Here is a 57671-nt window from a genome sequence, read left to right on the forward strand (position 1 = left end):
CCTGCCGCTTGATAAAGACCAGCGTTATTATGATTATGCCAGAGCGAATGCAAGCATTGGTATTAATGGCATGGTGCCGCTAAATGTTAACGCTAATGCGCTGATATTGACCCCCATGTATTTGCAGAAGGTCAAAGCCCTCGCCGACATTGTGCGTCCTTATGGCATCAAAATGTACTTGTCGATCAAGTTTAGCTCGCCACAACAGTTAGACGGGCTGGATACCTCAGATCCGCTCGACCCACAGGTTAAGCAGTGGTGGAAAAAGAAGGCGGCGGAAATTTATCAGCTAATCCCTGACTTTGGTGGCTTTCTGGTGAAAGCCAACTCAGAAGGGCAGCCGGGCCCCGGCGATTACGGCCGCACTCATGCCCAGGGCGCGAATATGCTGGCTAGCGCATTAAAGCCCTATGGCGGCGTGGTGTTCTGGCGAGCTTTTGTGTATGCCAATGACCCGGTCAAAGAGCGCAGTCTGCAGGCTTATGATGAGTTTGTGCCATTGGACGGTAAGTTTATGGACAACGTGATTGTGCAGGTGAAAAACGGCCCTATCGATTTTCAGCCGCGCGAGCCTTTCAGTCCGATGTTTGGCGCTACGCCAGAAACTCCGCTGGCCATGGAGCTGCAAATTACCCAGGAATACCTCGGCTTTTCCACTCACTTAGCCTATTTGGGCACCTTGTTTAAAGAGGCCATGGATGCTGATACTCACGTTAAAGGCCCGGGCTCAACCGTGGCTAAGGTGGTGGATGGTTCGTTGTATAACTATCAGCTTACCGGCATCGCAGGGGTAGCTAATACTGGTATGCAGCGTAACTGGACCGGTCATATCTTTGCCCAGTCTAACTGGTATGCATTTGGCCGTTTAGCCTGGGATCACACATTAAGTGCGCAGCAGATCGCCAATGAGTGGATCAAGCAAACCCTTACCGTGCAACCGCAGGCCGTCCGGCAGGTGGAAGCCATAATGATGCCCTCGCGAGAGTATGTAGTGGAATACATGACACCGCTTGGCTTGCATCACCTGATGGACTCCGGTCACCACTACGGGCCGGGTCCGTGGGTAGATAACCTCGGGCGGGCAGACTGGAATCCTGTGTACTACCATCGCGCTGATAAACAGGGAATTGGGCTGGACCGCACTGCTTCGGGCACGAATGCTATCAGCCAGTATGCGCCCTACTGGCAACAGAAGTTTGCTAATCCGGACACTACACCGAAGGAGTTGTTGTTGTGGTTTCATCATTTGCCGTGGGATTACCAACTGGCGAATGGCGAGACGTTATGGAACGAACTGGTTGGATATTATTACCGCGGCGTAGATGGCGTCAGCGATATGCAACAGCGCTGGCAACAGGTAAAGCCCTACATTGATGCCAACCAGTTTCGTCAGGTTGAAATGGCCCTGAGCATACAATATCAGGAAGCGAAATGGTGGCGCGATGCCAGCGTACTGTATTTCCAGATGTTCTCTGAACGCCCTATTCCTGCCGGTCTGCCACAACCTCAAGGCAGTCTGAAAGAGTATCAGTCGCGCAAATTCCCTTACGCGCCGGGTCAGGGATAAGCCTTACCTCTGTTTGTTAAACTTCAAAGCGGTGATGCGGGAAACCCTGTCACCGCTTTTTTTTATATTTGACATACGGCAAAACACATATATGATAATTTACATATGTGATTTTCCGGATGTGTTGAATGATGCCATTACAACTTTTCAAATGCCTGTCGGATAACACCCGATTGCAGTCGGTGTTGCTGATAAGTCACTTTGGGGAAGCTTGTGTCTGCGATCTCATTGCAGCGCTGGAGCTCGACCAGCCTAAGGTGTCCCGTCATCTGGCAGAGCTGCGTCGCTGCGGCATTTTGCAGGATGAACGACGTGGTAAGTGGGTGTATTACCGACTGCACCAGGATTTGCCTGAGTGGGCGCTGGATATTATCCGCCTGGCCGCTGAGAATAATCAGTCTTACTTTAGTTCCGCCATCGATAAACTTCATCAGTACCGGCAGCAAGGGCCGGGCTGTCAGTAACCACGCATTAAGCAAAGGTCCGCCATGAAAATTCTGTATATTTGTACCCATAATCGTTGCCGTAGCATCTTGTCTGAAGCCATCACTAACCATGTGGCCGGTGATAAAATCATTGCCAGGAGTGCCGGCAGTCAGCCATCCGGTGTGGTGCATCCGCTTTCTTTACAGTATCTCACTGAAGCAGGGATCCCTACTGAAGGCCTAACCAGCCAGTCGTGGGATGAGTTTGAAGCTTTTGCGCCGGATGTGGTGGTTACCGTGTGTGACTCAGCAGCCGGCGAAACCTGCCCGGTGTGGTTCGGAAAATCCGTAAAAGTGCACTGGGGACTGAGCGATCCCTCCAAGGTGGAAGGCAGCGACGAGCAAAAAGCGGCGGCTTTCCGCGCCTGTATCAGCGAAATCACTAAACGGGTTAACAAGCTGTTGCCGGTGGCAGAGAAAAGCGCGTCACCCGCCGAACTCAAAGCCGCGCTGACGGCACTGGGAGCGCAATAATGAGCGTCGAAGATACTTCACTGCCTAATATTGATGCGTCGCAACTGGATATTCCCAGTTTTGAAAAATGTCAGAGCGCAGCTGCTCAGCATGCACCGCGTATATTGTTACTTTACGGTTCGCTCCGTAAACGCTCCTTCAGCCGACTAGTAGTGGAAGAGTGTGCCCGGCTGCTTATCCGGATGGGCGCAGAAGTCAAAATCTTTAACCCTGAGGGATTGCCGCAAACCGATACCGAAGATGAAAACCATCCAAAGGTGCAGGAGTTACGTTCGCTAATGATGTGGTCTGAAGGGCAGGTATGGTGTTCACCGGAACGGCACGGCTCCATGACCAGCGTATTTAAGAGTCAGATAGACTGGGTGCCCTTAAGTGTTGGCAGTGTGCGCCCCACCCAGGGCAAAACCCTGGCGGTGATGCAGGTGTGTGGCGGTTCTCAGTCGTTTAACGTGGTGAATCAATTGCGGGTACTTGGTCGCTGGATGCGGATGGTGACAATTCCCAATCAGTCGAGTGTGGCCAAGGCTTTTATGGAGTTTGACGAAAACGACAGAATGAAGCCTTCGTCCTACTACAATCGCATTGTCGATGTGATGGAAGAGCTAATGAAGTTTACCCTGCTGCTGCGCACTAACAAAGAGTACTTTGTCGACCGTTATTCAGAGCGGGTGGAGTCGGCTGAAAAGCTCAGCGAGCGGGTTAACCAGCGGTCTATTTAGGGAGTCTGAGTATGGGATTATTTGAACGTTACTTGTCGGTATGGGTCGGGCTCGCCATTCTCGGTGGTATTGCACTGGGCAGCCTCTCTCCAGACATGTTTGCGGCCATCGCCGCTATTGAGTACGCCCACGTTAATCTGGTGATTGCGGTACTGATTTGGCTGATGATCTATCCGATGATGGTACAGATCGATTTCTCATCCTTAAAGAATGTGGGCGAAAAGCCAAAAGGATTGGCGCTAACCCTGATCATTAACTGGTTGGTAAAACCGTTTACCATGGCGCTGCTTGGCTGGTTATTCTTTAAAGGTATTTTTGCCGACTGGGTCGATCCGCAAACCGCCAGTGAGTACATTGCCGGTATGATTTTGTTAGGCGTAGCGCCCTGTACCGCCATGGTGTTCGTGTGGAGTCAGCTCACCAAAGGGGACGCTAATTACACCCTGGTACAGGTGTCTATCAACGACATTATCATGATTTTCGTTTTTGCTCCTATCGCTGGCATGCTGCTGGGGGTTACCGACATTACCGTGCCCTGGGATACGCTGTTTTTATCCGTGTTATTGTATGTGCTGATCCCCCTGGTGGCCGGTGCTATAACTCGTAACAAGCTGGATAAGGGAGATGATCACTCCCGGTTAAATCAGTTTCTTGCCACCATGAAACCCTGGTCAATCATTGGTTTGCTGGCAACCGTGGTGTTGTTATTTGGCTTTCAGTCAGAAACCATTCTTAACAAGCCTCAGGCGATAGTATTGATTGCTATTCCGCTGCTCATTCAGACTTACGGCATATTTGCCATAGCCTATTTCATTGCCAAGCAGCTCAGGTTGCCGCACAACGTGGCTGCACCGGCGTGTATGATTGGTACGTCTAACTTCTTTGAGCTGGCGGTTGCAGTAGCCATTTCGTTGTTTGGTCTGCATTCTGGTGCGGCACTGGCCACCGTGGTGGGCGTACTGGTGGAAGTGCCGGTGATGCTGTCGTTAGTCTGGTTTGCCAACCGCACACGACATTGGTTTGGCTGACCAAGGGCCCGCAAGCTCTGCTCAGAATGTGAATTTCTGTATGTAGTTAAGGTGAGAACCACTTCGACTGGTTGTGCGACCGATAACATAAATACTGCTGTCCAGCGAGGTACTGGCGTTGTGTCGGCTGAGTTTAAAAGGCAGCCCGGTCTCAGCCCATTGGCCGGTGTTAAAGTCGTAGCGAAGCGTTTTTGCCAGCTCGTCGTAGTTGCCAAAGGTGTAGAGGCTGTTGTGAATTACCGCCATCGAATGAGCGCCTGTTGCAATCGGTAATGGAGGCATCTCGCGCCATTGCGATGACCCCGGGGTGAATTGGTAAAAACTCTTACTCGGTTTACCGTCATAACCGCCGACGATGTATATGTTGCCCTGGTGGGCAATCGCTTTGGTTGAAATGGCGGCAGGCATATCCGGGAGCACTGTCCATACGCCGTTATTGGTGTCGAAGACGCTAAACCAGGCAACATTCTGTAACCCTTTTTCCGCCCGTATGCGCGAACGCAGCAGGGACAAAGTCCTGCGTCCAAGTTCCGTAGGTTAACCAACCCAATCCAAATAAAGGGGTCAGAGTACATTATTGCCGAAACAATAATGTACTCTGACCCCTTTATTTTTCGTTTGTATTTCACTTTAATTTTACCCGGGTAATATTGATTTAATGTTGAGCATTTGCTATTTTTACCCCGGTAAAATTAATCGAGAAATAAAAATCATGAGTAGCACCTATATTGCGATACATAATAAGTCGCTGATCGCGCAGGGGGAGTTGCCGGCGGTTATTCGCGACGCATTAAAGCAGTTCCCCGACGCAGAACCTTATCTATACAAACTGGACAATGGCAAGCGGGTGGACATTGACTGGCGCGGCGATGCCGAAGAGGTCATCCGACGCTTGCCTGCAGCACTGGTCCCGCCAGCCAAAAAGCGCGGTCGTCCCAAGCTTGGCGTGATCTCAAAAGAAGTCACCCTACTCCCTGAGCATTGGGAGTGGTTGTCAGTGCAACGAGGCGGCGCCTCCACTACGTTGCGGCGATTGATTGACTCGGCCATGAGTCGCATGGCACCGGCCCAGGAAAGACGCATTAAGCAAGATCAGCTGTACAGCATGATGCGGGTATTTGAGGATGAGGCCGGCTTCGAAGCCGCTTCGCGGGCCCTTTATCGCCTCGATGAAACGGCGTTTATGCAGGCGATAGCCAATTGGCCAGAGGCGCTGCAGGCAATATATCAGGACAAGTTTAAACGCTTGCTAATCATAGGAAATGACTCTCATGACGGTACAAACTAGCCACAATCCCTACGTTAGCCCGCCGCTAACGCAGGTATTTTTGAAAACTGCGTTGCCGATTATTCTGATGATGGTGGTGAGCGGTTCGCTGAATCTGGTGGACGCCTATTTTATCGGTGTATTTGTGGGGGCCGATGCGTTGGCGGCGGTGACTGCGATGTTTCCACTGTTTATGGTGTTGATTGCATTGTCGACCTGGATTGCCAGCGGTTTCGCCAGTGTGATGGCCCGCCTGAGTGGTGCCGGCCAGCATGACGACGCGCGAAACGCCTATGCTCAGGCACTCACACTGGCGCTGGTTATCAGCGTTATCCTGCTGACGGTCTTTAGCCTGACCGGTCAGGCGCTGGCGCTGGCCAGTAATAATGGCAATCAGGCGCAGGCAGCAATGAGTTTTACTTATATGAGCATTATTATGGTCGGTGCGCCGCTGATTTTCTGGCTGGGGGTTGCTTCAGACAGTTTGCGCAGTGAGGGACATATCGGTTTTATTGCGCTGGTTTCGCTGTTAACGACTGTGGGTAACGGCGTTATGAATTACGTTTTTATCGTGCTTTTGGAGCTGGGCGTGGCCGGTTCCTCGTATGGTACCATTGCCGCGCAAATCATTGCTTTAGGGGCGGTGTGGGGGTTTCGCAGCAGTCACAAAAACCGTCTCGGCATACCATTCTTTGCATTAACGGCGGTGCACAACCGATGGCGCGAGTTTTTGTCACTGGGCGCACCTTCTAGCCTGACCTATGTTGGTGTGGCACTGACATCCGGGGCTATTCTGTTTAGTCTGCAGCAATGGTTGCCTTACAGCTACGAAGTAACCGTAAGCGCTTATGGTGTGATTACCCGGGTCATGACCTTTATTTATTTGCCGTTACTTGGGCTGGGTCTTGCCATGCAAAGTATTGTGGGGAATAACGTCGGCGCGGAGCAATTTCAGCGGTCTAATCGCAGTTTGTGTATTGCCGTTGGTGTTGCCCTGCTTTACGGCGGGGTTACAGAAGCGTTACTGTGGTGGCTGCGCGCCGATATCGGGGGGTTATTTGTTGACGATCCGGCGGTGACAAATGAAATAGCCAGATTGCTGCCCGTAGTGAGCCTGGCGTTATTCCTGCTGGGGCCATTAATGCTGATCAGCTTTTATTTTCAAAGTATCGGTGACGCCAGACGGGCGGGTATACTAAGTATTGCCAAAACCTACCTGTTTGCCCTGCCACTAATTTTTGTGTTGCCGTTGCTGTGGGGAGAATGGGGGATCTGGTATGCAGGGCCGGCGGCCGAATTTCTCGCTCTGTTGCTCACCGGTGGCATATTGTACCATCGTGCTATACAGGGCAACCATCGCTTTGGTTTATTGTATGTAGTGAATCAACCTGAGTCACAATCCATCAAGCAAGAGGCGATATGAGCAAAGACAATGACAGCTACAAACAGGGGCTGAGAATACGGCGCGAAGTCATGGGCGATGCTCATGTGAATAGGGCCATGAATAACGCCTCTGAGTTCAGCCAGCCGCTGCAGGATATGGTGATCCGTAACGCCTGGGGCGAAACCTGGGTACGCGACGGTATTAATAAACAAACCCGCAGTCTGGTCACTATTGCTACGCTGGCTGCGCTTAAAGCCTCTACCGAGCTTAAAGGCCACGTAAGAGGCGCGCTGCGCAACGGCTGCAGTGTGGCGGAAATACAGGAAGTCCTGCTGCACTCTGCCGTCTATTGTGGCATGCCGGCAGGGATTGAGGCGTTCCGCGCTGCGGAAGAGGCTATACTGGCCTGGCAGGCTGAAAATGACTAGCTGGAGCTGAAACCTGTTGATTGAATAGGCTGGCAAGCGGTTGTTATTGAGTTCAATGCATGAATTACACCCAGCAGTAGCCTGAGCTTTAATCTGAAGCTACAGTAAGTAATATGCAAGTTAACTAAATAAAAACAGGGTTATAAGGATATCTTAACGATGCTAACCGCTGCCGCGAAACCTTTTGTAAAGCTGGTAGAGAAATACCTTCCGGATCCCTTCGTTTTTGTTTTAGCGTTAACCCTTCTGGTCATTGGGGCGGCAGTGGTGCTGCAACAGCAACCCGTAACCCAGGTTTTAGAGTACTGGGGGGGAGGCTTCTGGAGTCTGCTCACATTCTCAATGCAAATGTTATTAGTTCTGGTGTCAGGCCATATGCTGGCTAGCACTGTGCTTGTGAAGAATGCACTGAATATACTCGCTCGTCTGGCTGCCACGCCCGGTAAAGCAATCATCCTGGTAACCCTGGTATCCATGTTGGCGAGCTGGCTTAACTGGGGTTTTGGGCTGGTCGTTGGTGCATTATTTGCCAAAGCCATAGCACGTCGAATCGAGGTGGATTATCGCTTACTGGTCGCCAGTGCCTACTCTAGTTTTGTGGTGTGGCATGGTGGACTGGCTGGGTCCGTTCCTTTGACTATAGCGACTCCCGGCCATTTTACCGAAGATTTGATTGGTGTTGTCAGCACTAGCGACACCTTGTTCTCGCCGTTGAATTTGATAATACTGGCGATCCTGATTGTGATCATGCCTGCCGTAAACAGAGCGATGATGCCGGCGGAAACTGACCGGATATATGTTGATCCTAAGCGGCTGGATGAACCTGAACCACCAGTTCCATCCGGGGATCTACGCCCAGCGGAAAAACTTGAGCGTAACCCTACACTGGCAATTTTGGCCGGGCTGGCGGGGATTATTTATCTTTGTCTGTACTTCACCGAGGGCGGCACGCTAAACCTTAATATTATAAACTTTTTATTTCTGTTTCTGGCTATTGTATTACACGGTACGCCCGAGCGTTTATTGCATAGCATGCAGCAGGCGATTCAGGGAGCCAGTGGGATTGTACTGCAGTTCCCTTTCTACGCAGGGATTATGGCGGTAATGGTTCAATCGGGTCTGGCCAGAGACTTATCGCAATGGCTAATTAGTGCCGCCACCACAGATACACTGGCGCTCTATAGTTTTCTTAGTGCAGGTATCGTTAATATGTTAATTCCATCTGGTGGTGGTCAATGGGCGGTGCAGGCGCCTGTTGTGTTACCCGCTGCCCTCGAACTGGGTACAGATGTGAGTAAAGTGGCCATGGCGGTGGCATGGGGAGATGCCTGGACAAACTTAATCCAACCATTCTGGGCGCTTCCGGTGCTGGCCATTGCGGGCTTAAAAGCTAAAGACATAATGGGTTTTTGTCTTGTACAGCTTATCATTACAGGTATCATAATCAGCGCTGTGTTAATGGTATTGTAATCAGTTTCTCCTCGCCGACAGATTGAAACCTCTACAAATCCTTTGTCAAAGTTGACATGCAACTTGCAGTGCCCGGTATCTTAAAGCAAGATATAACTACTTCTTAACTTGAGTTTTTTGTCAATGCAGCAACCCATTTTCATTATAGGTACGCAGCGTTCCGGTACTACGCTTTTAACCCGAATGTTGTCGGCACACCCTGAACTATTTATTCAAAATGAAATGGGTACTTACGGCGTTTTTGATAAGCCTTACACTACTGAAGTTTTGCACGGCAGAATAACTGGACGGTTGCGGGATAGGTATTCTATTGATGTCACATCGCTGGAGTCGAAAGGTATTCAGTGGGGCTGGAAAGATCCGATGTTAACGCCACACCTTGACGAACTAGCCGAGCATTATCCGGACAGTAAATTTATAGTGATAATTCGCGACCCGCGTGCAGTTGTTGCCTCGTATATAGATAATGCCTGGGGGCTTGGTACTACGCCTTATACCGGGGCTTTACGTTGGCAGGATGAAGTTACCACACAGCTGGATTTTTGCCGTGCTCATCAGCGCCGATGCTTATGGTTTACCTACGAAAACCTGATAGAAAACAACCAGCAGGTTTTAACCAGGATCTGCGAATTTCTGGGCGTAGACTTCGATCAGGGTATGCTCGAATATTATAAAAAGCCGTTAGAGTTCGGCCAGAACCGCTCCAATATGAATACCCGGAAACCTATTGAAAAGTCGAGCTTATCCAAGTGGAAAGCGGCGTTTTCACCACGCCAGATAGGCATTATTAACAATGTGTGCCAGGACGTGATGAGCGATCTCAATTACACCGATATGGCGGACCTTAGTACTCGCATCGGCAGCCTCGAAAAAAGCTACTATGCGTTACACCAAAAAATTATGGGTGAACTGCAACTGCAGTATCAGTTACGTAAGGCGCGACGCAATGCCAAAAAGTAGCGTTGGGTCGCGCGCCTAATCCTGGTTAATAGCAAATAATATTGTGAAAAACGGTGTGGTCAGAGCGGGCTTTATAAGTATGCGGTTGGTCGGCAAAGAAACGCAGACTTTGTCCCGCTTTTAGCTCGTGCCACGCATTATCAAAATACACCGACAGCTCGCCATTTAGCACATGAACATGTTCAATCACGCCGGTGGCGTGAGGGTCGGATTGTTGTTCATGAAAATTAAGCAGGCTGACTTCCATCACTTCCATTCGCGTATCATCACGATACGCAAAGATAGCTTTGACCTTCATATTCGGATCTTCAGGAAAAGTCTCGTCGCTGGTTTTTTCGTCTGTATTGGTGGCAAAAAATGCAGAAAAAGAGGCATCTAAACCACTGGCGATTTTCCACAATGTTGAAATCGTCGGGCTCGATTCCTGCCGCTCTATCTGACCAAGCATTGCCTTGGAAACACCGGTTAATTTAGCTACCGCATCCAGACTCAGGCCCTGGGCGTTGCGTAATGCCTTTAAATGTTGCGCGATATGTTGTTTGAATTCTTGTTCTGCCATAACGAAATAATTGTTTGTGCGCTATAACGCACAGTGGTATGGTGGGTTGTCGTTGTGCAGTATAACGCACAACAGGACTCAGGTCTGATAATTGTTACATAAAGCAGGAAGGCCCACACCGGCCGGTGCAGGTAACGCAGTGAGCATCAATTATTTTTTCGGGAAACAGGTTTATGAAGTCATTGATCAGTAACTTTGAGCGTTACCCTCTTACTTTTGGGGTGACACCAATCGAGTATTTGCCACGCCTGAGTGAGGCGCTCGGTGGCAAGGTTGATATCTATGCCAAGCGTGAGGATTGCAATTCCGGTCTGGCACTGGGGGGCAATAAGCTCAGAAAGCTCGAGTACATTGTGCCCGACGCCCTGGCCAGCGGTGCGGATACCCTGGTGTCGATTGGTGGCGTACAGTCTAATCATACCCGCATGGTCGCCGCTACGGCGGCAAAGATTGGCATGAAGTGTGTCGTCGTGCAGGAAAAATGGGTGCCTCATTATGATGCGGTTTACGACCGGGTCGGCAATATCCAGTTAACGCGCCTGATGGGTGCTGATAGTCGCTTAGTGGACGACGGTTTTGATATTGGTATTCGTGACAGCTGGCAGCAGGCCATTCAGTCGGTTAAGGATGCTGGTGGTAAGCCTTATGCCATCCCAGCCGGAGCGTCGGTGCATAAGTACGGAGCGCTGGGTTACATCGGCTTTGCCGAAGAAGTGATTGCGCAGGAAAAAGAACTGGGGTTTAAGTTTGACTATATCGTGGTGTGCGTTGTTACGGGCTCTACCCAGGGCGGTATGATTGTAGGCTTCGCTAATCATGACCGTGCCGATACGGTAATTGGTATTGACGCTTCTGGCACCGTGGCTCAAACCCGTGAGCAGGTTACCAGCATTGTGAATAAGACGGCAGAGTTGGTTAGTTTAGGGCGCGAAGTTCGTGAAGATGAAATCGTAATTAACCCGGATTACGCCTATCCGGCTTACGGCGTACCATCAGATGAAACGAATGAAGCGATCCGTCTGGCAGCAAAAACAGAAGCGATGATCACCGACCCGGTCTATGAAGGAAAGTCGATGCAGGGACTGATTGATCTGACTAAGAAAGGCTTCTTTCCGGAAGGGTCAAAAGTACTTTATGCGCACCTGGGCGGCGCTCCGGCACTTAACGGTTACAGTTACCACTATAAAGACGGTTAGGAGGTATGCGCAGAAGATGAAGCAAAGGCGTGCCTCTAAGCAATGGCGCTCGTTAACGGGGAAGTCGGGCAACAGAGTTTCTGGCCACAATTGTGGCCAGATCTTGATAAGAGATATCTGCATCAAGTTGTTTACCCTGTGCGTAATCTAATGCCAGACTGGCTGCTTGTTAGGCCATCCACGCGATAGTATATTCATGGTGGTTAACTTAGCGCGACAACATTGCGCCTGCAGCACATGTTCTGCCATCATTCGCTCGCCGGCTATATTATCCAGCCATACACAGCGATGTTTGATAGCGTCAATATAGCGGTTGATCAGCACAACGCCAGGGGCCTGTCGCGCCAGCTGAATCAGAGTGTCGTCATCGAGAAATCTGGCGTGAACCGCGATGGCTTTTTATCCGGTGATTCAGCAGTGTATCAATCGCCTTCAACTCGATATCAGCATGCACTGAGCCGGAGTTCATTAATAGTTGCGAGTTGGCTTTACGTGCCACTTTTTCGATGGCATCGGTATAGGTGGCAAAAAAACGAGTCCATTAGCTTTGCCAGCACCAGCCCCATAGATGTGCTTTTTTGTGTGACCAACGCCGCGCATTATTGTTGGGTCCATAGCCCATTTTTTCATGACCGCTTTCACGTGCTTGCGAGTTTTCGAGCCAACCTTTGGACCATTATTAATCACACGTGAAACGGTAGCGGGGAAACGTTTGCTGCTTCGGCAATATCCTTGATGGTTGTCATTTATCTTCCGTCATTGAATGGGGTAAGGCACTTTTGCATATTCGCGCCTATGACGGGACTACTTTTAAAATGCTGCAAGGCAAACATATTTACTGCAATTCCCGGGACTTCATCAGTCCCTTCAGGCCGCTACCATAATGCTCTGGGCAGCTATTGTGTTGGATTAGTTTTTGTATTGTACTGAGCCAGTGATTTTTGCTTTACTTTCGCCTGAAACAAGCATAAATTCGCCGCCAATTTCATCTCTGCAGTTTCTACCACCTCATTCTTATTCTTCGGTAGCGCAGTGTTTCTTATGGATTCTAAAATGGTCGATGTTGCATCTGGCAATACACCCGGCAGCCCCCTTGTGCCTGTTTTAGGGTTGTCTTTCTTTGCAGTGGCCTCTGGTTTTTTAATGAGCCTGATTCCGCTTTCGTTAAAAGTTAATGGGTTGCCGTCAACGCTGGCGCCTTGGCTGGCGTCGGTCTTTTATCTGGGCTTGCTGATTGGTGCTTTTACCATACAGCGAATTGTGAGGGTATCCGGTCACCGGATTGCCTTTATCGCATTTCTATTGCTACTCACGTTAACGGTTGCGGTTCAGGTGGTCTGGCCTGCTGAAGCTGCCTGGCTGGCGGCGCGTTTGGTTGCCGGGGTTGCTGTAGCCGGCGTATTTGTGGTGGTAGAGTCCTGGTTATTAATGACCGATACCGCCAAAGCCAGGGCTAAGCGCCTGGGCCTTTATATGACGTCATTGTATGGCGGCACAGCGGTGGGCCAGCTGGCTATTAAGCCATTAGGTATCGACGGCGCCTTGCCCTATCTATTTGTGATTGGACTGCTGCTTCTGGCAGTGCTGGTCCCCTTGCTGGTTAAATCCGGCCAGCCGCAACAGCACCAGTCTCAGCCGCTGCGTTTAACAGAGTTAAAGGGACTTAGTCGTCCTGCAGTAATGGGCTGTCTGGTATCAGGCTTAGTGCTTGGCCCCATTTATGGTCTTATGCCGCTGTATATCGCAAGAACCAATTATGCGCCGAATACCGGGTTACTGATGGCGGTGATTATTCTTGGCGGTATGCTGGTGCAGCCGCTAGTGAGTTATTTATCGCCCCGTTGTAGCAAACGCTTATTGATGGCCGGTTTTTGTGTCATTGGTGGAATAAGCGTAATGGGCATTGCCTGGGCCGGAGAGTTCGCTGTCATCATAGGCTGCTATTTGTTGCTGGGCGCATGCAGTTTTGCCCTTTACCCGGTGGCCATTGCGCTGGTTTGTGATGGTTTACCCGTTACTAAAATTGTGGCTGCTACCGAATTTATGCTGCTGAGCTACAGCGTTGGCTCGGTAGCGGGCCCGCTAATGGCCGCGAATACCGGCATTGTCAGTCAGGGCTTGCCGGTGTATCTGGCGGTGTGTTTAATTGCTACCAGTTTGTATATGTTGCTCAGTAGCAACCGTCGGGTATCCGCTAACGATACCCAGATGGCTGAGCTATAAACGACATGCTGGCTGTCACTTGATTAAAACTCGTCGAGGTTGTCCTGTAATTGCTTATCGTCGGTTTCCGCAGCGAGTTTCAGGTGCTGTTTTACGGCATCGGTTGCGCTGGTCAGCCGGTAGAGCTGAGCCAGACGAAAGTGAGCCCATTGCTCAGACGGCAGGCCTGTGTCAGCCGGTACTGCCTCGACATATTCCAGTAACGCTTCGATACCTTGCTGAACTGATTGTTTACTAAATACCGCGTTGCGGCCTATCTGGTACAGTGCACTTAGCTTAAAGTGCGCCTCGTCATCATCTATGCTGGCGTTGGTGGCTTGCGTGAATTCAGCCAGTGCCAGTTCGTACTGCTCCCGTTGCTGTAGAACCAGTCCGTGCTGATAATAGAACTCGGCATGGTCAGGGTAGCGTTGTTGGGCGGTGGCCATGGTTTCGGTATAGGCCTTGTTGTCATCGGTCTGGCGGTAGAAGTTTAATTTAGCACGCATACCCGCCTGCTCATCAAGTACCGCAATATCGTTTACCTGTTGCCAGGCCAGTTCCGTGTCGCCGCCGGCAATGCCTGGCGCCCCCAGATAAAACATCATCAGACCATATTTATAATCGGTGTTTTCTGGTTCCAGCGCGGCCGCCTGTTTAAAGCAATCAAGGGATTTACCTGCATAGCTCAGCGCTGAGAAAATCGACTGACTGGCCTGAATGCCCATGACCTGGCCACATAAAAAGTGAACATCAGCGCGTTTAGGGGCGAGTTCGAGAGCTTCTTCAATTTTTTCTTCGGCATCGTCGATGTCGGAGCCCAACATGGTTTGCGCCTGTTCAAGTAACTTATCTACCTGATCTGCTGGTTTTTCGGCTAAGGTTAGATTTGCCGTTAGTAAGCTGCCGGATAGCAGTAAAAGGGTGAGTTTATGCGACATCACTTATATTCCCTGTCGTGTTAATTGGACTCAGGATACGGTTTAGCCGGAGAGGGTAAACAGTGCCAAAAGTCACTTTCCGTTTAAATATGCCTTGCTTCAGACCTGGCTGCTGAAGATGAGCACATCGCCAACTCAAATAAACTCTATATCGTTATTAACGAACTGTTTCGCTGAGCGCTCAAGAATATTGGTTTGATTCCTGCCATTTGATTTTGACAGGTAAAGCGCTTCGTCTGCAACTTCGATCATCAGTGGCACGGCCGGTTGTGTTTTAATTGCTGTACAACCAATGCTCAAAGTGACGTTACCTGAGGGAAACTGGCAAGCCTCAACCGCCAGGCGGAATCGTTCCAGTACCGCCAGGGCACCGTTTTCATTGATTTGGTTAATGATCACCAGAAATTCTTCACCACCATAGCGGAACAAAAAGTCGGAATGGCGGAAGGTCGAGCGTATGATATTGGCAAAGTGGATTAATACCTCGTCGCCGTACAAGTGACCAAATTTATTGTTAATGGTTTTAACGTGGTCAATGTCGAGCAGCGCGATATAGGAATTGAACTCGTTGCCGGTGTTATTTCGATAGAAATCAAGCGCTTGTTAAAAAGCGCTGGGAAGGTCATTATTGTTTATTATCGGCCGGATACGGGTAGCTATACTTCCGAGTTTAATTCCTGCTGTGCTACAGTTAGGGAGATGCACGCCGGGCGAGGTGTTCTGTTGGCCTGAATACTACCCAACAGTTTAGCGCTATTAGCGCTCAGGCACCCAGACTGGAATAGTATAAGTTGGTGAAATAAGGTGTCAACTTAAGCTTTTCAGATGTTTCTTATAATTTCCCATATAAAACAGTTGTTTGTATTGCTCTGCGTCAGTATTTTCTGACCTTTTGCAGAAGCGCCGGGCGTTTGGTTCTTAAACAAGACGGTAATAACTGCCATGCAGAGTTGAATCCCCCGGAGTCAGTGATTATTCTTCCCATATAGCTGTTTATTTTGAGGTTTGCCAATGTGTGAATTGCTCGGTATGAGTGCCAATACGCCCACCGATTTGTGTTTTAGTTTTACCGGACTCACACGCCGAGGCGGTGCAACCGGGCCACACAAAGACGGCTGGGGTGTGGCGTTCTATGAGGGTAAAGGCGTGCGGCTGTTTCACGATCCGGAGCCCTGTGCCACTTCACCCATAGCAGAATTTGTCGGCAAACTACCCATTAAGAGTAAAACTGCTATCTGTCATATTCGTCAGGCTAACGTTGGCAATATTAACCTGGCTAATACGCATCCTTTTGTTCGCGAGTTGTGGGGACGCAACTGGGTATTTGCGCATAACGGCCAGATCCCGGGCTTCTCCCGGCGGGTGGGCATGTACGAAGCCATTGGCGATACCGATAGTGAAGAGCTGTTCTGTGATATTATGAATCAGGTCCGTCACAGCCTGCCCCGGGATGCCATGCCGGGGCAACTGACCCAAACCCTGGTCGCGCTTGCTCAGGAGTATGCCCGTCAGGGCGTGTTTAACTGTTTGCTAAGTAACGGTGACTGGCTGTTTACCTTTTGCAGCACCAAATTGGCTAGTATTACCCGGCGCGCGCCTTTTGGCCCGGCTTGTCTGAAAGACGTGGAAGTAGAAATTGATTTTGCTGCTGAAACTACGCCAAAGGATGTGGTCAGTGTCATTGCCACCGAACCACTGACCAGTGACGAGCAATGGGACGTCTACGAGCGCGGTGAGTGGCGCTTATGGCAGCTTGGCGAAGTGGTTGCCAATGGCAGAGTTGAGGTGCCGGTGCATTCCACAGAAGCGGCGCTGACCAGCCCGAAAAATATGCCCAGGGACTGTGAACCCAGGCCAGGACAGAGTTGAAGCAAGAGTGTTATAAATCGTTACAAATTTGCTGCTTACCTGGCCAGCTTAATAAGGTAGTGTGAAAATCACACAATTATAAGCAGACGGAAAGGCCATGCTCTCAATCACTCAACTTACTAAAACCTACTCTAACGGCGTGCGCGCGCTGGACGGTATTAATCTTAATATCCCCAAAGGTATGTTTGGCTTACTTGGGCCTAATGGCGCCGGTAAATCTTCGCTAATGCGAACTATCGCTACGCTGCAGGCTCCTGACCAGGGCAGTATTGTATTCGACGGTACCGATGTCATCGCCCAGCCCAATGAGCTGCGTCAGCGATTAGGCTATTTGCCACAGGATTTTGGTGTGTATCCGCGAATCAGTGCCGAACGTCTGCTCGATCACCTGGCCGTGCTCAAAGGGTTAAACAATAAAGCTGAACGTAAAGAAGCTGTAGAAGGTTTGTTGGTACATACTAACCTTTGGCAGCACAGAGACAAAGCGGTGAGTGGTTATTCGGGGGGGATGCGCCAGCGATTTGGTATTGCCCAGGCATTATTGGGTGACCCGGATTTGATTATTGTGGATGAGCCCACCGCTGGTTTGGATCCGGAAGAGCGCAATCGCTTTCATAACCTGTTGGTGAGTCTGGGGGAAGACAAGGTCATTATCCTCTCTACCCATATTGTTGATGATGTGTCTGAACTGTGCCCCAACATGGCAGTGCTTGGTCAGGGTAAGATCCTCCTTGAAGGAAACCCCATTGAACTAACTTATCAACTTAAGGGGCGGATCTGGTGCAAGCAGGTCAGCCAGGAAGAGCTCAAGGAAATTGAACAACAGTACAGTCTGATTTCCTCGCGGCTGATTGCCGGTAAACATGTGGTGCATATTATGGCCGATGACGCGCCCGACGGTTTTGAGGCGGCGCCGGCGAATCTTGAAGATGTGTACTTCTCCACGCTTTATGAATCACGTAAAAAATCAGCCCAGGCCGCATAAGGAGCGTTACTATGTTTTGGAAAAGCCTGGCTTTTGAATGGCGCTACTTCTTGCGCCAGCCGTCGTTTACAGTGACTGCTCTGGTGTTCTTTTTACTGCCTTTTATGGCAACCACTACCGACAGCGTGCGCATAGGTGGCGGCGGTAATGTGTTGTACAACGGCAGTTATGCTATCGCTCAGACCGTACTGGTGATGGGCGTTTTCGCACTGTTCTTACTGGTTAATTTTATTGCAGGCACGGCAACCCGTAACCACACTACCAAAATGAGTGAGCTGGTATATACCCGCCCGGTGAATCCGGTCAAATACCAGTTAGGCCGCTTCCTGGGGTCAACGCTGGTGACGCTGACGGTGTTTGCGGCAGTGCCTCTTGGTGTCCTGATTGGTTCGTTGATGCCATGGGTCGATCCGGAACGGATCGGTGCCACCCAGTTGAGTTTTTATTTGACGCCTTTTTTCTACATCATTGTGCCGGGCTTTTTATCCCTCGGCATGATTTTCTTTGCTCTTGCGCAGCGCGTGCGTTCCATGATGGCGGCGTATCTCACGGCATTGGGCATCTTTATTATTTACGTGGTGGGTGGCGTCATTACCAGTGAGCCCGAGTATCGAGACATTGCCGCCTTACTCGACCCCTTTGCACTGCGTACCTTTGGTGAAATCAGCCGTTACTGGACCGTGTTTGATAAAAACGTCACCGCCATCACCCTGGATGGCGTATTACTGCAAAACCGCCTCATCTGGCTGGGCATTGGTGCCGTTACTTTGTTTGCCTTTGGCGGTATCTTCTCGTTCAAATGGCAGCAAGGCAGTAAAAAGGTTAAGCCCACCAAGGCATCCCGAGTGCCTGCTCCCGTGGGCAACCGCATTAGTTACAAAGCCAGTGGCGGCTATCAGTGGAGCAAGTTTGTCACCAACCTGGGGTTTGAAATGCGCCAGGTGTTGTTAAGCCCGGCAATGATCGTGTTGGTACTGTTCAGTATCTTTAACCTGACTTCTCTTTACGCGGTAGCCTACGGCGGCCTGTATGGCACGGATAACTGGCCACTCACGCAGAATATGACCCAGGCCATTGTGGATAACTTCAGCCTTACTATGATGATAGTGGTGATTTATTACAGTGGTGAGATTGTCTGGCGCGAGCGCGGCAGCGGCATGGGCGACATTATCGAGTCTACCCCGGTGTTTAATGCGGTATTCTGGGTCTCCAAGCTGTTTTCCATGTGGGCGGTGCTGGCTGTTCTGTATATCATCGGCATGTTGTTCACCATTTTCTTCCAGCTAACTAAAGGCTATACCAACCTGGAGTTGGGGCTGTATATCACCGAGCTGTTTTATGTTGAGCTGCTACCCTGGATGTGGGTCACCGTGCTGGCGTTCTTTATTCAGGTACTGAGCCCCAATAAGTACATGGGTATGCTAATTACCTCTGCTTACCTCATTTCAACCCTGGTGATGAGTCAGTTGGGTGTGGAGCACAATATGTGGACGTTTGGTAATGCGCCACAGGTATTGTATTCCGATCTCAATGGTTACGGTTGGTTCTTAACCGGATTTAACTGGTATATGTTGTACTGGGGCGCGCTGAGTCTGGCATTGTCTGTAATTGGCTATGGCCTGTGGCAACGCGGTCCGGAAAGCAAGCTGAAAGACCGTTTCAAACTGCTCGGTTATCAGATGGGCAATACCGGTAAGGGCTTGCTGGTCGCCAGCCTGGTAGTGTTTATTGCCACAGGTGGTTATATTCACTACAACACCAAAGTGCTTAACGAGTTTATCGGCCGGGATGAAGGCCTCGACCGTCAGGCCGAGTATGAGCGTCAGTTTGTGCAGTACGAAGACGCCAACATTCCGATTGTGACCAAAACCAATGCGCTGGTGGATATCTATCCTGAAGAGCGACGGATAGAAGCCACTGCTGAGGTTGTGGTTGAGAACAAACGGGATACGCCGATTACCCGTGCGCTGGTGTCTATTCCACGCCATACACCGGAGTGGCATATTGACATCCCCGGTGCCAAAGTAGTGGAAATCATGGACGAGTTTAACTCAGCCTGGCTGGAATTTGACGAGCCCATGATGCCCGGCGATGAGCTGGTGGGCAGTGTGTCAGTAATGCGCGACCATGCCGGCTTCAAAGATCGTGGATTCGATCTGATGGTGGCAGAAAACGGTACCTTCATTAACAACTATGAGTTGTTCCCGGTATTTGGTTTCCGTGGTGACTACCTGATCAGCGACCGACATGAGCGGCGCAAACGGGATCTCCCTGAGCGTCCGCGTGCGAATAAACTGGAAGATACCAGCAAGTACGCACAAAGTTTCTTTGGACCAGGTGTAGGGTTTATTGACTTTGAAACGACTATTTCAACGTCTGCCGATCAAATTGCCATTGCGCCGGGATACCTGCAAAAAGAATGGACCGAGAACGGCCGTCGTTATTTCCATTACAAAATGGATGCGCCGATGGTGGCTTTTTATTCCTTCCTGTCTGCCCGCCACGAGGTCAAACGTGACGAGCATAATGGCGTGAACATCGAAGTGTATTACGATCCAAAACATGCCTGGAACGTGGATATAATGATCCAGAGTGTGAAGGACTCACTGGATTACTTTGAAGCCGAGTTTGGCCCTTATCAGCACAAACAAATGCGCATTATTGAATTTCCGGGCTATCGCTCGTTTGCACAGAGTTTTGCCAACACAGTGCCTTATTCTGAGGTAATTGGCTTTACCGCCGACCTGAGAAACAGTGAAGATATTGATTATGTTTATTATGTTACCGCCCACGAAGTCGCCCACCAGTGGTGGGGTCATCAGCTTGGCGCTGCGGATGTGCAGGGCAGTGCTATCCTGTCGGAAAGTCTGTCACAGTATAGTGCCATTATGGTGCTGCAAAAGCGCTATGGCGAAAACATGATCCGTAAGTTCCTGACCTATGAACTGGACCGCTACTTACGCGGCCGCAGTAGCGAACTGCTTGAGGAAATGCCGTTTATGCGCAGTGAAAACCAGCAGTACATTCACTATCGCAAAGGCTCTGTGGTGATGATGTCGATTCTCGACCGGTTAGGAGAAGAACGACTCAATGCGGCGCTTGAACAGTTAATGTCAGACTTCCGCTTCAAGTCAGACCCGTACCCGACCACGCTGGATCTGCAGGCTGCGCTGAACGCACAAGCCACACCCGAAGAGCAGGCGTTTATCGCCGATATCTTCGAGCAAATCACCCTGTACGATTTGAAAGTGGATAAAGTAGAGACCGTGCCGTTAGAGGAGGGCTTTGAGGTGACCATTACCGTGAGTGGCGCAAAGTACGTCGCCGACGGGCAAGGTATGGAAACCGAACAGCCTCTTGAGGAGTGGGTGGATATTGGCGTATTTAATAGTGACCCGTCGATACTCACCGATGACAGCCAGGTGCTCTACAAAGCCAAACACAAAATTGTCAGCGGCGAAAATACCATCACGGTAACTGTGGCTGAAAAGCCGCTATATGTTGGTGTTGACCCGTTCGTAAAACTTATCGACCGTGATAGCGGGGATAACGTAAAACGGCTTTAATAGCGCAAAGCTGGCTCGAGCGAGCCGGTTAAGGCAATTATTTAAGACCCGCCAGTGTCAGGCGGGTCTTTTTATATTCCGGCCAGTCAAATTTGTCTAAAAACTCGAGTGAAGCGGATAGGCCTCGTTTAAATAAATCGAGTTTGGCTTCCTTAGAAAGCGAAAAGTCCAGCCAGTGATGCTTACCGGTGTCAATGCTTTTCACCAGCGCTTTGTAGTCGGGATTCTTACGGATAAATTCTTCATCTGCATCATGGCGCATGGCACCGATTAGCGACCCCAGATAAGGTTTTATACTGTCAATATCCTCCGCTACGTATTCTTCAATACCGAGCTTAGCCCCAAAGGTTGGCATTTTGGGCACCGAATGACTGGTATGGAACAGGTTGATGGGAAAGTTGGAAATTAATCCACCGTCAACAAACACAGCGGTTTGTGGCATGGATTTATTTTTAAAGCCAAGTGCCTGCCAGGCATCGGTGACCGATTGCGTTTTGGGTACTGGCACTTTAAACGGGTAAAAGAAAACCGGTACCGACATGGATGCCCGGGCAAAGTCGGCGGGATTGGCCTGATCAAGATTGCGGTAGAACAACTTTCCATCCCGTTCGGGCAGCACAATTTTAGTGGTACTGGACAGCTCGGCGGTGACGACTTTTAACTCGACCTGCCAGTTTTGCGGATCAAAAGGGGCGGGGTCAGGGACGGCCATGTTGTTTGGTAACGGCACCGGGTCAAACCGCAGGCCTGGCACCTGGGTATTCATTTGTTGTTTTAATGCTTGCCAGGAGTCGGTGTTATTCTCGGCCAGTAAATCTTTGAGCCACTGGTGAAAAGTCGTACCAGGATTGAGACCAAGGTGCTTAAGCAAAGGGCGCAGGATAGCTAGTGAAACAGAGTACTTCCACAACCAGTGTTTGCCAGCCAGCCATGCTTCAGTTGCCAGGCGGCTCATTTTGCTGCCATCCTGAAAGCTGGCCATGGGCATATTGGCGACGGCGGCAATCATCTTTTCGCTTTTGGTCTCAAAGGGAGTGCCAAGTGCCTGAACCAGCAAGGCATTAATCGCACCGGCTGAGGTGCCGGCTACCGACCGAAAACGCAAGCCGGCGGCCTCCAGGCCGTAAGTATAGCCAACCAGTGACAAACCGAGCACTCCACCGCCTTCCATCACTAAATCAATGTATTGATGACCGGCTTCATCGACGATATCAGACACGCGCTTGGAGCGCCGTTGATGGAGTTGATTGACCAGTGACTGCACTTCACTGTCCGCGGTAAAATAATCTGGTTGAAGCTGGCTCATTAGCGGCATCTTTTGCAAAGACTGCCGCCAGAGTAGCGCTGTGTGATTAAAAAGTGAACAGTTTTTTTGACTATTCCTGAGCGGCTACACTAACGTGACTTTTGCGCAGCGTCGTTTTTTACCTCTGCAGCCTGGGTTTCTATCGCTCGTTTTGCTTCCCGCCATTCGGCGAGCTTTTCGTAATAATGGTCCCATACACAAGGACAACAGGCACCGCCGCCACAGCAGTCACTGGGTAAAGGTTTCTCTGGTTCGGGGGGAATTGTGTTCATAAAGCCTCCGTAATGCCCAGTATGTCGCTACTGCGTTGCACCTACAAATAATCCAAAATGATATCCGACATAACCCATTTTCCATTAATTTAATTGCTGTTCGCATCATTCTAATGGCTCGTTTTGTTCTCCTTATTTAACACTAGCAATTGATTTTTATGGTTATTTCGTTTTTGGGGTACGGGACTTATGGTGTTTCATGATATTGACATGAAGATTGAATTAGGGTGCTATGTTAATCAAATGTTGACTTATGTTAACAGGCTAAAACAACCTTCACCCAACTAAGAGGTATGCAGCGATGGCCAGGGTAATCTCACAGTCACTGTCTGGTAAATTTAATCACTGGCTTAAGGAAAAGCTCCGTGACCCCAATATGTACTGCGCACTGTGTGGTGTGGCAGCCCTGGCTATTATAGAACTGGCAGTGTTTGGTGGCTGATTGCTTGCTATGGCTTACCAGTTAATCAGCCGGTTGTAATCCAGATAGCCAAATTCGAGTGGATAAGTTTGGCGGTACCACTGATGGATGATATCGCTGACTTGCCAGAAGTCAGCGGCTGAGCGTCGCACGCCGAAGGTTTCGTATAATCGCTGCAGGTCGGCAGCGTTTTGCAAGCCGGCGATCTGCTCACTAAAAGCAGGTAATTGTTGAGTGGCCAGATGGAAAATGGCATTAGGGTGTGATGTGGCAAAACCGTAAGCCAGAGTCAGTGTATCTTCTTGTGGCAGGCGTCTGGCATCCTCAGCGATAATATGTGAGATATTGGTATAGGCGTTATTGCTGAGTAGGGTATAGACATGCTTAACCTCGCCGTTTTTATCTTCTACCAGCACAATACTACTCTGGGGCAATAAAGAAGCAGATATGCCGGTGGTAGTCGCAATATGCTTCAGTGCGGTTAAGCTGTGTTGGTCGGTGAAGCCGTTAGTCAGTTCATGGCGCGGGCTCAGAACGCTAACCAGGTGATGCTTAACCCGTTGGTATAATTCAGTGAGAGGGTCGTCGGTGTTGAATGTCATGGCCGTTTCACCACTTAACTGATGGCCATCGGCAACATATTTCTCCACCGGACTGACCACACCACGATACCATTTATCCCACACCTTCTGGCGGGTTTGCGCCGGCAACAACGCCAGAAAATTAAACTCTCCTTCCATGCGCAGGAAGTCCATGTAGATACGGCTGTTCAACTGGTGACCAACATTTCCATAGACATCGTAGCCCGCCACCAGTAAGTAGTGAATTCGCTCAAATAACGGGTAGGTAATAATCCATGCGGTTTGTGGGCGCTCACCTATAAAACCTTTTACCACCGTAGCCGCATCGTAATGGCGTAAAATAGTCAGGCCGGCGTTATCGTTCTCCCCGTCGCCCCGCCAGATAATGTCCAAATCGAGTGGCATTTTGTTCTGAGCGTGTTGGGCGATATACTGACTGCGCGTTTCCAGGTATTCCCGCTCTTGTTTGGCGTACTTTATCCAGTTGGTGGGCATGGCGTTAGATTGGGCTTCAGCAGGCATGCTGATGGTATTGCGCGCGTCGCGTAAAAAGGCATCCTGATGTTCCAGAATGTTACTGGACGGGTTTAAGAACATTACCCAGAAGTGGTCATTGATGACATTGAGGGCTATTTGACCGCGACAAACCGGCCCCTTAATAAATTGCATAATGGTGTACTGGGCTTCATCAATCATAAACCGGTAGCGAGACGACACCGGAATTTGCGCAAAAGCCACAAAGGGATTAGAGGCGACTTCCGGCGTATAGCCGGGTAATTCCGAAACCTCATATTCGGGCTCAATAAACCAGCTCTTCCACTTGTCCATGCGCGCCTCATCCAGCCTGATCGGCATATGTAACTTACTGACAATGGTGTTTTTGACCGGCATAAAGCGGTAGTAAACCCGTTGATTGTCGCTGTTGTCCTGATTACTAAAGGGCGGACTGAAAGGGCGCCGGGTTGCCAGCGGTGTAAAAGGTTCGCCCGGTGGTGTTAATGCCCGTTGCAACGAATAAAACCGGGTGTTGCCCTGTTTATCCTCAAAGTAAATGTGAGCGATAAACAGATGTTCATACAGGTAACGGCTTACTAACTGGTGTTTGTATGAGTCTTGGTTGAGGAACGCCTCCCATCTGGCAATACCCTGCTGGTCTGAAGTCGGCACTGGAGCCGGTTGGGAGGCTGGAGCGCCAGCCTGTAGCCAGGCAATGATGTGTTGATGTTCCTGCTGATCAATGGCTGGCAATCCGTAGGGCATGCCCCACTGCGGATGATCTTTCTGATAAGCGGGGAACTCATCAACCGTCGGGCATTGCATCTCACGGTTAATATCAAACTCAAAGTTTTCGCCCAGTGGTTCGTTGGTGTTAGTGGGGTTTGACTGTTTGAGGGCCAGCATAGAAGCCAGGACGCTGTTATTTAGCTGGTTATTGAACTCACTGACTTCATCAAGTACCGGATAAAAGTCTTTACTGCGCCACTCACCGGGGCGTTGGGCGTCAATAAACAGGCGACTGGGGCTGTCTGCCAACAGGCGGTCACCATGATAAACCGGTGCTTTATTAGCGCCTCGAGTAATACCTTCGTAGCTACCGAGTTTTAACTGACAGGGGGCGTCATAACAGGCGTGACAAACCACACAACGCTTGTCGAGTATTGGTTGTACGGTCTGACTAAAGGTGTTGTCTGGATCAATGGGCGGGTTGTCGTAGGGAGAGGTCACACTTTCCTGCTCTATAATGGCCGGTGTGCAGCCCATTGCACAGGTTATCAGCAACAGGCAGGTTATTTTTATCAGCTTTACCATGCAGAAAATCTCACTACGTTAATTACCGCACAGATAGTAACTGGTTTTAAGTGAATATTCCCGTGCTACCTTTATCTGTTTTGTTAAGGCTAAGTACAGATGTGTTTACTTACATTTATTTGATTGATTTTTGACAGATATCTCTTTACGCTGCGTGCACTGTAGACTGTGATATTGCGTTAACGGTCTGAACAGTAAAATCAGATTTTTACGCCCCGTTCTTATGTGCTTTTTAAGGATAAGAAAATGAAAATGAACGTTTTTGGCAAGTCTTTCACTGTGGTTATTGCGGCTTCCGTATTGCTACTCTCCGGCTGCTCTACGCAACAGTCTTCCCGCGTCATCGAGTCACCCAGAGTGGAGTCTTATAACACCGCCTACAATGGGGTAAAAAGCAAAGTGGTGGTCGGTAAATTTGTCAATCGCTCCAGCTTTCAAAACGGTATTTTTTCTAACGGTACTGATCGTCTTGGCTCCCAGGCCAAAACGATTTTAATCAGCCACCTACAGCAAACTAATCGTTTCTCGGTACTCGACAGAGACAACATGCAAATGCTTTCTGAAGAAACCGGCTACGCAGGTAAAGAGCAATCAGTTGCCGGTGGGCGTTATCTGATTACCGGCGATGTGACGGAGTTTGGTCGTAAAACCGAAGGCGACAGACAACTATTTGGCCTGCTGGGGAAAGGTAAAGCACAAATTGCTTATTCCCGGGTAACGCTCAATATTGTTGATACGCAGACCACCGAAGTGGTTTATTCCGTTAGCGGTGCAGGGGAGTATAGCCTGTCTGAACGCGAAGTGGTTGGCTTTGGCAGCACTGCGGGGTACGACGCCACCCTTAATGGCAAGGTGCTTGAGTTGTCCATTCGCGAAGCCATCAACAATCTGGTAAAAGGTATCGAAAGCGGCCAGTTCCAGCCACAGGAGTAGTTGCCTGATGATACGGGTATTGATGGCAGTTGTTGCCCTTATTGGTCTGGCCGGGTGCCAGTCTTCGTCGAAACCGATTTACTATTATGGTGGGTACCAGACCGCGGTTTATCACTACTTTAAAAACGACGAGACCACCATTGATGAGCAAATCAATGCTCTGGAAATTATTATCGAGAAGGCCGCTAATTCAGGGCTTCCGGTAGCGCCGGGCGTACATGCCCACCTTGGTATGTTGTATTTTGAACAGGGCGATGGCGTGAACGGAGCGATGCACTTTGCTACCGAAAAGCAACTGTTTCCTGAGTCCACCGGTTATCTTGATTTTCTGTTGTCTAGCCAAAAGGATGTGAAGTGATGAGACGGTTATTGCTATTGGTGGTAACAGCGTTGATCTTACTTAGCGGTTGTCAGACAACACGCAAGCCCAGCTACGATTACGCTGCTTTTCGGGCCGCTGCGCCAGCCTCTATCCTGGTGATGCCGCCGGTAAACCATACACCCGAGGTGATGGCACCTTACGGGATGATGGCGCAAATTGTAAAACCTGTTGCCGAAGCCGGTTATTATGTGTTTCCTGTAGCGGTAGTTAATCAAACATTTATTGCCAATGGCATGACGGTTGCCGAAGACGCCCAGGCCATTAATTATCAAAAACTGCATGAGATATTTGGTGCCGATGCCGGTTTGTATATCACTGTTCGTGACTATGGCACTTCTTACGCCGTGCTGGCCAGCGACACAATTGTATCAGCTGAAGCCAAACTGGTGGATTTACGCACCGGCCAACTGTTGTGGCAGGGGGCCGCCAGTGCTTCAAGCGGTGAAAGCCGCGGCGCAAACAGCAATGGCCTACTGGGCATGCTGGTTGAGGCGGCGCTAACCCAGATTATCGAAACCGTTACCGACCGCGGGTTTGATGTGGCAGGCATTGCCGCTACTCGTTTGCTTTCCACTACGTCTCACAACGGGTTACTTCCCGGTCCGCGTTCGCCACTCTATCAGCAGCAGGACCCAAACGTTAACTAAGCTTTTGTAGTTCTTTGTGTTGCTGCCTGAACTCGGGTTCAGGTAGTGAATTCTGCGCAGGAGGTAGTCATGCCTGCATAATGAAAATTGCTATGTGGCAGTTCAATTCAAACAAATATTCTGCAAAAGCCCATCTCATTACATCATTCTGCCAGAACACCTCCATTAGTATAAATCTAAGCTCGCTAAGGCTAACGCGTTAGCGTTTAATAACTATATAAAGGGTGGAATCATGTTTAAAAAACTGGGAATAATGAGTGCATTGCTGGTCACATGCTGTACGGCATATGCTCACGGAATTTACTTTGCTGAAAGAGTACAGAAAACAGCACTGGTGTACGGCGTTGGCGCTGATGATTTGAAAATCGTTAAGCGCCTGCCGAAGGTTAGTCATTTTACGGCATTCAATAAAGACTGGCAGGAAGTAGAGGCTGAGCTAAAAGTTTATGATCCCATGGTGTTTGTAGAAGGTGATCACGATGCTTTAGCTGCAGTGATGAAAAATGGCATTTGGAGCAATACGCCAGATGGCCGTTGGATTGGTAAAGGCCGCGATGAGGTGCCTGATGCAATTTTAAGTGAAGAAACCATCAAGTATGCGGTTTTCCTGGATGGTCCATTGCGTAAAGTTCCTAAAATTGACAGTCAGGAACTGCAAATTATACCTGTGGGGGAGAGTTTCCCGCTTATGTTAGGCGAAATGCAAACCTATCAGATTTTGCATAAAGGTAAGCCTGTTCAAGGTGCTATGGTCAAAGCAGACTTTATTAACGATACCGATGCCAAGGCAACAGAATCAGACAAAAACGGTATGGTTACGCTACCGGTCAGAAATCAGGGATTAAATGTTGTTGTCGCTACCTATGATGCGCCAACAGATCGTCCAAAAGTGATTGATAAATACGAATTGCTGGCCACTCTGTCGTTCATTCTGCCCCATGAGCCAGAGTGATCGGTTCCTCTAAAAACCTTAACCGTGGGCTGTGAACATCTGCAGCCCAATTGCCGTCCGAAAAGGTAAAAATCGCAGGTTGGAATGTCGTTGGTGTGATAAATGCTGATGCATCCGGTTTTCTTGAATGTTATTCCGGAGGTCAATACCAACTATCTGTGGGTAATGGGGAGTAAGCTGCTACTCGTTACCATTATGCTGTGTTTTGCGGCCCACCATAGCACCAAATACGTTGCATAGTGTTTGATTCATTAATGCCTGTTCCAGGTACTGCCTTATATGGCATCGAAGCGGGCAATTGAACAATCGGGCACTGTAACCGACCTGTTCGTTTTAGTTTAATCTCAGCAAAGCATGCCGAGATAAGAGGATAAAACACTAAAAAATACTTAAACATAAAAGTAACTTGGCAAAGTGAATGAGTCACATTGGGTATAATTTGGATAAGGTTCTGTGTTGGGCGAGTCTGAGCCAGGAACTTACGTTGTCGTTGAGTGTACTGATGCTTTCGGGCTCGGACTAAACGACAGACTAAAAATAAGAAACATGATAATCAGATGGCAACGAGGTAAGACTCGAATTTAGAGCAGGAATAACTATGTCAAAAACAGAAAATACTCCCACAGCCGCAAGAGGCTCGCGCATCTCGTCAATAGATGTCATGCGGGGCCTTATCATTGTTTTTATGGTGCTCGATCATGTCAGAGAGCGGTTCTATCTCCATGTGCCGTTGTCAGACCCAATGGACATTACTACGACACCTCCGAGCTTATATTTCTCTCGATATCTGGCCCATCTTTGTGCGCCGATGTTTGTGTTTCTGACCGGTGTTTCTGCCTGGCTATATGCACACCCGGCGAATAAGCCGTATCGCTCACCTACCAGCTTTCTTGCAAAACGCGGTCTGTTTCTTATCTTTCTGGAAGTGACGGCGGTTTACCTTGTCTGGGCCAGTTCATTCAATACCTTTTACTTACAGGTTATCTGGGCAATAGGGCTCTGCATGTTGGTGCTGTCTGTCTTAAGCAAGTTGAATTATTGGGCGCGAATTCAACTCCGAAGTGCACCACTCGCTAAATTAGGCAGCCTTGCGTAATTCATTGAATATCGCGACAGGTTGCCTGAAGCCGAGACACTTTCTCGGCCTGGCATTTAATGCCCGTTCAATCTGAGCAATTTGCTTGTCCATTACTGTCCGCAAATCGGAGCCTTTACGTATGTATTGGCGAAGCAAACCGTTAAAGTTTTCATTCAGTCCGCGCTCCCAGGAAGAATAAGGGTTCGCGAAGTAAATATCCGTTTTAAGCTTCTCTGCGACCAGCTCGTGATCACAGAATTCGCTGCCGTTGTCCGCCGTGATAGTTCGGACATGACTGCGATATTTCCACAACATGCCAACCATGGCACGGGCCACATCGGCTGCACTTTTCGCTGGCACTTTGCGTATCAGATACAGCTTACTTTTACGCTCCACCAAGCTAACAATCGCGCCCGTTCCTTGCTTGCCTAAAACCGTGTCAGCTTCCCAGTCACCGAACCGCTTCTTCTTGTTCACGATAGCGGGACGATGCTCTATGCCAACGCGATTTGGGATAATTACACGCTTCGCGCGGCTACCTTTACGGTATCTTCGGTGGCTCTGGCGTAGCTGTTTATACAATTTACCGCCGCTTAATTTATCACGCTGAACGTAGCCATAAATCCATTCATGGCTGACGTGATGACCGATGATTTTACCTACACCAGCAATCTGCTCAGGGCTCCATTTCTCATTCAGCCCAAACTCTACAAAGGTAATCGTCAGTTCAGATATCCTGTATTTTGCGGCCTGACAACGTCGTTTTAATGCCTTGGCCTGAGCGACTTCCGGTAGGTAATGGCTATCTCGAATTCGATTACGTTTAACTTCTCTACTAATGGTGCTGTGACTTACACACAGACGCTTTCCAATCTCTCGATAACTGAAACCCTCGCGTAAGTAGGCCTCGATCTGGTATCTTTGTCCCTCGATCAACTGCATGTAACTCATGGTAATACTCTAATTGTTTGGCGACTTTAGAATACCACCAACAGGCAGTTGATCGTCTGTCACCCTTTAACCATGAGTGGTGCACTTATTATCTGAATTCGGGGGTGATTGGATTCATCGGTTTTACCATCGTTATTGGCCATAACTTACTCTCACCAATACATTTTGAGCCGTCTGAGTGGGGATACACCCTGTGGACAATATTGCACGATCGGGGTTACATCATAGAAGATGCACTGTTCCCGGTTAAAGTGTCTTACCCTGTATTGCCGTGGATAGGCGTTATTCTGGTGGGCTATTTTGCCGGACCTATCTATCATCACGCTCGCTCTGCCGACAACCGTAAAAAATTACTGGTGACCCTCGGGTTAACCTGTTATGCCAGTTTACTCGTGTTGCGAGGCTTTAATCTGTATGGCGAAACCGTCGAATGGCAGATGCAGGATACTATGTTGCTGACGGTTATGGATTTCTTCAATTATACAAAATACCCGCCTTCACTTGACTATGTACTGGTAACTATTGGAACCGGCCTGTTGCTTTTACGCTTGTTTGAATCCTTTGATAACGGCCTGACCAAAGCATTGAATGTGTTTGGTTCGGTGCCAATGTTTGTCTACTTGGCACACCTTTACCTGTTACTGATTTTATATGGTGTACTGCACCTGATATTTGGTGACAACCAGGGCACACGTTATGGTTTTGATTCCATCTACATGGTGTGGACACTGACGCTTCTGGTGCCTGTTCTGCTGTATAAACCCACTAAGTGGTTCGCCAACTACAAACATCGCGAGAAACGCAATAAACCCTGGTTAACTTACTTCTAATGAGTTGTTCAGGACAGCCCCGGAAAGCCTAACGGCTACCGGGGCGCTTAATGTAAGTACTAACGTGTTGTTTCTCATCCGCTGAAACGTGCCCACTGTTTAAACCACTCTTTGTGTGTCACCCATTATCATAAATGAATGTCGCGTTATTCACTGGCATTGCCATGTTGTTGCCGTCTCGTAACTGTTGAACGCTTAATGAAAGTGGCTGTGTAACAAGTAAGTCAGCTTAAGCAGCCGTCAGGGTCGATTGTGTCGTTGCATACTGCCAGGAGTGCTACGAGGGGGAACGCAAAAATGATGCACGGATAACGCAGCGCTGGAACACCTGTCTAATGTGAGCAGGTGCCAGTCATACAAAGGTTTCAATACCGATGCCGCTACACATACCTGCTCAGGAACATGGTAAGTGAGCCTGAAAAACGCCTAAACGTTGCTGGACGTGTGCTTATGGACGAATGAGAACGGTTGAGAAGGTGACTAACTTGTGGCTGAGATAATGTATGTTGGGCGACAATAGCGTAGAACCTCATCCAGGTGTAATGCGGGACGCCCCCGCAAGACACCGGTTTAAATAGATCAGTGAAGCGCGAATGCCATACGATTTATTTTGCCCACGCTTTCGCTAAGTCTTCCAGATCCCAATTGCCGCCAGTGAGTACCAGACAAACATTCTCATCAGGCTGTACATCTATGGATTTTGCCAGTAATGCGCCAAGACCAATCGACGCCGCGGGCTCAGCAATTAATTTGGCATCTTTCGCTAACACGCGCATACCTTCGATAATATGTTCATCTTCTACTAACACAATTTCGTCAACATACTTTTCGATAATGGGAAATGGGTTCTGGCCAGGTACACTAATTCGTAAGCCATCGGCAATGGTATCTTTGAGTGGTAACGAAGTTCGTTCTTTATTGATACGGCTATAATAGTATTTGGGCGTTAGCGCGGGTTCGGCGCCAATCACCCGTACGTTCGGATTAATCTCTTTAATAGCGGTAGAAATACCCGAAATCAGGCCGCCACCGCCCATTGGGATAATAACCGTATCGACGTTGGCTAAATCTTCCAGGATTTCGCAGCCTATTGTTCCCTGCCCTGCCATTACCATGGGATCTTCAAAGGCGTGTACCACAGCATAATGTCTTTCTTTGGCGATTTCGTGAACGTGTTTCCACCGGGCTGCTGTGTCACCGTCAAACAGGATCACTTCAGCGCCTAGTGCTTTGGTATTCTCGATTTTCATCTTTGGTGACGTTACCGGTAGTACCAGAATCGCTTTGACGCCTAGCATTCTTGCAGCATAAGCAAGTCCCTGAGCGTGATTACCAGAAGAGGTCGCAATAATGCCGTTTTGAATCTCTTCGAAAGGCAGAGATAAGGATTTGTTTAAGGCCCCACGAATTTTAAAGGCGCCGGTAAGCTGAAGCATCTCTGGTTTGAGGAAGACATTACATCCCGCTTTTTTCTCCACTTTCTCTGCACGAAGAATAGGAGTTCTTTTTATAAGTCCTTTAAGCCGTTGTTGAGCTTCTCGGATGTCATTGATGGTTGGGAAAGTGGTCATAATTCAGATCTCTTTGACAAGGTGTTAATCGTTATGAAAAGGCAAAAAACTCACCGATGCTTTTTTCTATGGCATTACGATATATCTTGGTCGCTGCCGTATTATCCTGAATTGCCATACCGGTGGAATCAAAAATAGTAATTTCGCTATCGTTTTCTCTGCCCGACTTTCTGCCCAGTAATATGTCGCCTATCTCAGCATGAATGTCTGATTCAGTAATGATATTTTGACTTATCGGATGGCTGGTTTCGCCCTTCTCCAGGCATTGAGCGGTTGAATCCGTGACGACTTTTGCGCCTCGAAACACCGCTGGATCGAGCTCCTGTTTGCCTTTTTGGTCGGTACCTATAGCAACGATATGGGTACCTGGTTTGACCCAGTCCGCTGCAACCAAATCGCCTGTTCCGCGCGTTGTCGTAACAAGAATATCAGCTTGTTCGACAGCGGCCTGTTTCGAGTCAGCAAGTACCACCGTTATACCCAGTTCTTGTTCAATATCGGTTTTAAATTGTGCCAGCTGCTCTGCTCTGCGGCTCCAGGCGTAAATTTCTTTGATGGTCATCACTTGTGCAATAGAGCGAATTTGCATTCTTGCCTGAATGCCGGTACCTACGCATGTGACTGTCTGTGCATCTTTTCTGGCGAGGTGCTTTACTGACACTGCACCTGATGCTCCGGTACGCAGGCCGGTTAGCAGGCTACCGTCCATGACACACAGTAACGCGCCACTCTTGCCATCAAATAACACAATTGTTCCCATATTGGGCGGTAAGCCTAACTCGCTCTGGTTGTGGGTAAACCCGCCTGAAGAGGCTTTTAGTGAAATCATATCATCGGGGGCGCAATATCCTGTTTTAAAATCGATTTCACCACGCGGCGCAGGCAGGTGAATACCGACATAGGGTGGTTGAATGGTCTTATTGTCACTGAAAGACATAAATGCATTTTCCACTGCCTCTATTACTTCCGGGAGTGAAATCAATTGTCTAACTTGTTCTTTATTCAATAGAAGTGTTTTCAAAGTCAGTCTATCCTGTCCGTCGTTAAAAAGACGCTCTGGTTACCACTGCCGCTATAGCTCTCTAAAAAATAGAGGGAATGATGTTATTTCGGTTACACCCACTTATATTGGGGAGTCTACAAAAACGCCAGTTTCATCACTGGCGTTTTAGCAAAAGGCAACACGAGCTATTATAAGTTTCCTTCACAAACGTAGGTCATCTGCAGGAAGTCATCCAAACCATAGTGCGAACCTTCACGCCCATAGCCAGACGCTTTTACGCCACCGAACGGGCCTATTTCGCTGGCAACAGCACCTTCATTAACGCCAATAACCCCCGCTTGTAATTGGCTCTTAACGCGGTGGATGCGCTTGTGGTCCTGTGTGAAGAAATAGGCAGCCAGGCCATATTCTGTATTATTGGCCTCGTCAATCACTTCATCTTCAGTCTTGAACCTGAACAGTGGCAGCACCGGGCCAAATGTCTCTTCGCTAAACAGTGCCATATTATTGTTGGCTTCAGCAATAACTACTGGTTCGAAGAAAAAACCGTCACGTGGGGTGGCGTTGCCACACAGCAAAATGCCCCCATGTTGCTCAGCATCCTTTACGTGAGTGCTGATCTTGTCGATAGCCTTTTGGTTTATCATCGGACCAATCTGCGTGTCAGAGGCTAACGGATCTCCGACATTTATCTTCGATACCCGATCAACCAGTCGGCTGGCAAATTCATCATAAATCGCATCGGCAACGTAAATGCGGTTAGGGCACACGCAGGTTTGTCCGCCATTACGAAGCTTCGCCGCAATTAAGCCGTTGATAGCAACATCCATATCACAATCATCAAAGACGATAAATGGTGCATTGCCACCGAGTTCCAGAGACAGCTTTTTAAGCGTACTGGCTGAACGCTGGGCTAAATATTTTCCTACTGGCGTTGAGCCGGTAAAGCTGATTTTCTTGACCTCGGGATCTTTCAGCCATGCATCTACCGCTATTGACGTTTGTTCGCGGGATGCTGCTACAACGTTAATAACACCTGGCGGGAAGCCTGCCATTTCAGCAAGCTTCGCCATGGCTAATGCCGTTAGGGGAGTATCTTCTGCTGGTTTAACGACGACTGTACAACCGGCAGCAATGGCCGGTGATATTTTGCGCGCCAGCATGGCAAACGGAAAGTTCCATGGCGTAATGACTGCGACTACGCCAACCGGGCGCTTTTCTACTGTCTGCTGGCGGCCTGAAATACTGGTTGGCAAAATATCGCCGCGCAGTTGCATAGCCAGTTGCGCAAACCACTTAATGTAAGAGGCACCGTAAGCCACTTCGCCTTTTGCTTCGGCCAGGGGCTTACCTTGTTCGGTGGTCATAATGAGAGCCAAGTCTTCAGTATGCTCTTGAATCAGGTTGTACCATCTCTCAAGGAGGTTAGCGCGTTCGCGATGCGTCGTTAATTGCCAGCTGGTAAATGCTTTCTTGGCTGAACGAGCGGCATTTGCCGCGTCGATTGCGTCGCTGTTTGCGACACTTGCAACGCTATTGCCAGTGGCTGGATTTATCACTTCATAGGTTTGTTGAGATACCGCTTTGTTCCAGCTACCGTTAATGAAGTTACGGGTATTAAACAATGCTGGTTCGTTCATTTTTGACACGATATCGGCTTGATTATCTTTACTCATTATAGATTCGCCAAAATTGCATCACCCATATCTTGTGTGCTGGCTGTGCCGCCCAGATCGGGTGTAAGGGTTGCGCCTTTCAGGGCGTTTTCTATGGCTGCGACAATGGCATCGTGGGCTTCGGAGCCTGCGCCTGCATCTTCAGTCAGGAATTTAAGCATTAATGCGCCTGACCAAATCATCCCTATCGGATTAGCAATGTTTTTGCCGTAAATATCCGGCGCTGAGCCGTGAACCGGCTCAAATAATGAAGGGAACTTTCGTTCTGGGTTCAGGTTAGCGGATGGCGCTAAACCGATAGTGCCGGTGCATGCTGGCCCTAAATCCGACAGAATATCACCAAAGAGGTTAGTGGCGACAACGACATCGAAACGTTCCGGATTCATGACAAAGCGAGCAGACAGAATGTCTATGTGCTGTTTGGTCCAGCTGATCTCGGGATAATCTTCTGAAATTGCGTCTGCACGAGAATCCCACCATGGCATGCTAATGGCCATTCCGTTACTTTTGGTTGCAACAGTGAGATTTTTAGCCTCACGACGCATGGCTGTTTCAAAGGCATATTTTAAAACGCGGTCGGAACCATGACGACTAAATACAGACTGTTGTAGAACGATTTCTCGTTCAGTGCCTTCGTACATGATGCCACCAATTGAAGAGTATTCACCTTCAGTGTTCTCGCGCACCACAATAAAATCAATTTCGTCTGCTTTGGGGGTGGAAAGGGCACATTTTACGCCTTCAAATGTGCGTACCGGACGCATATTAATATACTGGTCAAATTCGCGGCGGAAGGTCAGTATAGACCCCCAGAGTGAGACATGATCAGGTACGGTATCCGGCCAGCCAACCGCGCCGAAATAGATAGCGTCCATCCCACCAACGATGTCTTTCCAGTTTTCTGGCATCATGCGCTCGTGCTTGAGATAATAATCGCAGCCACCCCAGTCGAAGTGATGGAAATTAATGGCTAAACCATATTTCTCGGCGGCGGCCTGAACGACCTTTAATCCTTCCGGCATGACTTCTTTGCCAATGCCGTCTCCGGCGATAACGGCTACATTATATGTATTCACTAGCCCTGCATCTCCTGTTTTACTACGTCTAAGTTAAGCACTTCATCCAAGGTCAGTTGTAAGCGTTCAAACAAGGTGTCGAAGTCTGACTCCGTATAGCAAAGTGCGGGGGCAAAGCCCAGGATATTGTCGCCGAAGGCGCGGAAAATCAGTTTATGTTTCCAGGCAATATCAGCGATCGTTTCATTTAGTTTGAGTGCAGGATTAAACTGGCGTTTAGTGGCTTTATCGGCTACCAGTTCAATTGCACCTAATAAGCCAATGCTGCGGGCATCACCGACTAGCGGGTGGTCCATACAGGCTTGTAGTTTTGCGGCGAAATAAGGCTCAACTGACTGCGCGTGTGCTAGCATGCCTTCTTCGTATATTTTAATGACTTCCAGGGCAACAGCGGCGCTGACAGGGTGTGCAGAATAGGTCTGACCGTGTCCAACCGTCGCGGCTTTGTGCGGGCCATCGGCAATGCCGCTGAAGATTTCGTCTGACATGAGTAAGGCACCCATGGGGGCATAACCCGCTGTCAGTCCTTTGGCAATCGTCATCAAATCGGGCTGAATACCTTCATGTTCGCAGGCAAACATTTTACCGGTCCGGCCGAAGCCGGTAATCACTTCGTCAACGAGTAATAAAATGCCAAGACGTTTACAGGTATCAGCAATGGCCTTCAGCCAGCCCTTAGGCGGCACGATTACGCCGCCGGAACCAACAACCGGCTCACAGAAAAATGCGGCCACATTGTCAACACCGATTTCTGCGACTTTATCTTCCAGCTCTTTTACCGAGGCGGCGATCAGCTCTTCACCAGTTTTGTATTCACTGCGGTACAGGTACGGACAGCTGATATGATGCTGAAGTGGTGTTGGTACATCGAAGTTGGCATGGAATGCCGGCAAACCGGTAATACCCGCACCGGTTGATGAGGAGCCATGGTATCCACGTTGTAACGAAATTATATGCTTTTTGGAAGGTTTACCAATAGCATTGTAATAATGCGTAATATAGCGAATGGCAGCGTCAACAGCATCTGAACCACCCAGAGAGAAATACACATGTTGTAATGACTCTGGCGTCATTGACACTAACTTTTCAGCTAAAACGATAGCGGGTTCACTACCAAATCCGAAATAACCCGTCGCATACGGTAGCGTTGTCATTTGTGTGACCGCTGCATCAACAACACGTTGTTGGCCATAACCTATATTAACGCACCATAACCCGGCAAACGCATCTAAGTACGATTCACCGTCAGCGGCCTTTAGCCAGGCACCATTGCCGGAAGTCAGTATCTTGACGCCTTTTTCCTGATGATCGCGAAAGTTAGATACTGGATGGACGAGGTATTTACTGTCCGATTCTGTCAAAGCAGGCGTTTGCATGATTATATTCCATATCAATAGTACGAAAGAGCAGAGTGCTGTTAACCATAAACAATCAACTGTTAAGTACGTAGTCAGAGGATAAGTACCCGCTAGCAGACAGGTACGATTTCTAACATCAATGGTAACGGGCATTTTCGTTTAGGATTTGTTGATACGGTCAAAAGAAAAGCGGCTAAATTTTGTTTTTCCACACTTCTCAGCAATATCTGCTGCGAGGTTTAGGCGAAGATAAATACGAATCTGATAAGCACAAGTTGAAATGTTATTGCCGGAGTCGCTGCGGTTACGCTCATGCCGGGTAAAGGCGTTAGCAAGCGTCTCCGTCTGGCCTGTTTAGCAAAGCGTAACTAACTTTCAATCGTGTTTAACTAGCAGCATAGTCTGCTGATTGATTACTTAAAACAGAAGTCACATTGCACACGGTAGATTTAATTTGGCATTTAATAAGTGTCACTGCGTGGTGTAATAACAATGAACTGCAATACTCTAAGTATTACGATGCAAGTCAAAATTTTAAATTGAGACAATAACTTTAGCTGGAAAGAACAATGAGTGTATTTAAGCCCAAGTATATTAGCTTCGACTGCTACGGCACCCTGATTTATTTTGAAATGGCGCCGATCGCGCAAAAACTATTTGCTGACCGAATTACTGAGGCGCAAATGCCTCAGTTCGTGAAGGATTTCTCGGCTTACCGGCTGGACGAAGTACTCGGTGCCTGGAAACCTTATCAGGAAGTTGTTCGTAATGCGGTGACCCGTTTATGTAAGCGTTGGAACATTGAATACCGTGATGAAGATAGCATTACTATCTACAATGCGGTACCAACCTGGGGACCTCATCCGGATGTGGTTGAACCGCTTAAGAAAGTGGCCGCAGAGATCCCTCTGGTTATTTTGTCTAATGCTATGAATGAACAAATTCATTCTAATGTGGCCAATCTGGAAGCGCCTTTCGCTCACGTGTATACGGCTGAGCAGGCGCAGGCTTACAAGCCTCGTCTGCAAGCATTTGAGTACATGCTGGACAACCTGGGCTGTAATCCTGAAGACATTCTGCACGTCTCCTCAAGTTTCCGATATGACCTGATGTCGGCACATGATATTGGTATTAAGAATAAAGTGTGGGTTAACCGCGGCCACGAGCCAGCGAATCCTTTCTATGGATACACTGAAATTAAAGATATCAGCGGTCTTCCAGGCGTCGTCGGGCTGGAGTAAGGATTTAAATGAAAAGCGCGTCTTTTTGGCTGGATACAGCCCCGATTATAAGCACAACCGAATCGGCATTGCCTGAGCAGCCTGTCGATGTACTGGTGGTTGGTGGTGGCTACACCGGGTTATCCTCTGCGCTGGCTTTATCTAAACGGGGGGCCAGTGTGGCACTCTGTGAAGCCGGCGTCGTTGGCGGTGAAGCCTCAGGTCGCAACGGCGGGCAATGCAATAATGGCACTGCCCAGGATTATGCCGGTTTGGTTGCCGCTTATGGTGAAGAAAAGGCGCAGTCTTTTTATCAATTCTATAACCAGGCAGTTGATTCGGTAGAGCGAATCATTACCAGCGAGAATATCGATTGTGACTTTCGCCGTGCCGGTAAAATCAAACTGGCGGCTAAGCCGGAGCATTTTGACAAACTGGCACGTACCCATGAAGCAATCAGTAAAGTTGTCGACCCGCAGGCAACGTTACTTGATGCCGAACAATTGCAACGGGAGATTAAGTCAGACCAGTTCTATGGTGGCTTACTCAGTCCGAACGGTGCCCAGTTGCATGTGGGTAAAATGGTGTACGGTCTGGCAAAAAGCTGTCTGGAAAATAACGTTGCGATATTTGAACATCAGCCGGTGATCAAGATTGATAAGCTGGGTGAACAGCGCTGGAAAGTAAGTACACCAAAACAAACCATTGAAGCTAAGGCAATTTTAATTGCAACGGGTGGCAGTGGTCCGGGCCCTTTTAGCTGGTTCCGCAGACGCATTGTACCAGTGGGTAGTTTTGCCGTAACCACCGAACCGCTTAGCGAAGCGCTGTGTCATTCATTGTTCCCCGGTAATCGCTCTTATGTTACCAGTAAGAACATTGGTAATTATTTTCGGTTAACCGCTGATCGCCGATTATTGTTTGGCGGGCGGGCCAAATTTGCGGTATCGAATTCCCGTTCGGACGCTAAAAGCGGTGAAATATTGCGTCAGGCGCTGGACGATATGTTCCCCCAGCTTGCCAGTACCAACATTGATTACTGTTGGGGTGGCACCGTAGACATGAGTGCGGATCGTCTGCCCAAAGTGGGTGAACACCAGGGGATGTTTTACGCCATGGGCTACAGTGGGCATGGCGTACAGATGGCAATTCATATGGGTGAGGTTATGGCAGATATCATAGATGGTAAGCCAACGAACTGCCCTTGGGTTACGACGCGCTGGCCAGCAGTACCATTTCACTTTGGTAAACCCTGGTTTTTACCTTTCGTTGGCATGTATTACAAAGTGCAGGATATGTTGCACTAAACGTAACTCGTACGCCTGAACCGTAATTTATAGGGGAAGACCATGAAAAAGAAGTATTTAGACGACGCTGCTATCGCGCAGATGACGGGGCAGTGCTCCGGCTCGCGCAGAGCGTTGCTCAAATCATTGGGTGCAGCCGGATTGGTAAGCGCCGCCAGCGGACTGGCGCCGCCAGCGGACTGGCGCTGCCAGCACATGTACTGGCACAAATGACCAATGAAAAACCGGTAGAAAAACCTAAATATGGCGGCCGAATAAGGGTTGCCGGCAATTCGATGTCGACCAAAGATACGTTGGATCCCGCCAGGGCATCTATGAGTACGGATTACACCCGTATCTACATGATATATAGTGGCCTGACCCAGTTTAATCGTGAATTGGGGGCTGATTTAGCCTTAGCTGAGACCTTTCATTCAGACGATCAACAAACCTGGCATATCACGTTGCGCAGTGGGGTAACGTTTCACAACGGCAAGAGTTTAACCGCCAAAGATGCTATCTACTCATTACTTCGTCATAAAGACCCGGCGGTCACATCGCGGGTAGCCCCTATTGCAGCACAGTTTGCAGAAGTCGTTGAAACAGGGCCATTAAGTTTTCGTATTACTTTACAATCTCCTAACGCCGACTTACCTATCTTACTCGCGTCGCCACAATTTTGTATTGTTGAAGACGGAACAACGGACTTCTCGCAACACGCGAACGGTACCGGTCCGTATCAGCTAAGCGAGTTTTCTGCGGGGGTACGCACTATTGTGCAGAGAAACCCTAATTTCTTTAAACCCGGCAAACCCTACCTCGATGAAATTGAGTTGGTGGGGATTACTGATGAGTCTTCACGCGTCAACGCCTTGTTGTCGGGTGATATTCAGATGACCCTGGCTATTGATCCTCGTTCTACCAAACGGGTGCGTAATTCCGGTACGTGTAACATTATGCAAACCGAGTCCAGTTTGTATACGAATCTGGTTATGCGACAGGATACTTATCCAACGAATAATCCGGATTTTGTGCTCGCTGTGAAGTATATGACCAATCGAGAGTTGATAAAACGTGCGCTGTTCAGAGGGTATGCGACCGTCGCAAATGATCACCCGGTAGCACCGAGTCATAAGTATTTCAATCATGAATTACCACAGCGTCCCTATGACATAGATCGGGCCAAGTATCATCTTAAAAAAGGCGGCTTAACGGGTGTGCGCGTACCCGTTTTCGCATCACCTGCGGCAAATGGTTCGGTTGACATGGCGGCGTTGTTACAGCTATCAGGCATTGAAGCCGGCATGCATTTTGGGATAAACCGGGTACCTGCCGATGGCTACTGGTCAAATCACTGGATGAAGCATCCTCTGGGCTACGGCAATATCAACCCGCGGGTTAGCCTCGATGAACTGTTCAGTTTGTTCTTTAAGTCCGATGCACCGTGGAATGAGTCAGGCTGGCATAACCCTCAGTTCGATCAGCTTTTGATTGCGGCACGAGGTGAAGGTGATGAAGCAAAACGGAAGCAAATGTACTGGGATATGCAGGAGTTGATCAGCGACCATTGTGGCGTAGGAATTCCGGTATTTATGAACCTTATCGATGGATATAGCAACAAAATCAAAGGTGCCTTCCCCATTCCTAATGGTGGCCTGATGGGCTATACCTTTGCCGAATACGTATGGCTGGACGCCTGATTGTTTTAAGGAGCATGCAATGAAGGTCATCTTCCAGCTTATTATAAAGCGAATTGGCTTATCTATTATTACACTGCTGATAGTATCGGCAGTGGTATTTTTTATCGCGAACCTGTTGCCAGGTGATGCAGCACAAGAAATGCTGGGACAAAGCGCTACCCCTGAAGCGGTTGCAGAGCTGCGAGAAGCTTATGGGTTGAATGATCCGCCTTTAACCCGCTATGCAAAATGGCTGGGGGGGCTGGTTACCGGCGATGCCGGCAAGTCGCTGGCAAACGCAAGACCTGTGGAAGAACTCATTAGTTCGCGCTTATCCAAATCATTAATGCTAGCCGGTTTTACAACAATATTAGCCGTGCCATTTGCGATGACATTAGGGATTGTCGCAGCGATGTACAGTGGCAGTCGTATCGATAAAGCAATGAATATCTTTACGCTGTCTATGGTTGCAGTGCCGGAGTTTCTGTTGGCGACGATATTTGTGCTGATCTTTGCCGTTGAGCTGAACTGGTTGCCATCGCTTTCCTACATTCCTGCAGATGCCGGGCCTTATGATTATTTCCGCGCCTTTGCTATGCCTGTTGCCACCCTTTGTATTGTACTCAGTGCGCAAATGGCAAGGATGACCCGTGCCGCAGTGCTTGAACAATTGTCTCAGCCCTATGTGGAAATGGCCTTACTTAAAGGCTCCAAGTTGTCACGGGCTGTGCTTCGCCATGCACTGCCTAATGCGGTCGGTCCGATTGTTAATGCGATTGCGTTGAGTTTGTCCTATTTGTTAGGTGGCGTAGTCATTGTTGAAGTGATCTTTAACTATCCCGGCGTTGCCAGTCTCATGGTGGATGCAGTGACCAATCGGGACATGCCCTTGTTGCAGGCTTGTGCCATGTTGTTCTGTGTCGGCTATCTCACATTAGTATTGATTGCGGACATTGCTGCTATCGTTGCTAACCCTAAATTGCGAACCGGAGGCTAATTATGATGTCTGCATTTAAATCTATGCCTTTGTCGGGCAAGTTTGGCACGTTGCTAGTAGTGTTTTGGGTATTTGTTGCCATTCTTGGCCCATGGTTAGCACCCCACACGGCCAGTGAAATTGTAGCCTATGATGTATTTGAAGGTATTGGCGGTGAGTATATTTTAGGCACAGATTACATAGGTCGCGATGTATTTAGCCGTTTACTAGATGGTACTCGCTACACCATATTCATCCCGCTTATTGCGGCCGCTTTGGCGTGCTCTACGGGAACACTCATTGCATTAATTTCAGCGGTGAGTAATAAGCGTACCGATGAAATAATTTCTCGCTTTATGGATGCGTTAATCTCTATTCCAAGCAAAATATTCTCATTGGTTATGATTGCAGCCTTTGGTTCATCTGTGCCAATACTGCTGGCGATTACTGCGATTAGCTATATGCCTGGCTCGTTTCGGATTGCCCGCTCATTAGCTGTGAATGTGGCAAATATGGACTTTGTAACCGTAGCCAGAACACGCGGTGAAAGCCGGTTCTATCTGGCCGTTAAGGAAATTCTGCCCAATATTTTGCATCCTATGCTGGCTGATTTCGGTTTACGCTTTGTATTTATCGTATTGTTGTTAAGCAGCCTGAGCTTCCTGGGATTGGGTGTCCAGCCTCCTAACGCTGACTTGGGATCCCTGGTAAGAGAGAATATTTCAGGTTTGGCAGAAGGCGCACCAGCAGTACTTGTACCTGCTTTTGCGATTGCCACCATTACCATTGCGGTCAACCTGTTAATTGACAGTTTGCGTGGAAGCGCCACGTATGCAGCCGGAGGTAAGTAGTATGACTGCACATGTTAATGTCGAAAAATTACGGGTAGAAGCCGGTCCGGTCGATCAGGCCAAAACCATTGTCCATGATGTCAGCTTTTCCTTGCAACGCGGTGAGGTGTTAGCGCTGATTGGTGAGTCAGGTTCTGGAAAAACCACTATTGCACTGTCATTGTTGGGGTATGCCAGGCCCGGTTGTCGAATCACCGGAGGTGTGATTAACGTCGGTGGTGACAATATGGCTGCTTTAAGTGACGCCCAGTTGGCCAAGGTGCGAGGGCAAAAAGTAGCCTATGTTGCGCAAAGTGCTGCGGCGGCGTTTAATCCTTCGCGTCGGATTATGGAACAAGTGGTTGAAAGCGCATTAATGCACAGTGTTATGTCACGCAGTGAAGCCGAGGCTAAAGCGGTTGATTTATTTAAACAGCTTTCGCTGCCTTCCCCGGAGACGATTGGTCGGCGTTACCCCCATGAAGTATCGGGCGGACAGCTACAACGACTTATGGCTGCGATGGCATTGATTTGCGACCCGGAACTGGTGATATTTGACGAACCGACCACCGCGCTTGATGTGACCACCCAGGTAGATGTGCTTAAGGCGTTCAAAGCGGCTGTCAATGCGTTGAATACAACAGCGGTCTATGTGTCTCATGATCTGGCTGTTGTCGCGCAAATGGCGGATCGGATCCTGGTATTACAGGGTGGTAAGGAAATGGAAAATAATTCCACCGACGCCATTCTAAATCATGCAGAACATCCGTATACCCGCGAGCTGTTGAGTGCTGTACAAGACAGTGATCTGGTGCAGAATAAGCAGGACAGTGAAATAGTTTTGCAAATCAGCGACATCGAAGCTGGCTATGGCAAAATTACTAAAGCGGGTAAACCACAAATCCCCATTTTGTCGGATATTTCTATGAATATTCGCCGTGGTCAGACGGTGGGAATTATTGGTGAGTCCGGCTCAGGTAAATCGACATTTGCCAGAGTAATCGCCGGCCTGCTACCTGCTGCAAATGGCAGTATGTTGCTAAATGGTGCTGAATTACGACCTGCCATTAGTGATCGCACTAAAACGGAATGCCAACATATTCAGATGGTGTTTCAAAATGCCGATACGGCATTGAACCCTGCTCATAAAGTGGGTGATATACTCGGGCGACCGCTGACCTTTTTTCATGGTTTAACCGGCGATGCACGTAAGCAAAGGGTAGCAGAGTTATTGGAGCTGGTTAAGTTATCGACCGATTTGGCCGCTCGTAAATGTGGAGCGCTTTCGGGGGGTCAAAAGCAACGTATAAACCTGGCCCGCGCGCTAGCGGCAGAACCGAGTGTCATCTTATGTGATGAAGTGACCTCGGCGCTGGATACCGTTGTGGCTGCAGCAATACTGGATTTATTGGGTGAGTTACAAGCCAAGCTGAATGTCGCCATTGTATTTATCAGCCATGATATTTCGACGGTGAAAAGTCTGTGTGATGAAGTCGTAGTGTTATATAAGGGCAAAAAAGTCGAACATGGTTCGGGCCAGTCTTTTGCCAGTGCGCCCTACCACCCTTATACCGACTTACTGGTTCGCAGTGTGCCGACCCTGGATCCGGTATGGCTCGATAGCCGAAAGGGCAATCAGGAAGATTCAGGCGTTAAGATTACCAACGATGATACCCTTTGTCGGTTTAGAAACCGCTGTACGGTGAGCATTGAGGGTAAATGTAATGCTGAACCACCGCCATTCAGAACGTTATCGTCAGGTAAAACCGTGCTCTGTCACCATGACGAAGTGGCCCTTACTCGCTAAATCGCTGGCATAGTGATCACTACACAGGGCGACCGTTACATCACGGTCGCCCGACATCGAGCAACTTTTGTCCGTAGTCGCTTGATGAGAGTGCTTGCCTCTCTGTCAAATCGCCCCATAATAACTCAGTGTCATGTATCGTACAGATCTCATGTGTTTCACCGTATTCAGCCTAATGAAAGAAGATTCACGTAAGTTATAGCAATGGATGTCTGTACACCTCCGGCCATCGCGTCTGGTGAAAACAAGTCTTATCTTGAGGGGCTGGTGGCAAAGACCATTTCAGACAGCGGGGCCGCCTGCTTAATTGATGATGTCCGCATTAGCCAGAAAAGTGGCATTTGCTAATCCCGCCACTGCAAACCGTGTGGACAATACTCATACTCTGTATTGCTGGCTAGCAGATGACAATTTCTATTTACAGCGATAGTAAACGATTGGTAGCGGGGGAGTTCGTTCAAAGCATTATACACTTTACAAGTCAAATGCCCGAGCGAGAGTAGGATGTTTAGTGGCCAATAAAAAGTGGCCGGGGCAATCACCTTGCACCCGACCACAAACGCAGGAATCGTTATGTCTTTCAGTGAGTGCTACTAAATAGCGCCAACCTTAACTTTCGAGCCATCCAGAAGTCGCGACAAACGATAAGGCGTGGTATCAATCTCAGTTTGTTTTCCCAGCACCATATCGGCAGCAAGATGTGCCAAACCTGGACCCAGACCAAAACCATGAGCGGACGTTCCCGCAGCGAGATAGAAACCATCGACACTGTCAATCTCAGAGATCACCGGAATGGCATCCGGTGTGCAATCTACAAAGCTGCCCCAGCTTTCCATAATTTCCATTTTTTCAAAGACCGGAAACAGTGACTGGACATTGGCGATGGTTCTCTTAAGGTTGCTCTTCACGGGGGCAGGATCAAGAATACGAATCTTCTCGAACGGGGAAACTTCATCGTTACGCCAGCTGTTTAACGCTTCTGGCCCCGAGAAGAACGAACTTCCTACACTCATTTGTAAGTTCTTTAAGCGCTTAATGAACATTGGCATAAAGTTTTTAGCGTAGCGAATCCCCTGAGGAGTAATTTCCACTAAGGCACTGCCACTGATTGCGGCGGTGTAGCTGCCGTCCAGCCGGCGGGTTAATGCTATTCCACCATTTGTATAGATAGCGTCTCCAATATTCTCCATCGGTTTGGTACGAAACGCCGTTTGGCGTACGCTCGACTGTGGAAAGCTAATGCCATGGTGGCGACAAAATGCTGAAGCCCAGGCGCCGGCAGCGCATAAGACTTTATTGGTTTTGATGGTTCCGTGTTCGGTGATAACACCTTCTACTTTGCCATTGGTAATATCCAGACCTCTGGCTGCGCAGTTCTGATGAATGGTTGCCCCTAAGGCTCGCGCGCCTTCAGCAATCATTGGGGCGGCTATCGCGGGTTCGCCCTTACCGTCATGAATTGAATGTACACCACCAATCCAGTTACGGCCACGGGCCGGGATCATTGCATTGGCTTCTTTGGCATTGAGCATAACTGTTTCAACACCGTACTGTTTGGCTAAATCCTGCCATGCATCCCATTGTGCCAATTGTTCTGGATCGTCAGTCGCATAACGGAGTCCGCAGCGGCGAAAACCTAAATCAAAGCCAATATCTTTAGACATTTCGTCCCACAGACGCATAGATAATACCGACGTTGGTAATTCCCGTTCGTCACGGTTCTGCTGTCGACACCAACCCCAGTTTCGACTGGATTGTTCGCAACCGACCAGGCCTTTTTCAACTAAGGCGACCTTATATCCTTGTTTCGACATAAAGTAGGTGGCAGCAGCCCCTATAATCCCACCTCCAATAACCACTACATCGGCATCGGCTGGGAGCTTTTCATTGCTGGGAATTTCTTTAAGTTGTGGTGACATTCTTTTAATACCTAATCGGAAATTTATTCTGCTTCAACGCCGTAGCCTACAATTGCTTTTGTCTCCAGATATTCTTCGAGACCTTCTATACCGTATTCACGGCCGGTACCTGATTGTTTGTAACCACCAAACGGCGCTTGCGGATCCCAGGCCGGGTAGTTGATGAGTACCTGACCACTGCGGATCTGACGGGCTACACGGCGGGCTGCGGTATAATCTGCAGACTGTACATGAGCTGCCAGGCCATAAACAGTGTCATTGGCTATTTCAACCGCCTGTTCGATGCTGTCGTAAGGAATCAAACACAGTACCGGACCGAATATTTCTTCCTGCGCAATGACCATCTTCGAGGTTACATCGCTGAATACGGTGGGGCGGGTATAGAAACCACGTGTAAAGCCTTCGGGTCGACCGGTACCGCCGGTAACGCAGCGTGCACCCTCATCTATACCTCGTTGAATCATCGTCTGAACGCGATCAAATTGCGCGCGGTTTGCTAACGGGCCATGGGTGGCGAGTTCATTGTCAGCTAATCCTATCACAATTGATTCGGCAGCTTCTTTGGCTAACTGTTCAACTTCAGCCAGCCGTTCTCTGGGCACCAGCATTCGGGTAGGGGCACTGCAGGACTGACCGTTATTTCGCATTCCGGCCTGAACACCCGGGCCGACGGCATTCGCGAAGTCGGCATCGGGTAATAAAATATTGGGTGATTTTCCGCCTAATTCCTGACCAACACGTTTAACCGTTGGTGCTGCTGCCTGAGCGACTAAAACACCTGCCCGGGTAGAACCTGTAATCGAGATCATATCCACATCAGGGTGGCTGGCCAGTGGCTCACCAACGTCGATGCCATTGCCGTTGACTAAATTAAATACGCCGGCAGGGAACCCCGCTTCATGCATTATTTCAGCAAAGGCCAGTGCACTGAGAGGAGAGAGTTCACTCGGCTTCAACACGACCGTACAGCCAACGGCAATTGCGGGGCCGACTTTAGCTGTTACCTGATACAGCGGCCAGTTCCATGGTGTAATCAGGCCGGCAACACCAATAGGCTCGCGGGTAATGGCGGTAGTGCCACGCATTTTGGTAAACTCGTAGTTAGCCAGATTTTCGCGTGCAACGCGAATATGCGCAGCCGCCAACGGAACCTGAGTTGATAACGCATAACTGTGTGTTGCGCCCATTTCTAACGACATAAGCTGCGCAAGCGTTGCAGCACGTTGATCTATCAGTTCCAGAACTTTGTCCAACAATACCAAACGCTCTGCGACGGGCGTATTTGCCCAGTCGGGGAAAGCGGCTTTGGCCGCTGCAACGGCGCGATTTAGATCTTCTTTCCCGCCTAACCCGATAGTTGCGGCTGGCTCTTCAGTGGCTGGGTTAATGACATCAAACGGCTTATTCTGTGATAAGGCAACCCATTCACCATTGATGTACGCCTGAGATAACCGGCGGGTATCAAGCAATTGTTCGACGGGTTGTATTGGCATGGACCATTTCCTATTAATATTAATTAATGCAGGCAGCGCCTGAAGGCGACACATTGCGAACGGCAGAATCTGCTGCAAAGAGAGACAATGAATTACAATCCAGTATAGGGGGGATGGTGCAGCATTGGTTGCCGCTTTACTATTTTGAACAGCAAAATATATTAAAAAATAAGCGTTAAACAAATCAAAAAAAGTGTCCTGCCCACGCTAAACTGACACACTACCGTAAGCAATGACAAGCAAATTACATCAGGAGAAGGATTATGCCTCAGACCTACGACGTTGATGACCTACTTGAAGAGTTAGTGGCCTTTCGACGGGATATTCACGCTAATCCTGAACTCGCTTTTAATGAAGTTAACACTGCGAAAAAAGTGGCGCAAAGCTTGCGCGATATTGGCTTAGAAGTGGCAACGGGTATTGGTAAAACCGGCGTTGTGGGAACTCTTAAAGTGGGAGATTCTTCGCGCTCGATTGGTTTGCGAGCTGATATGGATGCGTTGCCAATTGTCGAAGAAACCGGGTTGCCTTATGCGAGTTGTCATCATGGTGTCTTCCATGGTTGTGGACACGATGGGCATACCACGATGTTGTTGGGGGCAGCACGCCACCTGGCCCGCACCAAAAAGTTTAATGGTACTGTGCACTTTATTTTCCAGCCTGCAGAAGAAGGTGAGGCGGGTGCTAAAGCGATGATTGAAGACGGTTTGTTTGAGCGTTTCCCGTGTGACCGGGTTTATGGTTTCCATAACTGGCCTGACTTACCTGCAGGTACTATTGCAACGCGCTCAGGCGCAATAATGGCCGCGGCTGACAAATTTTCTATCCGGGTAAAAGGTAAAGGCGGACACGCCGCGGTGCCACATCAGACGCCGGATGCCATACTCGCCGCCAGTGAACTTGTTAGTCAGCTTAACACCATCGTCTCGCGTCGTATTGCGCCAACGTCCACGGCGGTTTTATCGGTTACCCAAATCAGTGGCGGAAGCTCACACAACGTGTTGCCCGGGAGCGTAGCACTGACGGGGACGGTAAGAACGTTTGATCCCACTGTTCAGGACCAGATCGAAGCCGCTATACGTCAAGTCGTCGCAGGTGTAGCAATGGCGACCGGAACGGAAATCAGTGTTGATTATAACCGTTACTATCCGGCAACAATTAATGCTGACGCAGCGGCACAGCATGCATTGTCGGTAGCAAAACACATCGGCAACGCTGTTGAGGCGCCGGAGCCAGCGTTTACCTCTGAAGATTTTGCTTTTATGCTGCAGGCATGTGAGGGTGCCTACGTCTGGCTTGGCCAGGGTAAAGGTGGCGAGCATATTCCTTTACATCATCCCGAATTTGACTTTAACGATGACATTATAGCAACCGGTGTGAAGCTGCACACCGCACTGGTTGAAGACTTTCTTTCGCCAGATGACCAGTGAATAAACAGAAACCCCTGACGGGACAGAATGAAACAGCAGATTCTGCCGCGGGCTGAGCGGTAAAATCTGACACAGTGAATAACCTAGTAATACAGGCTCAAACAAGCAAATGGATAAAACAGCATTCATCGTACGTGACATGCGTGAGGCAGATTTACCGATCTGCCATGAGTTTACGCAACAGGTAAAATGGCCACACCGTATGAGTGACTGGCAACTGCATTTTGCACACGGTAATGGTAGCGTAATCGAAGATGCTGAAGGGGTCGTTGCGGGCTGTATCCTGTGGTGGGATTATGGTGAAGAGTATGCGTCCGTTGGTTTAGTGGTGGTCCCTGAACATATGCAGGGCAATGGCCTCGGCAGAAAGCTGATGGACACCGTTATGAGCCAGACCGCTAAACGAAACCTCCAGTTGGTTGCTACTGCTGCGGGCAAGCGTTTATACCAACAATGTGGCTTTATTGAACAAGGTTGCATTTATCAGGTGCAGGGTGAACTCACCGCAGAGGTACGCCCTGTCTCCAGAGATGTTGAGCTAATGCCTATTAACCAGGAAACACTCGCTGCAGTGTTAGCTCTGGATGCCAGCGCATTTCAGTGCTCTCGTGGCGCGTTACTCACGACAATGAGTGAGTGTGGAGAAGGGGTGGTTGCCTATGCTAATGGCGAGCCGGTTGGCTATGCTATGATACGGCAAAGCGGCAGAGGACAAACCATTGGCCCGGTAGTGGCCAACGATGAGAATGTCGCTCAGACCCTGGTGAGCCAGTTGTTGATGAGTGTTAGTGGTTTTGTTCGTTTTGATCTCACAGAGAATGCGCTTGGCCTAAAACCTTGGCTGGAGGCTTTAGGTCTTGTTGAGGCCGATAAACCAACGCTCATGGTAAAAGGTGAGTTTTTACCGGGGCGGGGAGCTGATGCCAAAGTATATAGTCTTGCCTCCCAGGCATTTGGTTAATCAGGCGGCAATCTTACATGGTTAAATGGGTTAATTATCTCGTGTTGGTACTGATGCTCTCGGTGAGCACTCAGGCCTTAAGCGTGGTATTTGACTCACATGTTGCTCATCAGAATAGTGAAGCGCACTTGTCAGACGCTGTGCATGATGACGAAGATGATGAGAACATAAAACGGCTTGCTTCGTCCCGCGGCACGGTTGATAACAGTGGTTTGGATTGTCAGCACTGTTGCCATTGTCACAGCGCGCAACATATTTTTCTGCCAATGCTCATCAAAGCCCTGCCGGGTGATGGTCATTATCCCGTTCGTCACAAACTTATCCCACCGCCAACCGACGGCTACTGGCGGAACGTGCTACGCCCACCTATCGCTTAACAAAGTTATTCAAATCGTCCCGGTGCATAACCGGGTAGTTAACTTAGTTAAGAGAGCTTCTTATGAAACATCAAATGTGTTGTGCGGTGCTTTTGGCCGCACTTAGCCTGCCGTCGCTGGCCAGCGAACAGGCCTGGGCGCAATGGCTGATAACGACTGTTGAGCGGCATCCTGTGATGCGTGCGTACCAATATGATACAAGTGCCGCCGAGTACAACGCTACGGCGATGGCACAGCCCCTTTATAATCCTTCGCTGGATACGTCTGTAGAAAGAGAAGGCAGTGAAATCAACTTTCAGATCGGGTTAAGCTCGAATATTGACTGGTGGGAAGTACGCTCTTCCCAAGCTGAACTTGGCCGTTTACAAGCCGAGCAAAGTGCGTTGGCCGCGACAATTGCGACCAATGATCTACTGGCCCAAATTCTCAGTGCCCAAATTAGTGTTGAGCTAGGCCGTCAAGCATACAAACTGGCTCGTATGCAGGTAGAACAAGACCTCAGGTTGCTTGAGCTAACCGAAGAGCAACTCGCCGCCGGCGAGGTTAACCGAACCGAAGTAGCCATGGCAAAATCCGTGGTTGCTCAAGGCATGGTGGCTGAAAACGAGCAGCTTAGTGAGTGGTTAAGTGCACAGAAACGACTGCGGACACTGGCTGGTGATCGTGCCGAAAATATCGCCATTGATAACGCATTTTGGCAGCGCAAGGCGGTTGTGCCAAAGCCAGAGCAACTGCTGGCACTGCCAGTCGTAAAACAAGCCCGCCTGGCCTGGCTGACATCGACAGCGACAGCTGATCAGCAACAAGTCGCCAATAAGCCAGTACCGACGGTCGGTTTTGGTGTGGGCCGTCAGGCCGGCGAGTCGCTGGTGTCTTTGAGTGTGTCGGTACCTATCCAGTTTCGTAATGATTATAGTGAAGCACTGAGTGCCTCGCGAGAACTGGCGCTGGCCAGCGAACAGCGTTTACATGCGAAATTACGGGAGACCCGGGAAGCGGTGCGTAACCTTGCCGAGCGTTTACAGCAAACCCGGCAGCGATTTCTACAATGGCAGCAGTTACATGATAACGAAATGACCCGACAGGTCGAAGTGCTCCAACAACGTTATGCCCAGGGCGATTTAGAGCTGGCTGACTATCAATGGCAGGTACAGCAACTCAGAAACGGCATGCAGGCCGGTTTGACACTGCAAAGTAACTACCAGCAAACCTATGTGGCCTATTTGCATGTTACCGCCATGCTGGCACCCCACATTTCGTCTTTGATATCCCAGGAGCAATAACATGTCACATTTTGTTAAATTAATTACGGTGCTGGGTTTTACTTCGCTGCTGTACACGTCGGACGTGATGTCACAGGAACACGTACATGAGCATGAAGACAGTCATGAGACTGAGTCCCACGACAGTGAAGCCGACCACGGACACAGCGCAGAGCACGTTCATGATGAGTATGAAGACAATCATGAGACTGAATCCCACAGCAGCAATGCTGAGCAAGGGGGCAATGACGAACATGACCATGAAAATCATGAAGATAGCCATGAGTCAGACTCTCATGACAACGAAGCAGAACACGGTCATGATGATGCTCACGGACATGAGGAAACGGCGGCTGTCAGTCTGAATGACGAGCAACGGGCACTGGCTGATATCCATCTGGAAACGCTGATGCCTATGACTCTCAGTGAACAGGTGTATGCCCCTGGTGAAATTAAAGTGAATGGCTATCGCAGCTATATTGTTTCGCCACGGGTCAGTTCGGTAGTGACCGCCCGGCATGCTGGTTTGGGGGAGAAAGTCGCCAAAGGCCAACCGCTGGTTACCTTGTTTAGTGAAGAAATGATTGATGCTCAGAGTCAGCTTCAGCAAGCGTATGTTGAATGGCAGCGGGTGAGCCGGTTGGGGCAAAGTGCGGTCGGCGAAAAACGCGTTGTCAGCGCTCGCACCCAATACAATGCGGCCAGTCGACGATTGCAGGCACTGGGTTTATCTGCAGCAACGATTGCGCGCATTGAACAAAGCGATAATTACCCGTTAGGTGAATATACACTAACTGCACAAGCCTCAGGACTTATTATGACTGACGACTTTAATCAGGGGCAGCGCATCGAGCCCGGCCAGCCATTGATGCTGTTGTCGGATGAAGGGCATTTATGGGTTGAGGCGCGTTTGTCGGCGCAAAATGATCTGCACTTGCAGCCTGGTGATAAAGCCAGTGTTATGGTTGGGGACATTGCCGCTATTGCAACCGTGACCCAGGAATCACACACCATCGATCCGGTCAGCCGCACACGTACCGTGCGACTGGATCTGGTTAATCTGGGACACCGTTTTCATTCTGGTATGTTTGCCGACATTTACTTTAGTGGTGCCGATGTCAAAGCCGTACTGGCCGTGCCGCAGTCGGCACTTATGCGTGATGCGGATGGCGACTGGCAACTCTTTGTGGCCAATGACGACGGTGAGTTAGTTCCGCAAGTTGTAGCGCTGGGCCCACAGTATGGTGAATGGCAAACGGTAAGTGGTGTTGAAGCTGGCGTTACTTATGTGAGCCGCGGGGCATTTTTTGTTGCGTCAGAAATCGCCAAGGGCGGTTTTGATCCACACAATCATTAACAGGGGCAGATGATGTTTGCATGGTTAATCGACCGCGCAGTGCGTTTGCGCTTTGTATTATTGCTGGTGTTAGCCGGATTGTGTGTGTTTGCTGCGCTGATGATCCCAAGACTGAACCTGGATGCGTTTCCGGATGTGACCAATATTCAGGTGGCTATTAACACTGAAGCCCCAGGACTTGCCGCTGAAGAGGTAGAGCAACTTATTACTTATCCCATCGAGGCCGTGATGTATGCGCTGCCTGATGTGGAAGAAGTGCGTTCTATCTCAAAAACCGGACTATCCGGGATTACCGTGGTGTTTAAAGAAGGGACGGATATTTACTTTGCCCGCCAACTGGTATTTGAGCGTTTACAAATAGCCGCGGAAATGATCCCTGAGGGAATAGGTATGCCGGCTATTGGTCCGAATACTTCAGGGCTTGGTCAGGTGTATCAGTACTTACTGATCGCGGAGCCTGATTCCGGCTACGACAGCATGGCGCTGCGCAGTTTAAATGACTATCTGATTAAGTTGTTGCTAATGCCGGTGGACGGCATTACTGATGTGCTCTCTTTTGGCGGCTATGTGCGCCAGTATCAGGTAAATCTGTATCCTAACCGTTTGTTGTCGTACAACCTGACTCAGCAGGACGTGGTTGATGCGCTGGCACGCAATAATAATAATGCCGGCGGCTGGTACATGGAACGCGGTCCTGAGCAGCTGGTGATCCGTGGCACAGGTTGGCTTTCCTCAGGAACGCAGGCCTTAACCGAGCTCAAACAGATTCCGCTGAAAACCCAGGGTGCGGCCATCGTGACCGTAGGAGACGTGGCGGATGTGAACTTTGGTAGTGAAATTCGTCAGGGGGCGGTGACAATGTCGGTAAAAAGTACTGACGGCGTTATTGAAAACCGTGGCGAAGTGGTGTCTGGCGTGGTGTTAAAGCGCATGGGGGCCAACACTAACGCCACCATCGAAGGGATTAACCAGCGCATTGATATCATCAATAAAGCCCTGCCGGAAGGTGTACATTTTGAGCCATTTTACGATCAGGCCGACCTGATTAAACAAGCTGTAAATACTGTAGTGAATGCGTTGCTGCTGGCCTTTTTGTTTATCGTGATTGTACTGGCACTGTTCTTACTGAGCGTGCGCGCTACCGTATTGGTGCTGCTGTCTATACCGGTATCCATTGGCCTGGCGCTCGCCATGCTCAGTATGCTGGGGATCTCGGCCAATTTGATGTCATTAGGCGGTATGGCTGTAGCGATTGGTATGCTGGTGGATGGCTCGGTCGTGGTCGTGGAAAACATTTACCAGAAGTTACCAAAAGATAAGGTGACGGTGAGTAATATGCCGGCGTTGGTTGTGAGTGCAACACAGGAAGTCGCACGACCGGTGTTTTTTGCGACCCTGATTATTCTGGTCGTTTTTACGCCCCTGTTTAGCTTTGAAGGCGTCGAAGCCAAACTGTTTCAGCCTATGGCGATAGCCATCATGCTTGCGCTGATATGCGCCGTCGTGGTGGCGCTGGTGTTTGTGCCGGTATTGTCGGCCGTTTTGCTTAAAGCCCGCCCGGTTGTGCAGCGCAACAACCCGGTGTTAGCCAAACTGGAGTCGGCCTATATCGCATTGTTGACGGTGAGTATGCAACAGCGCAAAGCTGTGGTGGCTGTCGCGGCAATACTAGTGGTGATCGCCGGGTTATTGATTCCTCGTTTAGGGACTGAATTTGCGCCTGAACTTGAAGAAGGCACGATCAACTTGCGGGTAACGCTGGCCCCTTCAGCCAGTTTAGCCACTGCACTAAGTGTGGCGCCTAAGCTTGAGAAGATATTGCTCAGATTTCCCGAAGTCACCTACGCAGTAAGTAAAATTGGCCGCGCTGAAATCGGTGGTGATCCAGAGCCGGTCAATAATATTGAAATCTATATTGGCTTGCGCCCGGCCAGTGAATGGCAAACGGCCCCATCCCGTCTGGCACTGCAGGAGGCTATGGCGCATGCGCTGGAAGCACATCCAGGGCTATTGCTTAATTTTTCTCAGCCAATTGCCACCCGGGTAGATGAACTGCTGTCGGGCGTAAAAGCTGAGCTTGCTATCAAACTGTTTGGCCCTGAACTGGATGTGCTGGCAGATTACGGCCAGCAAATTGCTGATGTGGTTGCAGCGATTCCGGGTGCTCAGGATGTTGCTATGGAACAAATCAGCGGGGAAGCACAGCTCGTTGTGCGACCGGTACGTAAACAGCTGAGTCGTTACGGACTGGATGTAGCCGATGTGATGAATCTGGTGCAGCAGGGACTTGGTGGCGTAGCTGCCGGACAAATCATTAACGGCAATGAACGCTATGATATTGTCGTGCGCTATGGTGAAGCCTTCCGGGATAACATTGAAGCTATCAAAGAACTCCGTCTGCTAACGGCACAAGGCGCCTGGATACGTCTAAAAGATGTCGCCTCCGTGGCCATTGAGTCGGGGCCTCCGCAGATCCGTCGTGATGACGTTCAGCGACGCGTGGTGATCCAGGCCAACGTCGATGGTCGCGATATGGGCAGTGTAGTAGCCGATATTCAGACCGCTATCGAGACTAATGTTAACCTGCCAGGTGGCTATGCGGTACAGATTGGCGGGCAGTTTGAAAACCAGCAGCGGGCGATGCAACGTCTGGCACTGGTGGTGCCGGTATCATTGTTGCTAATCGCCGTTTTACTCTATTTTGCCTTTGCAGACGTCCGTCTTGTAGCGCTAATTATGGTGAATATACCATTGGCTGCTGTAGGCGGAGTATTCTCTCTGTATGTAAGTGGTCACTATTTATCGGTACCGAGTTCTGTTGGCTTTATTACGCTTTTTGGGGTGGCAGTTCTGAATGGTGTGGTGATGGTTGAGAGCATAAACCAGCGTCGCAACGAGTTTAAAGATGATACCGTCGCTATTCTTGAGGGAGCCTGTTCCCGCTTGCGGCCAGTCATGATGACTGCACTGACGTCTGCGCTGGGGTTGTTGCCTATGCTGTTTTCGAATGGGCTTGGTGCAGAAATCCAAAAACCGCTCGCAGCCGTGATAGTTGGAGGGCTGATTAGCGCGACATTACTGACACTGGTGGTTTTACCGTCGCTTTATCCCTGGTTTTTGAAGGAAAG

General features: G+C 49.3%; 53 protein-coding genes (2 of these 53 only partly in view). 37 read left to right on the forward strand and 16 right to left on the reverse strand.

Annotation, left to right across the window (positions count from 1 at the left end; all coding sequences use genetic code 11):
• The 5 genes from AC2T0J_RS08460 to arsB form a co-directional block, all read left to right on the forward strand.
• Positions 1-1567: the 3' portion of an alpha-glucuronidase family glycosyl hydrolase gene (locus AC2T0J_RS08460; RefSeq protein WP_489809694.1), read on the forward strand. The gene continues 539 nt to the left of window position 1, outside the view; only the last 1567 of its 2106 coding nucleotides appear in the window; its start codon lies beyond the left edge, outside the window; the stop codon is at positions 1565-1567.
• Between the two features lie 128 nt (positions 1568-1695).
• Entirely contained in the window at positions 1696-2031 is a 336-nt protein-coding gene (locus tag AC2T0J_RS08465; protein WP_489809695.1) for a metalloregulator ArsR/SmtB family transcription factor, read from the forward strand.
• Positions 2032-2055: 24 nt separating this feature from the next.
• Positions 2056-2526 (forward strand): arsenate reductase ArsC, encoded by a 471-nt coding sequence (locus AC2T0J_RS08470; protein ID WP_489809696.1) that lies wholly within the window; start codon positions 2056-2058, stop codon positions 2524-2526.
• Positions 2526-3245 (forward strand): arsenical resistance protein ArsH, encoded by a 720-nt coding sequence (gene arsH, locus AC2T0J_RS08475; RefSeq protein WP_489809697.1) that lies wholly within the window; start codon positions 2526-2528, stop codon positions 3243-3245. Before AC2T0J_RS08470 ends, arsH begins: the two co-directional genes overlap by 1 nt.
• 11 nt (positions 3246-3256) lie before the next feature.
• Positions 3257-4273: an ACR3 family arsenite efflux transporter gene (gene arsB / locus AC2T0J_RS08480; protein WP_489809698.1), complete on the forward strand. Its 1017-nt coding sequence runs from the start codon at positions 3257-3259 to the stop codon at positions 4271-4273.
• A gap of 21 nt (positions 4274-4294) precedes the next feature.
• Here arsB and AC2T0J_RS08485 read toward each other — a convergent pair whose 3' ends face one another.
• A complete protein-coding gene (locus AC2T0J_RS08485) occupies positions 4295-4786 on the reverse strand; it encodes a Kelch repeat-containing protein (RefSeq protein ID WP_489809699.1) in 492 nt (163 codons plus the stop codon).
• A 199-nt stretch (positions 4787-4985) separates the two neighbouring features.
• On the opposite strand from AC2T0J_RS08485, the gene AC2T0J_RS08490 reads away from it, so the two are divergent.
• The 5 genes from AC2T0J_RS08490 (at position 4986) to AC2T0J_RS08510 (ending at position 9782) form a co-directional block, all read left to right on the forward strand.
• Positions 4986-5561, forward strand: a complete 576-nt coding sequence (locus AC2T0J_RS08490) for a DUF2239 family protein (protein ID WP_489809700.1) — start codon at positions 4986-4988, stop codon at positions 5559-5561.
• The gene (locus AC2T0J_RS08495) at positions 5545-6963 is read left to right on the forward strand and encodes an MATE family efflux transporter (protein WP_489809701.1); all 1419 of its coding nucleotides are present in this window, start codon (positions 5545-5547) and stop codon (positions 6961-6963) included. The genes AC2T0J_RS08490 and AC2T0J_RS08495 overlap by 17 nt, the downstream gene beginning before the upstream one ends.
• Positions 6960-7352 (forward strand): carboxymuconolactone decarboxylase family protein, encoded by a 393-nt coding sequence (locus AC2T0J_RS08500; protein ID WP_489809702.1) that lies wholly within the window; start codon positions 6960-6962, stop codon positions 7350-7352. Before AC2T0J_RS08495 ends, AC2T0J_RS08500 begins: the two co-directional genes overlap by 4 nt.
• 159 nt (positions 7353-7511) lie before the next feature.
• A complete protein-coding gene (locus tag AC2T0J_RS08505; protein ID WP_489809703.1) occupies positions 7512-8822 on the forward strand; it encodes a short-chain fatty acid transporter in 1311 nt (436 codons plus the stop codon).
• Positions 8823-8945: 123 nt separating this feature from the next.
• Entirely contained in the window at positions 8946-9782 is an 837-nt protein-coding gene (locus AC2T0J_RS08510; protein WP_489809704.1) for a sulfotransferase family protein, read from the forward strand.
• A gap of 25 nt (positions 9783-9807) precedes the next feature.
• On the opposite strand, the gene AC2T0J_RS08515 is transcribed toward AC2T0J_RS08510, so the two are convergent.
• Positions 9808-10341, reverse strand: a complete 534-nt coding sequence (locus AC2T0J_RS08515) for a helix-turn-helix domain-containing protein (RefSeq protein WP_489809705.1) — start codon at positions 10339-10341, stop codon at positions 9808-9810.
• 173 nt (positions 10342-10514) lie between these two features.
• Between AC2T0J_RS08515 and AC2T0J_RS08520 the strand changes: the two genes are divergently transcribed.
• Complete coding sequence (locus AC2T0J_RS08520) at positions 10515-11537, forward strand: 1-aminocyclopropane-1-carboxylate deaminase (protein WP_489809706.1); 1023 nt, start codon at positions 10515-10517, stop codon at positions 11535-11537.
• A gap of 468 nt (positions 11538-12005) precedes the next feature.
• Here the strand turns inward: AC2T0J_RS08520 and AC2T0J_RS08525 are convergent, their stop codons facing one another.
• The gene (locus tag AC2T0J_RS08525) at positions 12006-12224 is read right to left on the reverse strand and encodes a hypothetical protein (RefSeq protein WP_489809707.1); all 219 of its coding nucleotides are present in this window, start codon (positions 12222-12224) and stop codon (positions 12006-12008) included.
• A 366-nt stretch (positions 12225-12590) separates the two neighbouring features.
• Between AC2T0J_RS08525 and AC2T0J_RS08530 the strand changes: the two genes are divergently transcribed.
• Positions 12591-13760 carry an MFS transporter gene (locus AC2T0J_RS08530; RefSeq protein WP_489809708.1) on the forward strand — a complete coding sequence of 390 codons (1170 nt, stop codon included), beginning with the start codon at positions 12591-12593 and terminating at the stop codon, positions 13758-13760.
• Between the two features lie 23 nt (positions 13761-13783).
• On the opposite strand, the gene AC2T0J_RS08535 is transcribed toward AC2T0J_RS08530, so the two are convergent.
• On the reverse strand, positions 13784-14680 hold the full coding sequence (locus AC2T0J_RS08535) for a tetratricopeptide repeat protein (protein ID WP_489809709.1): 897 nt from the start codon (positions 14678-14680) through the stop codon (positions 13784-13786).
• 135 nt (positions 14681-14815) lie between these two features.
• Positions 14816-15232 carry a GGDEF domain-containing protein gene (locus AC2T0J_RS08540; protein ID WP_489810307.1) on the reverse strand — a complete coding sequence of 139 codons (417 nt, stop codon included), beginning with the start codon at positions 15230-15232 and terminating at the stop codon, positions 14816-14818.
• Here AC2T0J_RS08540 and AC2T0J_RS08545 point away from each other — a divergent pair.
• The 4 genes from AC2T0J_RS08545 (at position 15179) to AC2T0J_RS08560 (ending at position 21100) form a co-directional block, all read left to right on the forward strand.
• A complete protein-coding gene (locus tag AC2T0J_RS08545; protein ID WP_489809710.1) occupies positions 15179-15412 on the forward strand; it encodes a hypothetical protein in 234 nt (77 codons plus the stop codon). The two genes, AC2T0J_RS08540 and AC2T0J_RS08545, sit on opposite strands and share 54 nt — an antisense overlap.
• Positions 15413-15691: 279 nt before the next feature.
• Positions 15692-16549, forward strand: coding sequence for a class II glutamine amidotransferase (locus AC2T0J_RS08550; protein ID WP_489809711.1), 858 nt, complete (start codon positions 15692-15694; stop codon positions 16547-16549).
• Positions 16550-16646: 97 nt separating this feature from the next.
• A complete protein-coding gene (locus tag AC2T0J_RS08555; RefSeq protein WP_489809712.1) occupies positions 16647-17534 on the forward strand; it encodes an ABC transporter ATP-binding protein in 888 nt (295 codons plus the stop codon).
• A gap of 11 nt (positions 17535-17545) precedes the next feature.
• Complete coding sequence (locus AC2T0J_RS08560) at positions 17546-21100, forward strand: ABC transporter permease/M1 family aminopeptidase (protein WP_489809713.1); 3555 nt, start codon at positions 17546-17548, stop codon at positions 21098-21100.
• A gap of 37 nt (positions 21101-21137) precedes the next feature.
• Here AC2T0J_RS08560 and AC2T0J_RS08565 read toward each other — a convergent pair whose 3' ends face one another.
• Together AC2T0J_RS08565 and AC2T0J_RS08570 are read right to left on the reverse strand one after the other, a co-directional pair.
• Positions 21138-22406, reverse strand: coding sequence for a patatin-like phospholipase family protein (locus tag AC2T0J_RS08565; RefSeq protein ID WP_489809714.1), 1269 nt, complete (start codon positions 22404-22406; stop codon positions 21138-21140).
• Between the two features lie 89 nt (positions 22407-22495).
• Positions 22496-22678: an oxidoreductase-like domain-containing protein gene (locus tag AC2T0J_RS08570; RefSeq protein ID WP_489809715.1), complete on the reverse strand. Its 183-nt coding sequence runs from the start codon at positions 22676-22678 to the stop codon at positions 22496-22498.
• 301 nt (positions 22679-22979) lie between these two features.
• On the opposite strand from AC2T0J_RS08570, the gene AC2T0J_RS08575 reads away from it, so the two are divergent.
• Positions 22980-23120, forward strand: a complete 141-nt coding sequence (locus AC2T0J_RS08575; protein ID WP_489809716.1) for a hypothetical protein — start codon at positions 22980-22982, stop codon at positions 23118-23120.
• 14 nt (positions 23121-23134) lie between these two features.
• Here the strand turns inward: AC2T0J_RS08575 and AC2T0J_RS08580 are convergent, their stop codons facing one another.
• Positions 23135-25489 carry a fatty acid cis/trans isomerase gene (locus AC2T0J_RS08580; RefSeq protein WP_489809717.1) on the reverse strand — a complete coding sequence of 785 codons (2355 nt, stop codon included), beginning with the start codon at positions 25487-25489 and terminating at the stop codon, positions 23135-23137.
• Between the two features lie 246 nt (positions 25490-25735).
• Between AC2T0J_RS08580 and AC2T0J_RS08585 the strand changes: the two genes are divergently transcribed.
• The 5 genes from AC2T0J_RS08585 to AC2T0J_RS08605 all read left to right on the forward strand — a co-directional run bounded on the left by AC2T0J_RS08585 (position 25736) and on the right by AC2T0J_RS08605 (position 29499).
• Positions 25736-26422 (forward strand): CsgG/HfaB family protein, encoded by a 687-nt coding sequence (locus tag AC2T0J_RS08585; RefSeq protein WP_489809718.1) that lies wholly within the window; start codon positions 25736-25738, stop codon positions 26420-26422.
• A 7-nt stretch (positions 26423-26429) separates the two neighbouring features.
• Positions 26430-26780, forward strand: coding sequence for a DUF4810 domain-containing protein (locus AC2T0J_RS08590; RefSeq protein ID WP_489809719.1), 351 nt, complete (start codon positions 26430-26432; stop codon positions 26778-26780).
• On the forward strand, positions 26780-27451 hold the full coding sequence (locus AC2T0J_RS08595) for a DUF799 domain-containing protein (protein WP_489810308.1): 672 nt from the start codon (positions 26780-26782) through the stop codon (positions 27449-27451). Before AC2T0J_RS08590 ends, AC2T0J_RS08595 begins: the two co-directional genes overlap by 1 nt.
• 232 nt (positions 27452-27683) lie before the next feature.
• Positions 27684-28403, forward strand: a complete 720-nt coding sequence (locus AC2T0J_RS08600; RefSeq protein ID WP_489809720.1) for a DUF4198 domain-containing protein — start codon at positions 27684-27686, stop codon at positions 28401-28403.
• Between the two features lie 598 nt (positions 28404-29001).
• Positions 29002-29499 (forward strand): acetyltransferase domain-containing protein, encoded by a 498-nt coding sequence (locus AC2T0J_RS08605; protein ID WP_489809721.1) that lies wholly within the window; start codon positions 29002-29004, stop codon positions 29497-29499.
• On the opposite strand, the gene AC2T0J_RS08610 is transcribed toward AC2T0J_RS08605, so the two are convergent.
• A complete protein-coding gene (locus tag AC2T0J_RS08610) occupies positions 29482-30432 on the reverse strand; it encodes an IS30 family transposase (protein WP_489806734.1) in 951 nt (316 codons plus the stop codon). The genes AC2T0J_RS08605 and AC2T0J_RS08610 overlap by 18 nt on opposite strands.
• Positions 30433-30449: 17 nt before the next feature.
• Here AC2T0J_RS08610 and AC2T0J_RS08615 point away from each other — a divergent pair, with 17 nt between their 5' ends.
• Positions 30450-31262, forward strand: a complete 813-nt coding sequence (locus AC2T0J_RS08615) for a hypothetical protein (protein ID WP_489809722.1) — start codon at positions 30450-30452, stop codon at positions 31260-31262.
• Positions 31263-31867: 605 nt separating this feature from the next.
• On the opposite strand, the gene AC2T0J_RS08620 is transcribed toward AC2T0J_RS08615, so the two are convergent.
• From AC2T0J_RS08620 to AC2T0J_RS08640, 5 genes are all read right to left on the reverse strand, one after another.
• A complete protein-coding gene (locus AC2T0J_RS08620; protein WP_489809723.1) occupies positions 31868-32833 on the reverse strand; it encodes a threonine/serine dehydratase family protein in 966 nt (321 codons plus the stop codon).
• 31 nt (positions 32834-32864) lie between these two features.
• Positions 32865-33854: an ornithine cyclodeaminase family protein gene (locus AC2T0J_RS08625; RefSeq protein ID WP_489809724.1), complete on the reverse strand. Its 990-nt coding sequence runs from the start codon at positions 33852-33854 to the stop codon at positions 32865-32867.
• A 170-nt stretch (positions 33855-34024) separates the two neighbouring features.
• Positions 34025-35512 (reverse strand): NAD-dependent succinate-semialdehyde dehydrogenase, encoded by a 1488-nt coding sequence (locus AC2T0J_RS08630; protein WP_489809725.1) that lies wholly within the window; start codon positions 35510-35512, stop codon positions 34025-34027.
• Entirely contained in the window at positions 35512-36588 is a 1077-nt protein-coding gene (locus AC2T0J_RS08635; protein ID WP_489809726.1) for a tartrate dehydrogenase, read from the reverse strand. Before AC2T0J_RS08635 ends, AC2T0J_RS08630 begins: the two co-directional genes overlap by 1 nt.
• Complete coding sequence (locus AC2T0J_RS08640) at positions 36588-37964, reverse strand: aminotransferase class III-fold pyridoxal phosphate-dependent enzyme (RefSeq protein ID WP_489809727.1); 1377 nt, start codon at positions 37962-37964, stop codon at positions 36588-36590. Before AC2T0J_RS08640 ends, AC2T0J_RS08635 begins: the two co-directional genes overlap by 1 nt.
• A 551-nt stretch (positions 37965-38515) precedes the next feature.
• Between AC2T0J_RS08640 and AC2T0J_RS08645 the strand changes: the two genes are divergently transcribed.
• The 8 genes from AC2T0J_RS08645 (at position 38516) to AC2T0J_RS08680 (ending at position 46092) form a co-directional block, all read left to right on the forward strand.
• Complete coding sequence (locus AC2T0J_RS08645; protein ID WP_489809728.1) at positions 38516-39187, forward strand: haloacid dehalogenase type II; 672 nt, start codon at positions 38516-38518, stop codon at positions 39185-39187.
• A gap of 8 nt (positions 39188-39195) precedes the next feature.
• Positions 39196-40473: an NAD(P)/FAD-dependent oxidoreductase gene (locus tag AC2T0J_RS08650; protein WP_489809729.1), complete on the forward strand. Its 1278-nt coding sequence runs from the start codon at positions 39196-39198 to the stop codon at positions 40471-40473.
• A 42-nt stretch (positions 40474-40515) separates the two neighbouring features.
• The gene (locus tag AC2T0J_RS08655) at positions 40516-40686 is read left to right on the forward strand and encodes a hypothetical protein (protein ID WP_489809730.1); all 171 of its coding nucleotides are present in this window, start codon (positions 40516-40518) and stop codon (positions 40684-40686) included.
• Complete coding sequence (locus tag AC2T0J_RS08660) at positions 40683-42152, forward strand: ABC transporter substrate-binding protein (RefSeq protein ID WP_489809731.1); 1470 nt, start codon at positions 40683-40685, stop codon at positions 42150-42152. The genes AC2T0J_RS08655 and AC2T0J_RS08660 overlap by 4 nt, the downstream gene beginning before the upstream one ends.
• A 19-nt stretch (positions 42153-42171) precedes the next feature.
• Positions 42172-43128 carry an ABC transporter permease gene (locus tag AC2T0J_RS08665; RefSeq protein ID WP_489809732.1) on the forward strand — a complete coding sequence of 319 codons (957 nt, stop codon included), beginning with the start codon at positions 42172-42174 and terminating at the stop codon, positions 43126-43128.
• Positions 43129-43130: 2 nt separating this feature from the next.
• Positions 43131-43958 (forward strand): ABC transporter permease, encoded by an 828-nt coding sequence (locus AC2T0J_RS08670; protein WP_489809733.1) that lies wholly within the window; start codon positions 43131-43133, stop codon positions 43956-43958.
• Position 43959: 1 nt separating this feature from the next.
• Positions 43960-45744 (forward strand): ABC transporter ATP-binding protein, encoded by a 1785-nt coding sequence (locus AC2T0J_RS08675; protein ID WP_489809734.1) that lies wholly within the window; start codon positions 43960-43962, stop codon positions 45742-45744.
• 204 nt (positions 45745-45948) lie between these two features.
• Positions 45949-46092 carry a hypothetical protein gene (locus AC2T0J_RS08680; protein ID WP_489809735.1) on the forward strand — a complete coding sequence of 48 codons (144 nt, stop codon included), beginning with the start codon at positions 45949-45951 and terminating at the stop codon, positions 46090-46092.
• A 245-nt stretch (positions 46093-46337) separates the two neighbouring features.
• Here the strand turns inward: AC2T0J_RS08680 and AC2T0J_RS08685 are convergent, their stop codons facing one another.
• Both AC2T0J_RS08685 and AC2T0J_RS08690 read right to left on the reverse strand, forming a co-directional pair.
• Positions 46338-47663 (reverse strand): NAD(P)/FAD-dependent oxidoreductase, encoded by a 1326-nt coding sequence (locus AC2T0J_RS08685; protein ID WP_489809736.1) that lies wholly within the window; start codon positions 47661-47663, stop codon positions 46338-46340.
• A 23-nt stretch (positions 47664-47686) separates the two neighbouring features.
• A complete protein-coding gene (locus tag AC2T0J_RS08690) occupies positions 47687-49156 on the reverse strand; it encodes an aldehyde dehydrogenase family protein (protein WP_489809737.1) in 1470 nt (489 codons plus the stop codon).
• A 263-nt stretch (positions 49157-49419) separates the two neighbouring features.
• Here AC2T0J_RS08690 and AC2T0J_RS08695 point away from each other — a divergent pair, with 263 nt between their 5' ends.
• The 6 genes from AC2T0J_RS08695 to AC2T0J_RS08720 form a co-directional block, all read left to right on the forward strand.
• Positions 49420-50586, forward strand: a complete 1167-nt coding sequence (locus AC2T0J_RS08695) for a M20 aminoacylase family protein (RefSeq protein WP_489809738.1) — start codon at positions 49420-49422, stop codon at positions 50584-50586.
• Between the two features lie 109 nt (positions 50587-50695).
• The gene (locus AC2T0J_RS08700; RefSeq protein ID WP_489809739.1) at positions 50696-51547 is read left to right on the forward strand and encodes a GNAT family N-acetyltransferase; all 852 of its coding nucleotides are present in this window, start codon (positions 50696-50698) and stop codon (positions 51545-51547) included.
• Between the two features lie 17 nt (positions 51548-51564).
• Positions 51565-51924, forward strand: a complete 360-nt coding sequence (locus AC2T0J_RS08705) for a hypothetical protein (RefSeq protein ID WP_489809740.1) — start codon at positions 51565-51567, stop codon at positions 51922-51924.
• A gap of 62 nt (positions 51925-51986) precedes the next feature.
• On the forward strand, positions 51987-53207 hold the full coding sequence (locus AC2T0J_RS08710; RefSeq protein ID WP_489809741.1) for a TolC family protein: 1221 nt from the start codon (positions 51987-51989) through the stop codon (positions 53205-53207).
• Position 53208: 1 nt separating this feature from the next.
• On the forward strand, positions 53209-54543 hold the full coding sequence (locus tag AC2T0J_RS08715) for an efflux RND transporter periplasmic adaptor subunit (RefSeq protein WP_489809742.1): 1335 nt from the start codon (positions 53209-53211) through the stop codon (positions 54541-54543).
• Positions 54544-54555: 12 nt separating this feature from the next.
• Positions 54556-57671 carry the 5' portion of an efflux RND transporter permease subunit gene (locus AC2T0J_RS08720; protein WP_489810309.1) on the forward strand. Its footprint extends 16 nt past the window's final position, so 3116 of the gene's 3132 nt are visible here — the first part of the coding sequence; it begins with the start codon at positions 54556-54558; the stop codon falls past the right edge of the window.

Source organism: Alteromonas sp. ISO5 (genome assembly GCF_058105165.1).

What these genes read in the sequence shown, in the direction of transcription:
- AC2T0J_RS08465 (WP_489809695.1), top strand. Translation starts at nt 1,696, where the DNA reads ATGATGCCATTACAACTTTTCAAATGCCTGTCGGATAACACCCGATTG.
- AC2T0J_RS08470 (WP_489809696.1), top strand. Translation starts at nt 2,056, where the DNA reads ATGAAAATTCTGTATATTTGTACCCATAATCGTTGCCGTAGCATCTTG.
- arsH (WP_489809697.1), top strand. Translation starts at nt 2,526, where the DNA reads ATGAGCGTCGAAGATACTTCACTGCCTAATATTGATGCGTCGCAACTG.
- arsB (WP_489809698.1), top strand. Translation starts at nt 3,257, where the DNA reads ATGGGATTATTTGAACGTTACTTGTCGGTATGGGTCGGGCTCGCCATT.
- AC2T0J_RS08490 (WP_489809700.1), top strand. Translation starts at nt 4,986, where the DNA reads ATGAGTAGCACCTATATTGCGATACATAATAAGTCGCTGATCGCGCAG.
- AC2T0J_RS08495 (WP_489809701.1), top strand. Translation starts at nt 5,545, where the DNA reads ATGACGGTACAAACTAGCCACAATCCCTACGTTAGCCCGCCGCTAACG.
- AC2T0J_RS08500 (WP_489809702.1), top strand. Translation starts at nt 6,960, where the DNA reads ATGAGCAAAGACAATGACAGCTACAAACAGGGGCTGAGAATACGGCGC.
- AC2T0J_RS08505 (WP_489809703.1), top strand. Translation starts at nt 7,512, where the DNA reads ATGCTAACCGCTGCCGCGAAACCTTTTGTAAAGCTGGTAGAGAAATAC.
- AC2T0J_RS08510 (WP_489809704.1), top strand. Translation starts at nt 8,946, where the DNA reads ATGCAGCAACCCATTTTCATTATAGGTACGCAGCGTTCCGGTACTACG.
- AC2T0J_RS08515 (WP_489809705.1), bottom strand. Translation starts at nt 10,341, where the DNA reads ATGGCAGAACAAGAATTCAAACAACATATCGCGCAACATTTAAAGGCA.
- AC2T0J_RS08520 (WP_489809706.1), top strand. Translation starts at nt 10,515, where the DNA reads ATGAAGTCATTGATCAGTAACTTTGAGCGTTACCCTCTTACTTTTGGG.
- AC2T0J_RS08530 (WP_489809708.1), top strand. Translation starts at nt 12,591, where the DNA reads ATGGTCGATGTTGCATCTGGCAATACACCCGGCAGCCCCCTTGTGCCT.
- AC2T0J_RS08535 (WP_489809709.1), bottom strand. Translation starts at nt 14,680, where the DNA reads ATGTCGCATAAACTCACCCTTTTACTGCTATCCGGCAGCTTACTAACG.
- AC2T0J_RS08550 (WP_489809711.1), top strand. Translation starts at nt 15,692, where the DNA reads ATGTGTGAATTGCTCGGTATGAGTGCCAATACGCCCACCGATTTGTGT.
- AC2T0J_RS08555 (WP_489809712.1), top strand. Translation starts at nt 16,647, where the DNA reads ATGCTCTCAATCACTCAACTTACTAAAACCTACTCTAACGGCGTGCGC.
- AC2T0J_RS08560 (WP_489809713.1), top strand. Translation starts at nt 17,546, where the DNA reads ATGTTTTGGAAAAGCCTGGCTTTTGAATGGCGCTACTTCTTGCGCCAG.
- AC2T0J_RS08565 (WP_489809714.1), bottom strand. Translation starts at nt 22,406, where the DNA reads ATGAGCCAGCTTCAACCAGATTATTTTACCGCGGACAGTGAAGTGCAG.
- AC2T0J_RS08570 (WP_489809715.1), bottom strand. Translation starts at nt 22,678, where the DNA reads ATGAACACAATTCCCCCCGAACCAGAGAAACCTTTACCCAGTGACTGC.
- AC2T0J_RS08575 (WP_489809716.1), top strand. Translation starts at nt 22,980, where the DNA reads ATGGCCAGGGTAATCTCACAGTCACTGTCTGGTAAATTTAATCACTGG.
- AC2T0J_RS08580 (WP_489809717.1), bottom strand. Translation starts at nt 25,489, where the DNA reads ATGGTAAAGCTGATAAAAATAACCTGCCTGTTGCTGATAACCTGTGCA.
- AC2T0J_RS08585 (WP_489809718.1), top strand. Translation starts at nt 25,736, where the DNA reads ATGAAAATGAACGTTTTTGGCAAGTCTTTCACTGTGGTTATTGCGGCT.
- AC2T0J_RS08590 (WP_489809719.1), top strand. Translation starts at nt 26,430, where the DNA reads ATGATACGGGTATTGATGGCAGTTGTTGCCCTTATTGGTCTGGCCGGG.
- AC2T0J_RS08595 (WP_489810308.1), top strand. Translation starts at nt 26,780, where the DNA reads ATGAGACGGTTATTGCTATTGGTGGTAACAGCGTTGATCTTACTTAGC.
- AC2T0J_RS08600 (WP_489809720.1), top strand. Translation starts at nt 27,684, where the DNA reads ATGTTTAAAAAACTGGGAATAATGAGTGCATTGCTGGTCACATGCTGT.
- AC2T0J_RS08605 (WP_489809721.1), top strand. Translation starts at nt 29,002, where the DNA reads ATGTCAAAAACAGAAAATACTCCCACAGCCGCAAGAGGCTCGCGCATC.
- AC2T0J_RS08610 (WP_489806734.1), bottom strand. Translation starts at nt 30,432, where the DNA reads ATGAGTTACATGCAGTTGATCGAGGGACAAAGATACCAGATCGAGGCC.
- AC2T0J_RS08620 (WP_489809723.1), bottom strand. Translation starts at nt 32,833, where the DNA reads ATGACCACTTTCCCAACCATCAATGACATCCGAGAAGCTCAACAACGG.
- AC2T0J_RS08630 (WP_489809725.1), bottom strand. Translation starts at nt 35,512, where the DNA reads ATGAGTAAAGATAATCAAGCCGATATCGTGTCAAAAATGAACGAACCA.
- AC2T0J_RS08640 (WP_489809727.1), bottom strand. Translation starts at nt 37,964, where the DNA reads ATGCAAACGCCTGCTTTGACAGAATCGGACAGTAAATACCTCGTCCAT.
- AC2T0J_RS08645 (WP_489809728.1), top strand. Translation starts at nt 38,516, where the DNA reads ATGAGTGTATTTAAGCCCAAGTATATTAGCTTCGACTGCTACGGCACC.
- AC2T0J_RS08650 (WP_489809729.1), top strand. Translation starts at nt 39,196, where the DNA reads ATGAAAAGCGCGTCTTTTTGGCTGGATACAGCCCCGATTATAAGCACA.
- AC2T0J_RS08655 (WP_489809730.1), top strand. Translation starts at nt 40,516, where the DNA reads ATGAAAAAGAAGTATTTAGACGACGCTGCTATCGCGCAGATGACGGGG.
- AC2T0J_RS08660 (WP_489809731.1), top strand. Translation starts at nt 40,683, where the DNA reads ATGACCAATGAAAAACCGGTAGAAAAACCTAAATATGGCGGCCGAATA.
- AC2T0J_RS08665 (WP_489809732.1), top strand. Translation starts at nt 42,172, where the DNA reads ATGAAGGTCATCTTCCAGCTTATTATAAAGCGAATTGGCTTATCTATT.
- AC2T0J_RS08670 (WP_489809733.1), top strand. Translation starts at nt 43,131, where the DNA reads ATGATGTCTGCATTTAAATCTATGCCTTTGTCGGGCAAGTTTGGCACG.
- AC2T0J_RS08675 (WP_489809734.1), top strand. Translation starts at nt 43,960, where the DNA reads ATGACTGCACATGTTAATGTCGAAAAATTACGGGTAGAAGCCGGTCCG.
- AC2T0J_RS08680 (WP_489809735.1), top strand. Translation starts at nt 45,949, where the DNA reads ATGGATGTCTGTACACCTCCGGCCATCGCGTCTGGTGAAAACAAGTCT.
- AC2T0J_RS08685 (WP_489809736.1), bottom strand. Translation starts at nt 47,663, where the DNA reads ATGTCACCACAACTTAAAGAAATTCCCAGCAATGAAAAGCTCCCAGCC.
- AC2T0J_RS08690 (WP_489809737.1), bottom strand. Translation starts at nt 49,156, where the DNA reads ATGCCAATACAACCCGTCGAACAATTGCTTGATACCCGCCGGTTATCT.
- AC2T0J_RS08695 (WP_489809738.1), top strand. Translation starts at nt 49,420, where the DNA reads ATGCCTCAGACCTACGACGTTGATGACCTACTTGAAGAGTTAGTGGCC.
- AC2T0J_RS08700 (WP_489809739.1), top strand. Translation starts at nt 50,696, where the DNA reads ATGGATAAAACAGCATTCATCGTACGTGACATGCGTGAGGCAGATTTA.
- AC2T0J_RS08705 (WP_489809740.1), top strand. Translation starts at nt 51,565, where the DNA reads ATGGTTAAATGGGTTAATTATCTCGTGTTGGTACTGATGCTCTCGGTG.
- AC2T0J_RS08710 (WP_489809741.1), top strand. Translation starts at nt 51,987, where the DNA reads ATGAAACATCAAATGTGTTGTGCGGTGCTTTTGGCCGCACTTAGCCTG.
- AC2T0J_RS08715 (WP_489809742.1), top strand. Translation starts at nt 53,209, where the DNA reads ATGTCACATTTTGTTAAATTAATTACGGTGCTGGGTTTTACTTCGCTG.